The sequence below is a fragment of the Caballeronia sp. LjRoot29 genome, assembly GCF_964252755.1.
Classification (GTDB): domain Bacteria; phylum Pseudomonadota; class Gammaproteobacteria; order Burkholderiales; family Burkholderiaceae; genus Caballeronia.
This window is the reverse complement of record NZ_CAXUPU020000016.1, coordinates 1-57671: the sequence shown is the minus strand read 5'-3', so window position 1 is coordinate 57671 and position 57671 is coordinate 1. Positions and strand designations below refer to the sequence as shown.

Below are 57671 nucleotides of genomic sequence, written 5' to 3'. Positions count from 1 at the left end.
TCCTTGCGCCACCAGACGTTCATGCATTTCCACGCCTGACATCCCCGCCATGCGGACGTCGGAGATCAGGCAAGTCGTGTTCACGACCTCTCCTGAGGCCAGAAAACCTTCCGCGGACTCGAACAGGCGTGACTCCCAACCCATCGAGCGCACGAGGCTTCCCAGGGCGCGGCGAACAGCGAGGTCGTCGTCAACAATCGATATAACGGGCGTTTTCAGCAAAGTTGCGGCCCTCGGCCTTATCCGACGGGAAACGCGAACTTGAAAAGAACGCTTATCCGCCTTAAAGACTAAAGCCTACCTTACAGCGACCGCTGCGGCGATGATACGAATGTATAACCGCTGACCCTGCGAATTTCCCTTGCCGACGCGTCGGGCCGTCGTTCACTTGACCGCGACAGGGATGTTTGCGGGAGGAAGCGAGAAGCTAAAGGTCGCTCCGCTGTCAGGATTATTTGCTGCCCAAATCCGGCCGCCGTGGGCCTCGATAATGGAGCTGCAAATGGCGAGCCCCATTCCCATGCCGGTGCCGCGAGTGGTGAAGAAGGCGTCGAACAGGCGCGGCAGATTCTGGTCGCTGATACCGGGGCCGTTATCGCGCACGGAAACCACAATGTTGCCGTCCATGGCGGTTGCCGAGGCGACGAGAATCTCGCACTTGCGTGCAACGGTTCCCGTCGACTGCATGCCGTTGTTGATGAAGTTGATCAGCACCTGCTGGAGTTGCACGCGGTCGGCAAAAACGGGAGGAAGCTCCGGCGCCAACGAGAGTACCAACGTGCCTTCGTGACTTTCTACCTCAGAGCGAATTAACGCTGCGGCTTCTGCGACGACCCCGTTCAGCTCGACTGCCATACGCTCCGGCGGGGCACCTTTCATCAGCATTCTCACACGATGAACAATGTCGGCAGCGCGGTTTCCCTCATCCGTTATCTGGGTCACACACTCTTCGATCTCTTTCACATTGAGTGGCTGTCGACGCAGCCAGCGGAGGCAGGCTTCTCCATTCGTAACGATCGCCGCGAGCGGCTGACCGACTTCATGGGCGATGGACGCGCTCAACTCGCCAAGTGCCGAAACCCGGCTGGCTCGCGCCAGCTCGGTCTGCGCCTGAAGCAGTTGCGCTTCGGTCTGTCTGGACGCGGTGATATCCATGACGGCACCGATAAACTGCCGCCGGTCGGACTGGCCATGCGCTCCGTGCGCGACGACGTGCAGGTATTTGACTCGGCCATCGGGAAAGAGAAGCCGGTGCTGGATGTCGAAATGGTCTGTTGTATCACTGCCTTGGCTTAGCATTTCGTCGAAGAGAATCCTGTCTTCAGGATGGACTCGCTGCCGCGCCATTTCAATGGTTGGAGGGATTGCCGGATCGTACTCGAAGATATCGAAGGCCTGCTCGGACCAGAAGATTTCCCCTGTTGTCACGTTCCATCCAAAACTTCCTGTCCGGCTAAGTTTCTGGGCTTCGGCCAAGTACTGCGCCTGGCTCCTCCTGAGCAATTCCTCGGCGTGCTTGCGTTGCGTGACGTCATTGTCCGTCTCCAGTGTTGCAACTGGCACGCCCTTGTCATCAAGTTGCAAGGTCCAACGACTCGCCACCACGACTTCTGCACCATCGCGCTTCGTGTGGACGAGTTCTCCCTCCCAACGCCCGTCTCGTTCAAGCGTCCGCTGAATCTCTTCGCGCGGCGCTGGAAACCTTGTCTTAAGCAACTCGTCGACAATCTTCCCGGTCGCTTCTGTTCTGTTCCAGCCGTACAGAAGTTCCGCGGCGTGGTTCCAGTACGTGATGGCGTTATTCGCGTCACGCACGAATACGGTGTCGTGGGTGAGATCCAATAGACGGGCCTGTCCCCGCTGAGCCTGTTCCATTCGACGAATATGACGCACAAGTGACGTGACGGCGAGCGACGTAATGAAGAACGTAGCGAGCGGAAAATAGTCCTGGAGCTTGTCAATCTGGAAACTGTATATGGGCGGCGTAAAGAAGACATTCAGCAGCGATGCGCCTGCCAGCGCGAAGATAGCTGACGAGACAAAGCTATCGAGCAGCGACAAAAGCACGATGGCAATCAGCAAGCAGAAACCTGCAGTAGCAAGGCGCAGTTCGAAATAAAAGCAGATGCCGGCGATGACGCCCAATGCGACGCAACCTCCGAGCCACAGACCGATGAGATAGCCGGGCTTGCTGCTCTTGTATGACGAACCTAATGCTCCCACCGCGCACCTCCGCGTTTTCGTCAGCGGCGCATCCTTTAACGCTTGCCGTCGGCTAGCCGAAACTCTTGAAAGGCTCCGCAGCTTTCGATTCATTTACACATTGAAAGCGAACCGGATAGTCCGACGCATTGGCAATCCTATCCATAATATACGTCCGTATCTAAAGCCTGACGCCTGTATTAAGCGTTAGTCCTCATCAACCGGCCCTCAGTCCTGCCTGTCGAAACGATGCGTTATACCGGGGTATATCTTTGTTACTCCATTGAGGAAGCGCGGTATCCGACCGTAGCATGGATTTCGTCTTCCGCGCTTTCTAAGCTTCAGTCATCGCGATTCGCACTTGCCGGTTGACAGTGAAGCACTCCCCTTCGTCGCCATGACGGCCCCTGTGTTGAACTGCGATTCGGCAAGTCCGCATGACGCAAACGCGTCCCGCGCCTGACCGCTTTCCTTTTACTGCATCGCCTGTCCCAAAGGAATTTACCGTGTCAAATAGTCTGCATACCTGGATTTTTCTTGGTGCCAACGCCTATGTCGAATACACCTTCGTTTCATGGCTGAGCCGTAATGTATACCGGCGCACGGTGGACTACGCTCAGGTTTGTCTTCAGTAGACGTCCGTCCTTTCCTTCGTTGTTCGATAGTCGCTCCGACCTTTCACTCATGAGAGAACGATGATGTTGAACGCCGCCTGCCGCAATGAGCCCTCCGAAGTTGTATCTGAGACGAATACGACCCAGAACGACAATAGCTATCCTCATATATCATCAGCAAACCTAAGCAATATCAGTTGTCACGGAGTGCTCGACAGAGCATCATCTCTTGCTGCCGACCCCTGGTCCCGAACGCTCACGGCACTGTTGCAATTCTCCACGCCGCCCATAGAGTCACCCGAGGAGTCGACCTGCTTGCAGTTGCGAGAATCCTGGAGCAAGTCCCCGCCGGCCGACTCGGAGCTTCGCACTTTCACCGTGACGGTCCTTGAAAGATTGGCCGGTTCTCTTGTGGCGCTCTCCTGGCGTGACCCAACACTATGCAACTATGAGGAGCAAGTCTGGTCCTCTGCACTCGCCCGCCGCTCTGGACGCTGCGCCCTGTCCGGATTACACATCAGCAGGGGCGACACCGTATACAAACCGCGTACCCGCGGCGGGATAACACCGCTGAATGGTGACGCAATGATCCTTGCGTCCGCCCTCCAGAAGGTTCGCGACGATTAAGGTAGTCCACGGCAACCCGTAGTAACCAAAGGTTCCAACGCATCCGAAAGCACGTTCGACATTGTCGCCTGTCAAGCGTCAAAGCGTCTCCTGTACGAGTCTTTATCCGGTAGAGCACCGCGGTCATACTGTCACCGAGCCTGGGGACTCCGGTGCGCGGGGCTTCTGACCGCCGTCGCACGGCGCCCTGGCATTTCGAACCAGACCGGCCGTTGACAATGCTGACACGACAAACCATTCACTCGGGCGCGTACCTCGACAACTTTGCGTCTTTACCTAACTTATGGACCGAGCAGCAAATTGCACGTTCCCTTGTCGACACCCTGAAACTGCGTCCTGCGGATGCGCACGACATATGGATATTTGGTTACGGTTCCCTGATATGGAATCCGACAATGCACTTCGATCGGAGGCAAGTAGCCACACTATGCAACTGGCATCGTAGCTTCTGCCTTCGCATGGTAGCGGGCCGCGGCAGTCCGGAAATGCCCGGTCGAATGCTGGCGCTCGAGGCTGGGGGGCATACACATGGCGTAGCGTTCAGGCTTCCGCGTGCGACGACGGATGAGGAACTGGCCTTGGTCTGGATTCGGGAGATGGTACTCGGCTCCTACAGGCCAACGTGGGCGCCGATCACGCTGGATGACGGCACCCAGACCCATGCGATTGCATTTGTCGCGGACACCGCCCGTGAACAATATGAGGCGGACTCGAGTGTGTCGACGGTGGCACCGCTCGTGGCGTCGGCCGTGGGCAAGTTTGGAAGCAATGCGGATTATGTACTCAAGCTCCACGCTGCGCTGACTGAGTGCAACGCGCAGGACTCGTACATTGATGCGCTCGTGAGCGAAATTCAGCGCCTCTCTCGGCAGGCTCCATGCCAACTGTCAGGCGCCCTTGAATGACCTGCGTCTGGCGCAAGCCGGCGATTCTTGGAGAGCCTCTTTTTGGAGAGTCTCCTTAAAGCACGGACAAAAAGACATGGACAAAATTCAAGCGATGCAGGTTTTCACCCGAGTGGTCGACATCAACAGCTTCTCTGGTGCTGCTGATTCGCTACGTGTGACACGCTCTTCGGTGACCACCATTATCCAGAATCTCGAGGCTCACCTTAAGGTACGACTATTAAACCGCACGACACGCCGCATCAGCCTGACTCCCGACGGGGCGGCCTATTATGAGCGATGCTCCCGCATCCTTGCCGAGGTCGAAGACTCGGAGACTTCGTTCTCCACTACATCCGCACCTCGCGGCAAGCTCAAGGTCGACATGCCAGGCTCGATCGGGAGAATGGTCATTGTGCCGGCGCTAGATGAGTTCCACGCCCGTTATCCGGACATCGACCTGATGCTGGGGGTCGGAGACAAGGCCGTGGATCTCGTTCAAGAAAGTGTTGACTGTGCCATCCGCATGGGCCGATGGAAGATTCGACGCTCGTTGCCCGTCGTATTGGCGTCTCCGAGTTCGTTACCGTCGCGAGTCCGGAATACCTGCGGCGCAATGGGAGGCCGGTGACACTATCGGACCTGGACCGCCACACGGCAGTGAACTACTTTTCCAGCCGCAACGGACGCGTTGTCGAGATGGATTTCGTTAAAGATGGAAATCCGGTTGAGGTGCGAATGCGCTCCCGACTCGCGGCCAATGATGGTGATGCCTACCTGCAATGTGGCCTTCAGGGCCTAGGCATTATTCAGGTGCCCCATTTTCTTGCATGGCCACACCTGAAAACCGGCGCACTGGTTGAAGTATTGGAAAAATGGCGCCTCATGCCATTCTCGATTTCCGCTGTCTATCCACAGAACCGGCATCTTTCGGCGCAGGTCCGGGTTTTCGTCGAATGGGCTGCGGAGCTTTTTGAGCAGTGCAATCTGCTTAGAACAAAAACGGTATTGCCCGGTGAGATTGGGCGGCCTGTTAATCCCGCGCAATCGTCATCGATCGCATCGCGCGAAATTGATTCGGCTCGAAGCAGTGACTCACGTAGCCGCGATGTAGCAGCCGTTTAGCTGACATTTCTTCATGGCCTGCAAATGCGTTAACCGCGCGCTCCGAGCGCTCGCCGAGCGTTTTCCTATACCGAGACCCGTCTTGACTCGTTGCGAAGGCAACGGTCAGTCTCGTCGCGTCTGAATAATTAGCTTAGCTTATGACGATACAATTCGCTGTGACCGAATTGTATTGTCGAAAGAGAGATGTTTATCCTGGAAGGCGTTGTGTGGAAAATCCGGCCTGCAACACGAGCTTGCATACACCCTCTTGCACGAGAACGATTCGTCACCACACATGAAACCTACGCTGGAAATCTCCGACGTCGCGATTGACGGATATGCACAGAAAATCACGCTGCGCAGCTTCCGCCCACTCACGCGCAACAGCCTGCCAATCGTGCTGTATTTCCACGGCGGCTGTTTTGTAAAAGGCACGCTGGACGACGCCGATATCCCAGCCTCGTTCATCGCTTCAAAGACACCCGCCTGGGTTGTTGCCGTGGGTTATTCGCTAGCGCCAGCATTCCCGTTTCCGGCTGCAATGAGGATGCGTATCTCGCGCTGGAGTGGGCGACACTGCGTGCGCGAGAGAGCCGTGCCGATGTGCTAAGTCTGGCCGCAGTGGGGTTTGATGCTGGCGGAAACATTGCGGCGGGACTCGCGGCCATCGCGCGGGACCGCGCAAGACACAAGCTGTCAGCGCAGGCCTTGCTCGCGCCGTTACTTGACCCGAGCATGACCCGGCTCATTGAAAGAACATCCGGGTCGAAGGACGAATTTGGCATGGAAGACTGTTCGCGTTCCTATCGTGCCTATCTGCCGAGCGCTTCCCAGCGCGTTCACCCTTATGCGGCGCCGCTCGAATCGCGGCGCCTGGGCACGTTGCCACCGACGCTGATAGCGAGCGCAGAAGAAGATCAGTTGCTGACGTTCATCGCAACGGAGATCGCACAAAAGCATATCCCCCTGATGCGCAAGCTGATGACCGCGGAAGGAATCGAGTTCACCACCAACAAGCTGCTCACGGCCTACGGTGTCCTGGACGCACGTCTGGCCGACGGCCGCGCCTATTTGACAGGCAAACAGTTCACGGTAGCCGACGCATACGTATGGGCAACACTCTGGCACGAGCGCTCGGGAGTCAAGCTCGATCACTTGAAAAACCTGATGGCCTATATCACGCGTATCGAAGCGCGTCCCGCGGTGCAGAAAGCGCTGAAAGACGAAGCCGAAGTTGTCAGCCGCCATCAGCAACTACTTGCTGCGTAAGTCCAACTATTGCCAATAGTCGCGCATATCGCGGCGGCGCGTATGTATCTGACGTAAGTGATAACTCAATTGGAACCGACACCCTGTGTGCCCGAGCCCTTAAAGCAAGGCACATTTCGACCAGAAGGTGATTTCCGATGCAACAGACGCGAACAAAACCTGCTTCGTCGCACGCACCACTGTCAGCCCTCGCGGCGGAGAGCACCGCCAAGCTCTTCCAGCCGGTTCGGATTGGCGCGCTATCGCTCAAGAACCGCGTCGTCATGTCGCCGATGACGCGTACCATGGCGCCGTCTGGCGTTCCGGGTGAAGACAATGCTGACTACTATCGCAAACGGGCAGCGGGGGGCGCCGGACTTATCATCACCGAGGGAACATGGGTACCGCACGACGCCGCTGCCAATGAGGTAGACGTGCCGCGCATGTACGGCGTAGAGGCTCTTGCCGGCTGGAAGAAAGTCGTCGACGCGGTCCACGCAGAAGGCACGCCTCTGTTCGCGCAACTCTGGCACGTCGGTCAGATGAAGCAGCATGCCGTCGATGGTCTTTACGCAGCCAAAGGGGCCGACTATCGTCCGCCTCGCCGGGTGGGCCCCTCAGGTTTGTTCGGTGGAATCGGCAAGCCGACAACGCACGATGGCGAGCCGGCTCTTCCAGCTGACCTCGATGCAATCGTCGAAGCGTAAGGCAAGGCTGCTATCAATGCGAAGATGATCGGCTTCGACGGCGTCGAGTCGCACGCGGCCCATGGCTACCTGCTGGACCAGTTTTTCTGGCCGGGAACAAACAAGCGCGAAGACCAGTGGGGCGGCTCACTGCGTAACCGCGCCCGCCTGGCAGCAGATGTCATTGCTGAAATCCGGCGCATGGCAGGGATGGACTTTGTCATCTCGCTGCGCATCTCGCAGTGGAAGGTCCAGGACTTCAAAGCGAAGAACTTCAACACCCCGGCTGAGTTGGAAGAGTTCTCCCGCATCATGGTCGACGCCGGCGTGGACGTGTTTCATTGCTCGACGCGCCGCTTCTGGGATAACGAGTTCGAGTCCGACCGGAACCTGGCCGCATGGACAAAGAAACTCTCCGGTAAGCCGACCATCGCCGTTGGCTCCATAGGAATGACTGGCGAGCATATCGACACGCTCATGGCGAAGGCAGCAACGTCGCCTCGCTCGATCATCTGCTTGAGTTGGTTGACCGCGGTGACTTCGACCTCATCGCCGTTGGTCGGGGGATGCTGGTCAACCCGGATTGGGCCAACAAGGTCCGTGAAGGACGCGTCGACCAGTTAAACAACTGGAACCCGGATGTGCTGAAAGCATTGGTGTAGGTCTCAGCTTACGTTGACGCGTTGACAAAGAAAAGCGCACGAAAAAGACGCCGCGGAGGCATCTTTTTCGTGCGGATAAATCTTTCGATATTAAGAGAAAAACTTCGCTCTAGAAGTTGAAGTTGTCGATATTCGAAGAATCAAACGTGGTCGGCGGTCCAAGCACGACTTCGCCGCTCTTGCCCACTGTGCGCTTGCCCAGCTTGCCTGCGTCGAAACTATCGCCTTCCTTGCCCGTGATCGTGCCTGAAGCAAGGTTAGCCGCCGCGTAGGCCGCGAGATAACCCAGTTGACCCGGATCCCACAACTGGAATGCCTTCACGGTGCCGTTCTTGATGAACGCGCGCATCTGGTTCGGCGTACCCAGTCCGGTCACCATGACCTTGCCCTTGGCCGGCGATGTCGAGATATAACGCGCCGCCGCTGCAATACCCACGGTCGTCGGGGAAATGATGCCCTTCAGGTTCGGATACGCCTGCAACAGACCCTGCGTTTCGACAAACGACTTCTGGTCGTCGTCGTTACCGTAGGCAATCTTCACCAGCTTCATCTTCGAATATTCCGGCTTCTTCAGTTCCTCCTCCATCCACTTGATCCAGGTGTTCTGGTTCGTGGCGTTCGGCGTGGCGGAGAGAATGGCGAACTCACCTTCGCCTCCAATCAGCTTCGACATCAACTGCACCTGTCCCCGTCCGATCCCTTCCGAGTTAGCCTGATTGACGAAAATCTGGCGGCCATCGGGTGCGGTATCGGAGTCGAACGTGACGACCTTCACGCCTTGTGCCATCGCTTTCTTCAGGTACGGAACAACCGCGTTCGCATCATTCGCAGCAATCACGATGGCGTCCTGGCGCTGCGTGATCAGCGTATTGATGTACTGAACCTGCGAGGAAGCGCCTGCATCCGATGGCCCGACTACCTTGCCCTGCCCGCCCATTTCCTTGATCGCCGCCAAACCGCCGTCATCGGCAATCACTTCGTACGGGTTGTTGATCTGCTTGGGAAGGAACGCTATTTTCAGGTCTTTCTTCAGATCCGCGGCGTTCGCGCTGACCGGAATCATCGCCGCCGCGGACACCGCGATCAGCGCGGCGCATAGCGCCGGACCGCGAATGGACTTAAAGGGTTTGAACATGCTTGTGTCTCCTGATGTCGCGCGCTGCTCCGGTTCAATCGATGACCGGAGTCTTCACGCTGGTTTTAAAAAGCCAAGCTTCAGATAAGCGTCTGCGTCATCATGCGTTTTTCGCGCATGACACGCCAACGTGCAACAAGGTTCGGAATCAACACCGACGACAACAACAAACCGCCCGTCACAATGGTCAGCGTCTCGCTCGATACATCCGAGAGCGTCAACGCATTGCGCAACACGCCAATGATCAGCAACGACAGAAGCACGCCGATCATGGACCCGCGTCCACCGAAAATGCTCACACCGCCGAACAGCACGGCCGCGATCACCGACAGTTCGAAGCCCTCGCCGTTGTCCCCGCGAGCGCTCGTGAAGCGCAATGTGTAGACCACGCCCGCGAGCGCGCTCATCGCGCCGGACAGCATGAAAAGCTTGAGCTTCGTGCGCGCCACGTCGATACCGGAAAATTGCGCGGCAACAGGATTCGCGCCGATCGCATAGAGGCCGCGGCCGAATGGTGTCGCTTGCAATAGCACAGTGAAAACAACGGCGCCAATGATGACGAGCACAAACGGCATGGGCAGAAAGGCCGCAACCGTATCCATCCCGAACGCTGTATAGGACGCCGGGAAATCTGCCACAGCCTGATCCCCGAGCAGCACGTACGCCAGGCCGCGAAACAACGCCAAGGTGCCGATGGTGACGGCAAGCGAGGGCAGATTGAAGCGTACGATCACGAGCCCGTTGAACAGGCCGGCAAGCGTTCCCGCGACGAGCACAATCGCAATCACGAGCGGCATGGGCAGGCCCATGTGCCAGAGCACGCCCATCAGCGCGCTCGATGCGCCAAGCACGGACGCCACCGACAAATCGATTTCAGCCGCGACAATGATCAAGGTCATCGGCAACGCGATCAGCGCGATCTCGGTAAAGTCGGCGAGCATGTTCGAGAGGTTGGCGCTCGAGAGGAACACAGGTGATAACACGCGGCCGAGGATCACTCCCAGCACGAGTACGACCACCAGCATGGTTTCCCATGAGAGGTGCCGGCGCTTGGTCAATGCCAGCGCGGAATCGGGTTTAGCCATGATCGCGTTTCCTCATCATGCGGCGCGCGACCGAGCGCGCAAGCAAAGTGTCCAGCGTGATCGCCGCGACGATCAGCGCTCCCTGAATAGCCTGCTGCCAGAATGGCGATACGCGCAACACCACCAGCGCAATGTTGATCACGCCAAGCACGAGCGCACCGAGCGTCGCGCCGAGGATGGTGCCCACGCCACCCGTGATCGCCACGCTGCCCACCACGGCTGCCGCGACCACCTGCAATTCGATGCCCTTTGCCGTGCTCGCTTCCACGGTACCGAAACGCGCCAGCCACAACACGCCGGCCAGGCCCGCAATAGCGCCGGACAAGAGGAAGCCGATCATCACGCGGCGCTCCACGCGAATACCGGCTAGTCGCGCCGCTTCCGGGTTCGACCCGATCGCATAATGCTCACGGCCGCCGCGATATTGCTTGAGATAGACGCCGATCGCGAAGAGCACGACCACCGCTATCAGCACCAGGTTCGGCAGGCCGAGCAGCGAACCCGTCGCAATGCGTGAAAACGCATCGGGAAGACTTGTCGCATTGATCTGCCCGCCGTGGACCCAGGCGTAGTCGGCACCGCGCACTATGTATAGCGTCGACAACGTTGCCACTAGAGAAGGCACGCGCCCGAAGGTGATCAGCGTGCCGTTCACTGCGCCGATCGCCAGGCCTATAACGATGCCCGCGAGCATCGCGACCGCGATCGGCATTTGCGGGAACATCACGAAGAGACTGCCGACCGAATACGCGCTGACGCCAACAACGGAGGCCACCGACAGATCGATATGCCGCATCAGCATCACGACCGTCATGCCCGCAGTGAGCAAGCCGATGATCGATACGTTGAGCAGCACGTCGCGCAGATTCTGCAGGTTCAGGAACTCGGGTTTCACCGCAGCGGTCGCGGCGACCAGCGCAATCAGCACGACAAACAAGGTCGCCTCGCGGCTGCGTACGAGTTCCGCCAACAGGTTGCGTCGTTTCGGCTTGGCCGCTTGCACGGCAGGCATGGCAGGAGAATGTCGCGTCATCATGCCGCCTTCCCCAACATGGATGGCGAGGCGCCCAGTGCGGCGCTCATCACACGTTCTTCGTTTGCATCGGCACGTGCAATCTCGGCGCTGATACGCCCTTCGTGCATGACGAGAATGCGATCGGCCATGCCAAGCACTTCGGGCAGCTCACTTGAAATCATCAGGACTGCCATGCCTTCGCGCACCAGCTCAGCGAGCGTTCGATACACTTCCGCCTTGGCCCCGACATCAATCCCGCGAGTCGGTTCGTCGATGATCAGCACTTTAGGCCCTGTAGCCAGCCACTTTCCAAGCACGACCTTCTGCTGGTTGCCACCCGACAACGTCCCCACCGGTGCGTCCAGATCGCTCGCCTTAAGCCGCAGGCGCTTGCCCCAGTCGGCGGCGAGTGAATTTTCACTGCGCGATGAAATCAACCCATGTTTGACAAGACGTCCGAGCACCGTCAGCGACGCGTTGCGCGCAATGCTGAGTTCCAGCGCGAGACCTTGTGCACGTCGGTCCTCCGGCACCAGCGCGAGCCCTGCGCGGACTGCCGCTTGCGGCCGGCCAAGTTGCAACGGCTTGCCTGCGATATGAACTTCGCCCGCATCCACCGGATCGATGCCGAAGATCGCGCGCGCCACCTCGCTGCGCCCCGCGCCGACGAGCCCAGCCAGCGCCACGATCTCGCCTGCGCGGACTTCGAAGGAGACGTTCTTGAACACGCCGTCGCGCGTCAGGTTACGCACTGAAAGACGCACGTCACCGGGCGCAACATCCGCTTTCGGATAGAAGGTGTCGAGATCGCGACCGACCATCTTGCTGACGATCGAATCGATGGTCATGTCGGCGGTCATGCTGTCGAAGACCTTCAGGCCGTCGCGCATGATCGTCAGGCGCTGCGTCAGCGCGAATACCTCGTCCAGCCGGTGCGTGATGAAAAGGATGGCGGCATCGCGTTCACGCAACGCGCGCACGATCGAGAACAGGCGCTCGACTTCAGTCAGCGACAACGCCGCTGTCGGCTCGTCCATGATCAGCACATTCGCGTTGAGCGAAAGCGCCTTGGCAATTTCGACCACTTGCTGATCGGCAATGGACAGCCCGCGAACCAGGCGCTCCGCACGCAAATTGACACCAAGCGATTGCAGCAGCATATCCACTTCGCGATTCATTTCGTCGTAGCGAATCCGGCCGAGCCGGTCGCGTGGCTGACGTCCCATGTAGATGTTTTCCGCGATGGACAGATCCGCGAACAATGTAGGTTCCTGATAGATCACAGCAAGACCTGCATCGCGCGCTTCTGCGGGATTCGCAAACGTGCGAGCCTGTCCATCCACCAGCAATTCGCCCGAGTCCGGCCGATACACGCCGGCAAGCAGCTTGACCAAAGTCGACTTGCCCGCGCCGTTTTCACCGAGCAACGCGTGCACTTCACCCGGCCACAACGCGAGGCTGCCGTCACCGAGCGCGCGCACGCGGCCAAACGACTTGCTCGCGTGCCTTAGCTCTAGCCGAGGCGGATTGTTATTGCCCATACTGTCTCCTTCAGATGCGATATATACGTTCTGCGTTGCTTTTAACGAGGGCATCTATTTCTATATCGCTCAGGTCTTTTACGATCGACACATACGCGTTCCACAGCCCTTCATACGTAGCGAACAAACGGTCGACCGGAAAGTTCGACGCAAACATCGCGCGCTCGCAACCGAACGCATCGATTGTCTCCAGCACATACGGCCGAAAACTTTCGACGCTCCATTCATGATCGAACATGGCCAGGCCGCTGATCTTCACCGCCACATTCGGACAGGCCGCCAGTGCGCGAAGTCCGTCACGCCATGCACGAAACCCCTCCACCGACGAACGATCCACAAACATGCCGGCATGATTCACGATGAACTGCGTGTCGGCATGTTCCTGTGCAAGCCCGGCCGCTTCTTTCATTTGCGACGGGTAGAGTTGCAGGTCGAATGACAATGAATACTTCTTCAGTAACGCGAAATTCTTGCGCCATGCCGGCTCGCGCATGTAGTGCCGGCCCACATAGTCATAAAGTGGATTAGCGTGCACGTTGAGTATCTGCCGTATGCCCCGGACGTTGGCGAATCCAGCATGTCCTTCGAGCACTTCCTGCACGTTATCCGCCGATAAATCCGCGCCCGCGACAATCGCATTCGGCAACCCGTGACCTTCGTTATCGGCAACGTGCTGCAGCCAGCGCGTTTCTTCCACTGGATCGGCGGGATCGTGATTGGCATCCACATGCACAAGCTTGAGCACCTGGACCGGCGCGGCGTCGCGCAGAAAATCACCGATCAGGTAGTCATGTTTCAGGTCTTGCGCATCGCCGACAAACGACTTGCCTGGGTTCGCCAGCCAGGGATAGTGATGGGTCTTTAAATCCCAAAGATGAATGTGCGGATCGACAACTTGCATGAATATGTCCTCGTGCCGCAAAGGCTATAACCAACGCGTCAGGGTAGATGGAAGACCGGCACGAGCGCAGTTTGCGCTGGCGAGCGATCCGGGTTTGTTTCCATCAGGTCGGCCATGCTGTCCCACCATTTGCGCATGATGGGCAGGTCGGGCAGCGCGGCCATGGTGTGGTCGCGCTCGCGCTTGAGCGTGGCGAACAAGTCCCCGGTGGTGTCGTCGAGAAAAATCCAGTAGTCACGGACCCCGGCGTCGCGTAACGTCTCGGCCAACTCGGGCCATATGTCGCGATGACGCCGCTCGTATTCATCGCGCTGGCCCGGTTTGAGGGTCATCCTGAACGCAATTGTCTCCATTGCGGCTTGCCTTTTATAGGTGTTGAACCGGTTAAGTCGTGCTCCGACTTACGGCTTATGCGTTACGACTATAATTCGCCGACTGATAACATGACAATCCGAAGTAAGGATCAGCCGATCGCAAAACCGAATCGCACAATGGTCGCACGGATGGTCCATGACCGCCGCAAAATTGACGCACGAGAACGCCCGATGACCCAGAACGTCTCCCAGATTGCCCTCGTCAACCGCCTGAAATTCAAGCATCTCGCGTTGCTTGTCGCTCTCGACGACGCCCGCAACCTGCACCAGGCCGCCGAGGCCATCAACGTTGCCCAACCGAGCGCGAGCCGCATGCTAAGCGACATAGAAGAAGCGTTCGGCTTTCTCCTGTTCGAGCGCAACGCCCGCGGCATGCAACCCACTCCGCTCGGTGTCGCCACGCTCGCCTATGCGCGCCGGTCGCTTGCCGACCTCACCCGCTTCGCGGCCGACCTTGAAAGCAAGCGGCGCGGCGGTCATGGTCAACTCACTGTTGGCGCGATCATGGGCGCGGCGCCCGACGTGCTCGCCATGGCTATCGCCGAACTTAAAAGCGAACGGCCGCTGCTCAACGTACGCATACTTGGCGAGACCAGCGACCAGGTCGTGCAATTGCTGCACCGCCGCGAAGTGGATCTCGCGCTCGGCCGTCTCACCACGCCGCTCCAGCACAACGACTTCCACTTTGAACCCCTCTCGCGCGAAGCCATGCGTCTGGTCGTGCGCGCCGCGCATCCGCTCGCTCATGAAACCACGCTCTCGCTCGATGCGCTGATTTCCTGGCCCTGGATCCTGCAACCCATCACCAGCCCCGCACGTGGGTTGTTCGAAGAAGAGCTCGCGCGAGCCGGGCTTGCCTCACCTTCTAATGTAGTCGAGTGCGCATCGATCTTCGCCACGCTTCAGCTTCTGCAAAACAGCGACGCTGTCGCCATGCTGCCGGAGTCAGTGGTGCGCGATTACCTGCGCGCGCATTTGCTGATCGAACTGCCTATCGAGATCGGCAAAAGCCTCTCGGGATTCGGCTTGCTACGGCGCAAACATGAAACGCTGAGCGAACCCGCCGAATACTGCATCGCGCTGCTGCGCAAGTACTCGGCCGGCTCGTTCACTGAAGGTTAACGAACAAGCCGCCGTCCACCAGCAGCGATGCGCCCGTCACATAACGCGCGCGATCCGATGCAAGGAAGGTCACGCACTGCGCAACGTCATCGGGTTCACCCAGGCGTCCGAGCGGAATCCGTTTTTCGAAGTACGCGCGCTTCTCGGTATCGGCGAGATCTTCCGCGTTCAGGTCCGTCGCGATGGTTCCAGGCATCACCGAATTGCAACGGATGCCGTAAGGCCCAAGGGCAATCGCGCATGACTGCATCAACGAATGAACGCCTGCCTTGGTCGGCGTGTAATGCGTTTGCATGCCGCCGCCAACGAGCGCGCTGATCGAACTCGTCGCGACAATCGAACCGCCGGTACCCTGCAGTTTCATCTGGTTGGCGACAGCCTGAGTCACGTAGAACGCGCCGTTCAGATTGACGCCGATGGTCGCTTCATACACCGACGCCGGCATGTCGAGAAACGAGTGGAACGGGCAAATGCCGGCGTTGCTCGCGAGGACGTCGACATGACCGAATGCATCGACTGCCTGCTTCACGAGTTCGAGCCCCGTCTCGCGCTGCGCGACATTTCCTTCGACCGCAATCACTCGCCGGCCAAGTGCCTCTATCTCGCCGACTACTTCCTGCACGGCCGAGAGGCGTCCATACGAGCGGTCGTTATCGCCCCAATAATTCAGCACGACGTCCGCGCCTTCCTTCGCGCACGCCACGGCGATCGCGCGGCCAATGCCTCGCGATCCGCCAGTGACAATCACTACTTTGTTCTCAAGCAGCACGATTGAACCTCAATGTTTCAGTGTCAGTGTGTATAAGGACGCACAAGGGTGCATTCAGGATTGAGCCGCACACCAAAACCCGGCGTCTCCGGCACCTTCATCCGGCCGTTCACGGGCACAGGTTCATCGAGCAGCAACGGATTGAACATGGGCACGACTTCGTCGGCTTTCGGCGCCATCATCAGGAACTCCGCGAACGGCGAATTGTGCCGCGTCACCACGAAGTGATAGCTATAGACGGATGAACCATGCGGTACGACCAGCACGTTGTGGGCATCGGCGAGTGCGGAGATCTTGATCAGCTCCGTGATGCCGCCACACCATCCCACGTCCGGCTGAACCAGATCGGCGCAGCCCATTTCAAACAGCATGCGGAAACCCCAGCGCGTGGCCTCGTGTTCGCCAGTTGTCACCATCATGCCGCGCGGCACCGAGCGCCGCAGTTCGGCGTAACCCCAATAGTCGTCGGGCGGCAATGCTTCTTCGAGCCACTTCAGGCCGTATTCCTTCGCCGCGTGCGCGAGGCGCGTTGCGTAGTTCAGGTCGAGGCTCATCCAGCAATCGAACATCAGCCAGAAGTCGTCGCCTACTTTCGCGCGCATATCGGCGAGCTTCGCAATGTTCTTCGCCAGCCCTTCCTCACCTTCTGCCGGTCCGTGTTGCAATGGCATCTTGCCGCCAATAAAACCCATCTCCTTCGCGAGGTCCGGACGCGCGCCAGTTGCATAGAATTGCAGTTCGTCGCGTACAGGTCCGCCCAAAAGATGAAACACCGGCTCCTTGCGAACCTTCGCCAGCAAATCCCACAGTGCAAGGTCGACGCCCGAGATCGCATTCAGCACAATGCCTTTGCGCCCGTAATAGAGCGTGGCGAAATACATCTGGTCCCACATCTTTTCGATGTCAGTCACTCGCTGACCTTCGAGAAACCGCGCCAGATGTTTCTCCACGATAAACGCGCCGATCTCACCGCCGGTCGTGACCGCGAAGCCGACCGTGCCATCGCTTGCTTCAATTTCAACCACGAGCGAACCGAGGACGTTGATGCCAAACGACTGGCGGCTTTGGCGATACTCGGGGTAACGCGCCATTGGCGTGGAGATATGGTCGTCGATCCAGTGGTCGGCGCCCTGGTCGTGATAATCAGCGCCGCCGCCGCGAACAGTGAACGCGCGAACGTGGCGGATGGTAGGCATGGACATGATCGGACTCCGTAAGGTTCTATTATTCAGGACGCTTTGGTTCTGGACGATTTGGTTCTGGACGCTTCGGCACGCTTGTCGTGCGTATACGTGAGTGCCTGCGCGGGACGCACAAACACGATGATCGCGATGGCCGCGAGCACTGCAACAAGTCCCAGCAGGACGAGACCCGCGCTAGTCGATGCATAGGACCGCTCCGCGGCCGTGCGCACCATCGGCGCGACGAAACCGCCAAGGCTGCCGAGCGAATTGATCAGGGCGATGGCACCAGCCGCGGCGGCGCCCGTCAGGTAATGCGTGGGAAAGGTCCAGAACAGCGGTTGCGCTGCAATGAGGCCGCTCGCCGCGAAGCACAATGCAATCAGCGAGATCACAGGTTGACCCGCAAGTCCCGATATCGCGATACCCGCACCGGCAACGACCAGCATCAACACGGCGAGCCATCGATGCTGCCCATGACGATCCGCATACCGAGGTACGACCCACGTAACCAGCACTGCGCACAACCAGGGGATGGCCGTGACGAAACCGACCTTCGCACCCACGTTCGCACCCAGCAACGCGGCCACTTGTTGCGGCAGATAAAAGATGACGCCGTACACGGACATCTGAATCAGGAAATACACGGCCGACAGGATCAGCACGCGTGGATCAATCAATGCGGCAAGCACGCCGCGCGGACCATGTGCCGACGCAGTGTGTGCATCCTGAGTCAGGCGTGAGAGCAGGAGTTCGCGTTGACCGGCATCTAGCCAGCGGGCCTTCGATGGATCGTTGTCCAGATACCAGAATGCCCAGATGCCAACGATGGACGCAAGAACGCCTTCCACCAAAAAGAGCCACTGCCAGCCCGCAAAACCAAACGCGCCATGCAGATCCAGCAATGCGCCGGACAACGGGCTGCCGAAGATGAAGGCGAGCGGCGCGCCGAAATAGAACACGCCTAATGCTCTTGCTCGCGCCGATTGCGGAAACCAGCGCGTGAGGTAATACACAATGCCCGGGAAGAAACCTGCCTCGGCCACACCCAGCGCGAAGCGCAAGACATAGAACATGGTGGCCGTATGCGCGAACGCCATGGCTGCGGAAACAAGCCCCCATGTCACCATGATCCGGCACATCCAGAGCTTTGCCCCGACCCGATGCAGCAGCAAATTGCTTGGCACTTCAAAGAGCGCATAGCCGACGAAACACACCCCCGCTCCGAACGCAAAGGCCGCGTTCGACAGACCCGTATCGTGCTGCAGCGCTTTCTGCGCAAAGCCGATATTGGCCCGATCAAGAAACGCCAGCATGTACATCAGAAGCAGGAACGGCAGCAGACGACGCATCACCCGCGCGACGACGGCGTCCTCCGCGGTAGCGGTTTCGCTCATGCGTGTCTCCAGTTATTTTTATGTCGCGGGCATACTTATAACCTCGCCCGCAGCGGCTTCAATACGTCGCGCGGCCACCGGACAGATCGAAGACCGACGCCGTGCTGAACGCGCAGTCTTCCGAGCTGAGCCACAAGATGAGCGAAGCCGCTTCTTCCGGCAGCAGGAAGCGGTTCATCGGGATCTTGGAAAGCATGTAATCGATGTGCTGCTGCGACATGGAATCGAAAATCTCGGTTTTGGCAGCGGCCGGCGTCACCGCGTTCACCAGGATGCCGCGCGTGGCAAGCTCTTTGCCAAGCGACTTAGTGAGACCGATCAGGCCGGCTTTAGAGGCACTATAGTGCGACGCATTCGGATTGCCTTCCTTACCCGCCACCGAGGCAATGTTCACGATCCGGCCGTAGCCTTCCTTCAGCATGTGCGGCACGACGGCGCGGCAGGTGAGATACGGTCCAATCAGGTTCACGTCAATCACACGGCGCCATACGTCCGGCGCCAGTTCCCAGGTCGTACCGTTGCCGCCGGTGATGCCGGCGCAGTTGATCAGCACGTCAATCTTTCGATGCGCTTCCAGCGTCTGCTGCGTTGCCTGCTCAACCGATGTCTCTTCCGTCAGTTCGACCACGGCAACGCTGACCTTACCGGCCTTCGCCAGTTCTCCACGCGCTCGCTCGAGGCGTTCCGCATCGATGTCCCACAGCGCAACCTCAGCGCCCGAGGCGAGCGCACGTTGCGCCACTGCATAGCCGATACCGCGCGCGCCACCGGTGATTACAACGGTGCGTCCAGCCAGATCGATCTGGTTCATCGTGTCTCCTTTTGTCTTTAGGATGATTGTTTGTTTCGGCACTCTGTTTCGGCGCCTGCTTAAAGCCGCTGATGAATGAACTATAGAGGCGCTCTCATAGCAAAACAATCCGACTATTCGATGGTCCGATAGCAAAAGTGAATCACAACCTCTTAGAGGGATTGTTCGGGTTCGGGTTTAACCGGGTGACGCCTGCTTGTCTTAAGCGCCAAGCTTGGTCAATCGGTCGTTCTTGCCGCATTGGCCTCTCCGGGCACGCTGCTTGCACAAGCCGATAGGTCCATTGATTCAGGGGGTACATGGAAATCACCTAAGCCGGAGATGCCTCCGGTCATTATCGATATCACCATGCTGGTAGCCCGCTACGCGCATTTCACCTGACGGAGAACACTATGGAACCTGTATCACACGGAATTATTTTTTGGCTGATCATTGGCGGAATTGCCGGCGCACTCGCCGGCCGGATCGTTGATGGCGGCGGCTTTGGAATTATCGTGGACATCATCGTCGGCATTGTCGGCGCGTTCATTGGCGGCTGGCTGGGCGGCGTGCTCGGCCTGCACATGGGCGGCGGGATTATCGGGTCGTTGATCACCGCGCTGATTGGTGCGGTAGTCCTGCTCTTGATCCTGAGGCTCTTTAGCCGAGGGCGAACCGTTTAGCCTCGGTCAAGCTGGGGAACCGCATAGCTGGAACAGGCGGCAACACCGGCAGTTCGTTTGATTGAAAAAATCCCGCTCTGGCGCTAAGCCAGAGCGGGATTTTTCTTTTGTCCGCTGCACGTTTTTCGTACATTCCCTTAGCACCGTCAGGTGAGTACAATTAGATGATTAAGATCAGGCATCCTGATCAGTTAACTCAAAGCTGATTTAAAACAATGCTTCATCCGGTTGATTTCAATGCTGCAAATTTCATCTGACATGCTCATTTTCCTTGCTCATTTTCCATGAATAAGCACAAAAGTACTGGAGCACTTAGGAGGCCAGTGCTTGCCGCACTGGCCGCATTGCTCGCGAGCGCCGCGTTCTGCGCGCCAGCCTTTGCCGACGTGCCGTCGCTTAAAGGTAAACGCATTGGCATTTCTGTCGCAGGCACAGAGCATTACTGGCACTTGAAAGCCTATAAAGGACAAATAGATGAAGTGAAGCGTCTTGGCGGGACGCCCATCGCGCTTGACGGAGGCCGCAAGGATAGCCAGCAGATCGCGCAACTCCAGGCGCTGATCGCGGAGAAGCCCGACGCCATCATTGAACAGCTTGGGACCGAGGCCGTGCTCGAACCGTGGCTCAGGAAAATTCGTGAAGCGGGCATCCCGCTCTTCACCGTCGATACCGTCAGCCCGTCGAGCATCAACGTGACGACATCGGATAATTTCTATATTGGCGAACAGCTTGCATTGAAGCTCGTCAGCGACCTGCATGGGGAAGGCAACGTTCTTGTCTTCAACGGCTTTTACGGCGTGCCGGTCATGGCAATGCGCTACGACCAGTTGCGCGAGGTCCTGAAGTGGTATCCAAAGATCAGGATCATCCAGCCCGAACTGGTCGACGTGATTCCGAACACCGTGCAAGACGCTTATTCGCAGGTCAGCCAGTTACTCGCCAAGTACCCGAAGGGCACCGTGCAAGCGATATGGGCCGGCTGGGACATACCGCAGATCGGTGCAACGCAGGCGGTTGACGGGGCGCACCGCACGGAGATCAGGACCTATGCGGTTGACGGGAGTCCCGACTTCGTTGCGTTGGTCAAGAGCCCTCGGTCCAGCGCTGCGGCCGTGGTAGCACAACAGCCTTACCTGATCGGCAAGACCGCCGTGGACAACGCAGCGCGCTATCTGGCGGGCGATCGCACGTTGCCTCTGGTCACCTATGTGCCGTCGATCCTCGTGAGCAAGGACAATGCCGCAGAGGCGCAAAAGTCGCTGGGGCAATCCGATGCCAAGTGAGACTTCCTCCTAGGCCGCACCGGATATTTTTCACGCCATCAGGATAGCGAATCAATTTGCCTCAGTGGCGAACCTCGGGAATCCAGGCCGCCTTGGCCACATCTGCCCGCCTGAAATTCACAAACCGGGACTCGAGATCCGCGATGGTGTGAATATCGTTCTTGACGAGATCGTCGCGCGTGATCAAAGCGGGCTTTATTTCAATCCTGTGGCCTGGGTCCTGGCCCGCCACCAGCAATGCCGCGGCGCGCACCGAAACCGCACCCACGACGGCCGGATTGGTCGCGGCAGTGGCAACCCACGAACTCCCCGGCGCCCGGATTGCCTCGATGTCAGCCGTCGAAATATCGGCGCTATAGATCCGGACCTTCGAAGCAATGCCCGCTTCGTCCGCAGCCAGTTTCGCGCCGCGAGCGAACTCATCGTAGGGCGCAAAGACCACGCGTACATCAGGATGCGCCCTGTACGCCGCCGCGGCCTGGTTCGCCACCGACTGCGCAATCGGGTTGTCCACCGTGCCGAAACGCGCCGCCTCCGTGACCTTCGGATGCGCAGTCTTGAAAGACTTCCACACCGCGTCACGCCGGTCTAGCGGAGCGAAGCCCGGCACATAGACGTATGCGGCGGCAAACGCATCGCCGTTATCTTTGACGGCCTGATCGAGCAGCAATGTCGCGAGATCATGGTCGCTCTGCTCGATTTGCGGAACCTTCGGGTTGCCGAGATCGACGTCAAAGGCGACGACCTTGATGCCTTTATCAAGCGCCACCTGCACCACGTCCTTCAGGGACTCCGGCAGACCATGATTCACGATAATCGCGGCAACGCCCAGATTGATCGCTTGCTGGATCTGGTCGCGTTGCTGCGCTGCGTCCTGACGGCCCTCGTAAATGCGCAAGTCGATGCCAAGTGCCTTAGCCTGCTTTTGCGCGCCGGCCTCATAAGCCTGAAAGAAATCGCCGGTCGACAGATAGTTGACCAACGCGATCCTGACACCGCCCTTATCGAACGGTGCGGGCGCATTGGGTAAGCCGCCAGCTGCATGGGCGGAGATGCTGCCCGCAAGCAGCGCGGTGGCGATCAAGCGGCCGATAGGTTTAAGCATTAAGTAAGGTTTCCGTTTTTGTGGAGTAAGCGTGGGGACAACGTTTGATTGAAGAGGCACGACCCTTTTATCGACGACCCGCTTCTAGTTCCACGGGTGGCGCGCCGGCTTGATGCCGTTCAAGTAATAGTTGCCCACAAGGTGATATTTCCAGCGTACGGGATCATGCAGCGTATGCGTGCGCGCATTGCGCCAGTGACGGTCAAGGTTGTGCGCGGCAAGCGTCGACTGCGTACCCGCCAGTTCGAATAACTTTTCACTTGCCAGCAATGCGATCTCAGTCGTCAGAACCTTTGCTTCGCCGACCGCTACCGATGCCCGGGCGATATCGTCTTCGCTCGGCGGATGCGCTTGCGTTGCAATGGCGTCCAGCGTGCGCGCCGCGCGTTCGAGCAACGCCTCCGCCGCGTGCAACTGGATGTGAAGATGACCTACTTCGCGTACGACAAGCGGATCGTCGCTTGCGCGCTCCACGCCGCTATCGATCCATGGCCGCGAGCGCTCACGTACAAATTCAAGCGTGTCGTCCACGGCCGCCCGCCCGATACCCGCATCGATTGCTGCCTGGATGATCTGCGAAATAGGGCCATTGAGCGTCGGCAGATCCGATACGCGAAACGCTGGGAATACGTGGGATGCGGCAACCCGTACCTGGTCCGCGATAACGGTGCCGCTTGCAGTCGTCCGTTGGCCGAAGCCCGACCAGTCGTCGATCACCTGCAAGCCCGCGGTACCCGCCGGAATGTAGGCAAGCCAACCACGGCGTTCGTCGTCGAGACCCAGGATGGGCACGTAGTGCGCAAACAGCGCGCCGGTTGAATAAAACTTCGTGCCATGGACGACATATTCGTCACCCTCGGCCGTGACGCGCGTCTTCAGGTCAAGGACGTGCTTCGTTCCCTTCTCGGAGAAGCCGTTGCCGAAACGCTTGCCCTTCAATATCTCACCGAAGAAGAAGCGTTTTTGCTCAGGGGTCCCGGTGAGCGCAATGACATCGACGAGACCCAGATGATTCTGTGGCAACTGCGCCAGCGACGGATCGGCCGCAGCAATGATCTTGATGACTTCGGTCAATGTCACATACGACACGCCCGCACCGCCATACTCTTTGGGTACGGTGATCGCCCATAAGCCGGCTTGCGAAAACCAGTCGATTTCCTCGTGGGGCAAGCGCCGTTCGCGGTCGCGCTCGCTGGCGTGTTCTGCCAGGCGAGCGGCTACTTCGTGGGCACGCGCAATGGCTTCGGCATCGTCACAGATGATATGTGCGGGCCTTTGTTCCGAACGTTCGTTTGCATGAATAGATGCGGGACGCGCCGCTGCATCTTGCGGAATGGCTGACATGCTTACCCTTTTATGTGTCGGTTCGACATCAATCTAGCAGCGCCATGACCGGGCGCAAACCGAACGATAACGCTAAGCACATCAACAGAATGCTTCTACGCTTAGCTCGTTTACTGCTTAAACGCCAAGCCAGATTGAATTCATCGCGCCCCTTGTTTTCCGATGCTGAACGTGAAGGCCAGCGCGCCAACAAGCAACGCGCCCTTGATGAAATCCTGCATGTAATAAGGGGCATTGAGCATCGTCAGTCCGTTGAGCAACACGCCAACAAACACGGCGCCGACGGCCGAGCCAAGAACGTTGGGACGCTTCGCACCCCAGACCGCATAACCAATCAGCGCGGCGGCAACCGCATCCAGCAGCAGCGAATTGCCGGCGCCCACATCGCCACGCCCGACTCGCGCGGCAATCAACGCACCACCGAGCGAAGCAATCACGCCCGACGCAACATACGCCGCCACCCGGTAACGCGCCGTTGGCGCACCCGCGAGCCGCGCGGCTGTTTCGTTGCCGCCGGTCGCATAGAGCACGCGTCCCCATCGAGTAAATTCCATGACGAGCACCGCGACCAGCGTGACCACCACGAGCACGATGACCGGCACCGGGACGACATCCAGCCAGCGAGCCCGGCCCAACGCCAGGAAGGCCGCTGGAAACGCGCCGGTGGCCTCGGTGCCGTCCGGCAGGATCGTGCCGGTTGCGAGCGATCGCCCTCCTGTTGGAATCAGTTGCAGTCCCGCTAGCAGGAACAAGGTGCCGAGCGTGGCGAGCTGGTCCGGGACGCGAAGACGCGTGATCAGCAAACCATTAAAAAGCCCCGCACTGACCCCTAACGCAAGGCACGCAGCAACAGCGGCGAACGCGTTGCCATGCCACACAACGAGCACGTAGCTCGCGGCCATCTGCGCGGTTGCCGCCGTACTGCCGACCGATAAATCGAAGCCGCCGACCGCTAGCGTGATGCTGACGCCCACGGCCAGGAGCGCGACAATCGACGCAGCCTGCAAGATGCTGAACAGATTGTCCACGCTCAGGAACGCGGGCTCGCGCCATGTAAAAACCACACCCATTGCGACCAGGAGCAACAAGATGCCGCTGCGTTCCAGCTTCGTCCTGATGCTGGTGCGTCTGAGCTCCGTTCGAACAGCGGAGCTCGCTGCGGTAGAAGCGCCAAGTTTCATGCGTCAGGCTCCGGCAAGATTTTCAATGTCTGATTCAATAATCGAACGATCAAAGTGCAGCACGCGGTCGGCAACTTCGAAGGCCTCCTCGATTGCGCTAACGAACACCACCGTCACGCGCCCCGCTGCATTCGCTCGCAACACATCGGCAATGTCCGCGCGAGCGCCGGCATCGACGCCCTGAAACGGCTCATCGAGCAACAGCACCCGTGCGGGTTCCGCATGCGAACGCGCGAGTACGACCTTTTGTTGATTACCGCCGGAAAGGTTGACCACGCGATCTGCCGGGCCGTTGCATCGAATGGAGAAGCGTTCGATGGCAGACGCAGCCTCTCGGCGTTCGCGGGGCCGGTTGATCCACCCGCTCTTGAACCAGTTCGATAAGAACGGAAAACTCAACGTGCCTTCAATCGATGCGAACGGCACGCTATCCGGAAAGAGCGACGAACTCCAGCGATCCTCGCCTACAAGGAAAACGCCACGGCGAATTGCGTCGGCAGCAGAACGCGGCTGCCATGGCTCGCCATCGAGTGTCATCGTGCCGGCAATAACCTTCTCGATACCAAACAACGTTCGGGCTAGCCGCGATTTGCCGCCACCCAAAGGTCCCGCAAACGCAACGATCTCGCCGCGAGCAGCATCGAAGTCGAGCGCGGGACCATCCGCACCCGGGAACAATTTAAGGCCTCTGACTCGAAGTCCCTCGTTCGCTGTCGAGCACACCGCTTGTCGTTCGCGCGCCTTCGGTAATGCCCGGCCGATCATCGTTTCAGTCGCATCGTCGAAATCGATTGGCGTCTTTAGATTGGCTACGAGCCGTCCATCCCGGACGATGACCACCCTGTCCGCCATGCGCTTGAGATCGCCCAGCCGATGCGAGACCAGCAGCATGGCGACACCACGCTCGCGCAATGTGTCGAGTGCGGTAAAGAGACGTTCGGCTTCGGCAGCCGAGAGGCTTGCCGTGGGTTCATCGAGGATAAGAACTCTCGGCTTGACCGCGAGCGCCCGGGCTAGCGTAACGAGCTGTCTTGTCGCAAGCGGCAACGTGAATAGCGGCGCGCGCAGGTCCACATCGAGGCCAACCAGTTCCGCAATGGAACGTGCATCCTCGAGCCGCGCAGAGGGCCTGACAAACCATGGCGTCGCCGCATTGTTGAAGCGGTCGAGCAGGAGGTTGTCCGCGACCGACAGCTTGGGCACGACCGTGTCCGCAATCGACTGATGCATGGTCGCTATGCCGAGCGCCTTCGCTTCTTGCGGTGAGTCCGGTGCATACGGCTTGCCGTTCAGTTCAAGCGAACCGCCGTCACTTCCATAAACCCCGCTCAGTATCTTGACGATCGTGGACTTGCCCGCGCCGTTAGCGCCCATTAGCGCCACCACCTCGCCCGCAGCAACAGAGAGATCGAATCGATCGAGCGCGACAGTCGGGCCGAAGCGTTTCGATACCGACCGCGCGACTAGCATTCGCAAACCGGCCGGGACGACGTGGATGGAACGGGCGCGTCTTCGTCGTCGATATCATGCGCGGTCGGCTCATAGCGGATCAGCACCAGGAACCCGATCGGGATCACGGCGGCCAACGCAACGATCCAGAACATGTCGGTGCCGAACCGCGCCTTGAGGATCGGCAAGACGAACAAAGCGAGTGCACTGCCAATGCCCGCGAGCGACCGGCCGAAGCCCACACCCGTGCCGCGAATGGAGGTCGGATAAGACAAGGCCGGGTAGATCATCATCTGCGCGCCCGGGCCAAACCCCTCGGCGAACAACCATGTTCCCAGCATCAGCACGGCAAGGCCGATGCCAATCGCCGCCTGTGGATGTCCGATCAACGCCAGCGCAATCAGTGACACAAACTGCAACGCAAAGCCCGCTATTGCCACATGTCGCGATGGAAATTTATAGGCGAGCCGCATGCCGAGCAAACCACCCGTCAGCGCGAACAACACGTTCAGTCCAAGCGATGCCGCGATGGTTTCAAACACGCCGGCGCCCAGGAATTGCGACAGGATGGACGGCAGGAAAAACGCGATGGCGGTGTATTCGAACGGGATGCAAAGATTCATCACGCTGGCAACCAGCGTTCGCTGCAGATAAGGCCGCTGGAACAGCACGCGAAATTTCACGGGCGGCTGCGTGGACGCCTTCTGCTCTTTCGTATCGTGCACGGCATGTGCGTGAATACCGTAGGACTCCCTCAGGATTCGCACCGCTTCTTTCAGGTTGCCCTGATTTGCGGCCCACAGCGGCGACTCATTCATAAACTTGCTGCGCACCATGATGATGATCAGCGCCGGCACGGCCCCGAAGATCAGCGACGCGCGCCAGAGCCAGTCGGCGTGCTGCGCCGGCAAGAAAAAGTAGAGCGCGAACACGATCAGGAAACACACCGATGACGCCGCGTACCACATCGGGCACCACGCAGCGAGCCGAGAAGCCTTGTTCCCTCGCCCGTTGAATTTCGAAAACTCGGAGAGGAATGCCATCGCGACCGGCAGGTCGATGCCTACACCGAGTCCCATCACGAATCTCGCCGCGATCAGAACCCAGACGTTCGGTGCGAGTCCCGCTGCAATGGCTGCGACCACGAAGAACAGCATGTCGGCCATGAAGACTTGATAACGACCGATCTTGTCGGTGAGCCATCCGCCGGCGATGCTGCCGAGAATCGTGCCGATCATGATCGACGAACTGACAAAGCCGCTTAGCGCAGGGGTCAGGTTGAATTCACGCGTGACGTCCTGAATGCCGTATGACAACGTGGTGAGATCGTAAGCGTCAAGGAACACGCCGCCTAGCGCGAGCAAGACAATCACGCGCGCATGAGTGTTCTTCGACAGGCTCGTGTTGATCAGGCGCGATACGTCGCTTGCCGATCCGATCGGCGATGACGCAGGCAAGACGGATTCAATGTCGACGGTGCTCAAGATACGGCTCCTTGGCTTGTGAGTTGCACGGGGCTTGCAGGGGCAAAGAAGCTTTATACGGACAGCAATCGCGTCACGCAAAGAACGAGTTTTGCTTTCGATATGAATCGCCGGGTGGCAAGCCTTCACGGTCGCTTGCGTGCGCTGTATGAAAGTGCCGGCCTTTACAGCCTCGGGCATATGCAAAGCTGAAATCGTTAGAGCGCGCGTTCAGTTCGGCGACTAGATTGTCCGGTTGTCAAAGCGAAAATCGAGAATCGGCCGCCATGAGCAAAACCATCCATTTCAACGCGTTCGAGATGAACTGTGTCGGCCATCAGTCGCCCGGCTTGTGGTCTCATCCGCGCGACCGGTCATCGCAATACAAGGACCTCGAGTACTGGACCGATCTCGCAAAAATTCTGGAGAAGGGTTTCTTCGATGGCATCTTCATAGCCGATGTGATCGGTTATTACGACGTCTATAAGGGCAGCAACTACCACGCGATCCATCAAGCGGCGCAAATACCGGTCAACGATCCGTTGCAGCTTGCAGCGCCCATTGCGATGGTGACCCAGCATCTCGGCATTGGCATTACGGCGTCGACGACCTTCGAGCATCCGTACACTTTCGCTCGCCGCCTGTCGACCGCGGACCATCACACTAAAGGCCGCGTGGGATGGAACATCGTGACGTCGTATCTGGAAAGCGGCGCAAAGAATATCAGCGAAGGCGGCTTGCGCAAGCACGCGAACCGCTATGAGGTGGCAGCGGAATATATCGAGGTGCTGTACAAGCTATTCGAGGGAAGCTGGGAAGAAGATGCCGTGGTCCGGGATCGTCACAACCGTGTCTTCACGCATCCCGAGAAGGTCCATGAGATAGGTCACCACGGCAAATACTTCGACGTGCCCGGCTACCATCTTTGCGAACCATCGCCTCAACGCACGCCCGTGCTGTATCAGGCTGGTGCATCGGGTGCCGGGAAGGCCTTTGCAGCCCAGCATGCCGAATGTGTATTCGTTGCGGCTCCGACGAAGGATGTGTTGAAGGCTTACGTTGCTGACGTACGAGAGCAGGCTGCGCAAGCTGGGCGGGATGCGAGCGGACTGCTGATCTATAACCTGGTCACGGTCATCGTGGATCAGACGGATGCCAAGGCGCAGGCAAAGTTTGAGGAGTATCGCCGCTATACGTCCTACGATGGCTCGCTCGTATTCATGTCGGGATGGACAGGTGTCGACTTCGGTCAGTACGCGCCGACCGATCTGGTGAAGAAAGTGGAAACCAACGCCATCGTCTCCGCTATTGAACATCTGGCGGGCGGTGCGAAATCCTGGACCATCGACGAACTCGCGGCATGGGGCGGTATTGGCGGCATGGGACCGGTGTTTGTGGGTTCCGCGGCTACCGTTGCCGATATTCTGCAAACATGGGTTGAGGAAACCGGCGTCGACGGCTTCAATCTCGCGTATGCAGTCGCGCACGAGACCTTCGAGGATATCGTTGAACACCTTGTGCCGGAGTTGCAGCGACGCGGCGTTTATCGGACGGAATATACGCCTGGTACGCTGCGCGAAAAGCTGTTCGGCAAGGGGCGCTTGTTGCCGGCCGGGCATCCCGGTGCGAGGTATAGGGACATCGAGGCGTTCAAACGAGGCGAAGCGGCTGGATCATTGGTTGCCTTGAGCGAATAGCGACGGCCAACAATTAGTCTTCTATTCCTCGGCCCACTTCGTGAGTTGTTATCCGGTCAACTCATGTAGCTTGCGCATACCGTCGCGCAACCAGTCCAGCAGCGAGTGTTCAGTGCCCACCGGCGCAGGTAGCTCGGTGTTCAGCTTGCGCAGGGTGTCTTGCTGTTGCGAAAGCACATGGCACATCTGCTGACCTATTTCCGGCCGGCTCTTTAACAATGGCGTCAGGTCCGCCTTGTCCAGCCGATAAATTAATGTCCGTGTCAAAGCCGTGACTTGCGCTTGACCCGGCAGTCCGGCGAGGACACCCGCTTCGCCGATCGAGTCGCCGGGTCCAAGGCGCGTGGATTCGATCGGGCCGGAAGGTCCTTTCACCACCACCGACAAAACGCCTGACTCCACAATCATCAGATAGTCCATCACCTCTTCTGCCTTGACCACCTCCTGATTCACTTCGTATTCGTGACGGGACAATCTCTTGGACAGCGCTTCAATTTCTTCACTCGGCAACGCGCGAAAAAGATCGACGTGTGACAGAAGCCGTTGCCGGCTGTCGGCAACGTCGTGGCGTGGCGGACGCGGCGCGCTCAATGGCCAGAGCTCGATTCCCGCAGCGGCAAGATGGCGATGACACAGGTCGTAAAGCTGATTCGTCACGGTCACGGACTTGCTGATGTCATCGATATAAACCGTGACTTCGTATTCAATCGAGTTGATCGAAGCCTTCTTGATGAGCGCATAGGGTACCGGCGTTTGCAGCACCATGTTGCTTCCCGCGATGGCACGCTGCAACGCGCCAAGAACGCTGGCCGGGCGTTCTTCCGGGGAAATCTGGAGCGCGACGGACACGCCGTGAAGCGCAACCGGGCGACTGCTGTTGGTGATTTTCGCCTTGGCCGCCACGCTGTTCGGGACAATGACAACGTTGCCGTGTGAGGTAAGCAGGTGCGTTGCACGCCAGTTCATCTCCAGCACCTTGCCATCCACGCCGTCAACCGAGACCCAGTCCCCAATGTGATAGGGCTCGGTCGTATTCAGCACGATCCCGGCGAAGACATCGCTAAGCGTGCTTTGTATGGCGAGACCCAGCACGATTGCCAGTGCACCTGACGTGGCGACCAGTCCCGTCACCGGTAAGCCGAGCACGAATGCAAGCGAGGCGACCACTGCAGCTAGAAAAACCAGCGCGCCGAGTACGTCCTGAAAAAGGCGTTCGCGGTGCCATTGACGCGATTGGAAGGCTGCGTCCAGCGACATCGTCAGGAGACGCGCACCGATGAGCCACCACGAAACCTCGAGAATCTGGGCTGCAAGATGACGACCCGGAGACTCAGGCCACGGTGCCGGCGAGAAGGGACTCAGGGTCGAACCAAACAACAACGCGCTCAGCAGCGCGAAAATCACCAGTCTGAGCAGCAAGCGGATGGTTTCGTGGCGCGGAAACGCGGCGCGCCAGAGTACAACGTCCACCATGATCAACACGAAGCCAAGAACCAGTGGATCTTTCACAGGACTGCTCCTGACATAGAGGACCTTCAGTGTGACTGCGCAACAAACGGGTGGGACCAGTCACATGTTGTTTTATCTGAGTGCCTTCGCATTCTACGGTTTCCTGGCCTTATCCGTAGGACGTGTCGTGCGTCCGGCGATCACCACGAGCGCGATGAAACGCTTGAATTTGAGTGCCGGACAGGAGGCGGCCTCGATTCGTCATACGCCTTACTCGCGCCTGAAATCCGGACCGTCAGGCCTTAGATAGAGCCTGCCGCTTTACAGCCTGCCAGTCCGCTCGCGCTTCCACCCACTCCGCGACCGCGAGCAGACGCTCGTCCTGTTGTGCCGCGCCGATCAGCTGAGCGCCGAGCGGAAGACCAGCGGGCCCGAGAGCAATCGGTAACGTAATGGCAGGGACGCCAAGGAAGGTCCATGGTGCACATAGCGAAGCGTCACCGGTGTAGTCAAGTCCAACCGGCGCTTCCCCTGTAGCCGGTGCAACGAGAAGCACGTCGAGGCGCAAATCCTCCTGCAGCCAGCGATCGAAGAGATGGGCCAGCCGCACCTGTGCAGTCCGCGCTCGCGCATAGTCGACACTCGATACGCCACGGCCCTCCTGGATCAGGGACGTCATGACCGAACTGATCAGGCCGGGTGACCGGTCAAGGAGCGCACCGTGCACCACGGCCGCTTCGACTGCCAATATTGCCGATATCAGCGTCCCTGTGTCCTCCAGTTCCGCCGGCAGATCGACCGTGACGACTTCCGCTCCATCGGCTTGCAGTCGTGCGGCCAGCCCGTTCAACGCGCTCTCCTGAGCCGGTTCCATCGCGCTGCCTATTTGCCTGCGCAAGATGCCGATACGGATGATCGCGCCGCCGTCGTTGCCTGGGTTTTTGTTCTTGCTGCGTACGTGTGAAAAGTGAAAGTCCTGGTCGTCGGAACCCGATACTACTTTGAAGGCGTATGCCGCGTCGCCGACATTGGCCGTGAACATTCCGATGTGATCCAGCGATGGCGCCAGCGGCAACACACCGCTTCTGGCAATGCTTCCATACGTTGGTTTGAACCCCACGACACCGCAGTACGCTGCGGGGCGAATGACGGAACCAAACGTCTGAGTTCCGAATGCAAGAGGAACAATCCCCGCTGACACAGCCGCAGCAGAGCCGCTGGACGAGCCGCCGGGTGTATGCTTTTTATTCCACGGATTGACCGTTGCTCCCGGATGGCGCCATGCGAACTCTGTTGTAACCGTCTTTCCTAAGATGGTCCCGCCTGCTTGCAGCAAGCGTGTCACTAGAACGGCATCGGCTTCCGGCGTGCGGCCCGCGTAGGCCGGCGAGTTGTATTCGGTCGGCATGTCGGCCGTGTCGATAAGATCTTTTATGCCGATGGGCACACCCGCTAGCGGCAAGCTGATTTCGGCTTGGTTGACCATGGCTGCGTCTGGCAGATAACTGAATGCGTGCAAACCCGGTTGGGTTCGTCGGGCGGTCTTATCGGCGGATTCAATGCTTTGCTGGATTGTTAGAACACCGCTCTCGACAGCACGGCGAATTTCGCGCAAGGTGGGGGCGTTTGTTGGTTCAGCCATCTCGTGAATAATCCCGGTATGTTCCGTGCTCTAAGCGACAGGGTGCACGCACCTTGATCTTAGCGCTAACGCCTTAGTATGCCAGCCGCTTGGGGCGAGGCAATAATGGGCTCATCGATGGCCAAAAATGGTTTTCGTTCGCACTTCAGGTTGGATGGGATGGTTCTGAGGGTAGCGGGCTGAGTTTTATGCCGGGTTGCTGCTTTTTAGGTCTTCGCGCGTTTGGTGTTAGCTGATTTCTTTATCGCTATTAGCCACTGCGCGTGGCGGCGCGTCATTTCTTTGTCCAAAGCGACAAAGAAACGAAGCAAAGAAAACGCTTTCACCTCTCTAAAAATTAAGTGTCCACAGCGTGCAGTTTTATTTCATGGGTACCCCAAAAGCACGGTGCTCGCAAGAGCCACGGATGTGTGAAACCCTCCTTCTCGCGAATCCTGACAGTAAAACGCTTCGCCCCGTACGCTCTCGGGCTAGCACCCTTGCCCCACGAACCGGCACGGCGCCACGCATATTTGAGGTGCCGGTTCTTAGTAGCTTGGTTGAACAGTCCACGCCGAAGGGGTCGCATGTCCTGCGTTGCGGATCACAGAATGATGTGCATTTATTGCTTCAATTTTTGGTGATTTGGCTGGTGAATCGCATGGACGTTTTCGTGGGGTACGGCGTTACGTGTTTGGGTGGCCTTGTTTCCTTGTGCTTGGCGAAGTGGTTCGTCATCCATACAAATTCGGTGATTGGTTTTCCGCGTATAGCGCGGGGGGCTCCTTGGGCAGGTTCAGTCGCTAGTGCTTGCCCGAGAGCGTACGGGGCGAAGCGTTTTACTGTCAGGATTCGCGAGAAGGAGGGGTTCACACATCCTAAGCTCTGGCGAGCATCGTGCTTTTGGGGCACCCATGAATCAAAACTGCACGCTGTGGACACTTAGGGTAGAGCGGTGAAAGCGTTTTCTTTGCTTCGTTTCTTTGTCGCTTTGGACAAAGAAATGACGCGCCGCCACGCGCAGTGGCTAACAGTGATAAAGAAATCAGCTAACACCGAACCCGCAAAAACCTAAAAAGCAGCAACCAAAGAAAGTGCAGAGAGATCCAACCTCACCCCTGTCCGAGCGGCAGCGTCGCAGGACGAACACGCCGGCCGGCCAACCCCCATACAACCGCAGCAATAACCAGTGCAAGCACACCGGCAACGCATAGCGCAGACGCGAAGCCACTAGCGAAACTTGCCGGAGCTGCAGCCGCAAGAAATACCTTTGCGGCAGTCGCTAAATGCTCGGTCGCATGAGCAGCGTCACCGGCAAGCAATCTGGACATGAAGTCCGCATCAAGCGAATTCCTCACCGCGGGTGCACTTGCCAAGGCTAGATCAAAAGCCGTTTGCGTCCGCGATGCAAGCACCGCACCAAGCACGCCAACCGACGTGACAATTGCAGTGAACCGCGTGGTCGTACTAATGCCGGAAGCCATGCCCGTCCGATTGGGCGGCACGCACGCCATGATCGCCTTCTGCGTATCTCCGTTCAATATGCCGGCACCACAACCAGTCACGATCATGCCAAGCGCAACCAGCCAGTATTTCTGGCTCATTGATACCGACGCGGTCAATAAATTCCCCACGCCGATCAGCCCAAGCCCGACCGTCAGCAACGTGACGCTGGAAAAACGGCCAGCCAGCCACGCACCTATGTAGGGACCCGCGATCATGGCAGTGGCAAACGGAAGCATACCGATGCCCGCGCTAACCGCCGGCCATCCAAATGCGTTCTGCAAATACAGCGGCAGGAAAGTCATCATGACCTGAGCGCAGGCCGCATAGCCGAACATGCTAAGCACCGCAGCAACAAAACGCGACTGACGAAACAGCGACAGATCGATCATTGCATGCGTGCGGCTCTTTTCCAGCTTCAAGAATACGATCAGCAATCCTGCACATCCGGCGAATCGGACTGCCGTGAGCAGACTTTTCCAACCATCTGTTTGTGTTCCGATCAGCGCCCAGATGCCAAGCGCCAGAGAAGCACCGAACAGCAGGCTGCCCATTACATCGATTGCTCCGGCTTGAGGGTTGCGCGACTCGCGGATCGAGCGATGCACACACCAGGCGAGCACCGAGCAAACAGGAAGGTTCAGGAGGAAGATCCACCGCCACCCGAGCCATTGCGTAATCACACCGCCGACTAAAGGTGCGACCGTGGTCGCGAGCCCCATGCACATGCCCCACACGGCCCACGCACGCGCTCGCGAAGGCCCCTCTTGGAAGGTGTTGGCTATCACGGCGAGCGCGGCGGTCAGCAACATCGACGCGCCCACGCCTTTTACCGCACGAGCCAGATTCAGGAAAAGCGCGGTAGGCGCAAGCCCGCATCCGAGCGATGCCAGGCAGAAAACGCCCAGGCCGATCATCATCAGCTTTTTCCGGCCGAAGCGATCAGCTATGCCGCCGGCCGCCAGCAAGCACGATGCAAAGGCGACCATGTAGGCACTCACCACCCATTCGACGTCGGCAAAACCGACGTGGAACGATCGCGCAATCGAGGGCAACGAGACGGCGACCACGTTGGTATCGAGAACGATCAGCGCGCAAGTTGCCGAGGCGGTGCCCAACACGAATCGTGCTGCACGCGCGTTTAACGCCGGGGCCGGTGACGGCGGAGAGTCGTTTGAAGGCACCTGTTGAGACGGTTGGTTGTTACCCGGACTTCTTCGAAACATGGATACCGCCGTCGCGATGGAATTGACAGCGCACATCCTATCTGTACCCGTGTTAGCCGTCACTAACGTAAGATCACAGAATTATTCACGAAAATGTTAATACAGTGAAACTCGAACTTCGCCATATCAGGTGCTTTGTATGCGTTGCGAAGCACCTCCACTTTGCCCGAGCGGCCGAGGAACTGGAGATCGCGCCGCCCTCGCTCACCAAGCAGATTCAGGAAACCGAGCGGTTGTTAAACGTGCGCCTGTTTCATCGGACCAAACGCAGCGTTGCGTTGACGGCCGCGGGTGAGGCCTATTTGCCCGAAGCGCTGGCAGCCCTTGCCCATTTGTCACGCGGGCATGAACTCGCCGCGTTAGCCGAGCGTGGGGAGCTAGGCCGGATCGAGGTGGGATACGTTGCATCGGCGGCATTTGCAGGCGTACTTCAAAGCACCGTCCGCGGATTCCGTCATGACAACCCGCGCATAGAGATGGCCCTTAGTGAGCTGGCAATGGACCGCGTGCCGGCCATGCTCGCTGAAGGGGTTATCGACGTCGCGTATGTCAGGCCGCCCATGCACTATCCGGAGGGTATTCAGGCGATCACGCTGTATCGTGATCATTTCATTCTGGCAATTCCTGAAGACTCGGTGTTGGCGGGATCGGCAAGTGTTTCTCCCGCCCAATTGCGTGACTGCGTTTTCGCGTTGCCCGAGCAGGACTTTGGAACGTTTGAGGTCGGGCGCAGGGGCCGTTTTAAACCGCAACTGGGTCCGAGACCCGGACCGTTGGCTGCGGTACTGGCCTGCGTTTCGCTAGGGGGAAATGTCTCGATAGTGCCGCACACGCTCAGCGACTGCGTTTCATTGCCTGGCGTGATTTATAAGCCGATTACCGGCAAACCGATCGTTTCGGAGGTCGCCATGGCATTTCGCCGGCACGAACGTGCCCCTGCTGTACGTGCATTCATCAGCTATACGAAACAGTTGATGATCGACGCCTGATAGCCTGAGCTGCGGGTCAGGTCAGGTCAGGTCACCGGCGCCGGATTAAACAACGTAAGCGCGTTATGCAGTTTCAAATGCTCGGCGCACGTCTGCCTGCGTCCGCTCGCCACGTCCAGCATCAAACGGAACAGTTCCCAACCTACGTCTTCAATCGTCGCGTCGCCGGTTGCTATGCGACCTGCATCGATATCCATCAGGTCGTGCCAGCGGCGTGCCAAATCGGAGCGTGTCGCGACCTTGATCACCGGTACCTCGGCCAGGCTATAAGGCGTGCCTCGTCCCGTGGTGAACACATGCAGGTTGATACCGGCGGCGACCTGCAACGTGCCGCAGATGAAATCGCTTGCGGGCGTTGCAGCGAAGATCAGCCCCTTCTGCTTCACCTTCTCACCCGGCGACAGCACGCCCGAGATGGCCGAGTTGCCCGACTTGATGATCGAGCCCATCGCCTTCTCGACAATATTCGACAACCCGCCTTTCTTGTTTCCCGGTGTCGTGTTCGCGCTGCGATCCGCGCCGCCGCGCTTCAGATATGTGTCGTACCACTGCATCTCGCGAATGATCGCCTGCGCAACCTCGGCGTTGGCGGCACGGCTCGTCAACTGGTCGACGCCATCGCGGACTTCCGTCACTTCGGAAAACATCACCGTCGCGCCCGCACGCACGAGCAGGTCAGTCGCAAAGCCGACTGCGGGATTCGCGGTGAGTCCGGAGAAGGCATCGCTACCGCCGCACTGCACGCCGATCACGAGATCGGCGGCCGAACATGTTTCGCGCCGCCGACGGTTCAGCCGTTCAAGATGATGCGTAGCAGTCCGTATGATGGAATCGATCATCGACTGGAACCCGACGTGCGCATTGTCCTGCAGCACGACAACATCGCCATTCGAATCGTCCCCTGCCGTTGCAATCGGAATCGTGCCGACGGGCATCAGGCGCTCAGGCTGCAGCTTTTCGCACCCGAGGCTCACGATCATCACTTCGCCGCCAAAGTTCGGATTCAAACTGATGTTGCGCACGGTGCGAATGGGCACCATGGCGTCCGGGGCATCGATGGCAACGCCGCAACCATAGGTATGTTCGAGTCCGACAACATCATCGACATTCGGATAACGCGGCAACAGTTCAGCCTTGATCCGCGCGACCGCATGCTCGACCACACCCGACACGCATTGCACGGTCGTCGTGATCGCAAGAATATTGCGCGATCCGACCGACCCGTCCGCGTTTCGATACCCCTCGAACGTGAACCCTTCCAGCACGGGCATATCGGGCGCCGCGCGCGTGGCGATTGGAAGGTTCTCCAGACCCGGCGGCTCCGGCATCCGGATCACGTGTTCGTTGATCCAGCTCCCCTTTGGCAAGTCCTTCAACGCGTATCCAATCACCACGTTGTAGCGCACCACGGCTTCGTTCTCGGCCAGATCAGCGAGCGCCACTTTATGGCCTTGCGGTACACGCTCGCGCAACACGAGGCCATCGGCGAATACGGCGCCTTCGGGCAAGCCGCCGTCGTTGACGACAATCGCCACATTGTCCTGAGGATGAACACGAATGTAGAGAGGAGACTGTTCCATTTCGATCGAACCTTAAGGTGACTACGCGCCCATCACTGCCGCTGTTCCTTGACGCGCGAAACGAGTTGCGTCGGGCTCACGAATTGCAGCGCGATCAATACCCATACCAGCGTGATCGCCATGTAGATCATCGCCATTGCATCAATGGATTGAGGCGCACGAACGCCCGTCGAAAAGACCGCGTAGTACAGCGCGACCACCAGCGTCTGCGTGGTCGGACCCGCAGTAAAGAACGTCAGTTCGAACATACCGATAGTGCGAACCAGCACCAGCAAGCCCGCCGCCAACATGCCCGGCATCAGCAGCGGCAGTAGCACATAGCGGAAATACTTCGTCGTGTTCGCCCCAAATATACGCGCGGCCGCTTCAAGATTCGGATCGATCTGTTCAATGAACGGTGTCATCACAAGGATAACGAACGGCAGCGCCGGTACCAGGTTTGCAAGGATCACGCCGCTCAACGTCCCGGCAAGACCGACCTTGTACATGACGGTTGCCATCGGGATGCCGTAGGTGACGGGCGGGACCATCAGCGGCAGCAGAAAGATAAGCATCGCGAAACGCTTGCCGCGAAATTGCACGCGAGCAAGCGCATACGCGGCCGGTACGCCCAATGCAATCGACAGCAGCACGACCGCGCCGACCACCTCGACCGTCACCCACAACACGCTCGCAAGCTGGAAGTCGCTCCAGGCCTGCGCGTACCAGTGGAGCGTGAATCCCGCCGGCAGCAGCGTGCCGAACCATCGCGTCGCGATCGAGTTGACGGCAACCGTCGCAATCAGCAGCAACACGTTGAACAAGAAAAATGCCATTGCGCCCCAAACGAACATCTTCCAGAGCCGGTCGCCAAGGCTGACGCGCGGTTTCATCGGCTTGGCCGGTTGTGCGCCGTCATTGCGACTGTCGCGAGGTGCTGATGCATGAGTCGAAGCCGTCCAGGCGGGTGCATGATTATCGGTTGCCATCAGCCTTTACCTCCGGTCACCGGACCCGTGTAGAAGAAGCGGCGCGTGCTCAGCATGCCTGCCACCACCAGCAACTGGACGAAGCCCATCACCATCGCGATTGCCGAGGCGAGGGAGTAATCGTAACTTTCGAATGCGGCTTCGGCCGCGGCGATAGAGATCACGCGCGTTGGTCCGGCAGGCGCACCGAGCAGTACAGCCGACGGAAACACAGAGAACGCCTGCACGAACGACAAGCATGCGGCCATGGTCAGCCCGGGCATCAGCAGCGGTAAATAGATTTGTCGAAACTGCTCCCAAGGACTCGCGCCCAAGGTAGCCGCAGCGCGCGCAAGCGTCGGGTCGATACCGGTCACATACGAGAGCGTCAGCAGAAACGCGAACGGAAATCCCGACACGATCAGCGATATCAACACACCCCAATAATTATGCGTGAGACGCACTTCATCGCCGTATAAATGCAGTCCATGCACCGCCTGCGAGAACCAGCCGTTCGGGCCGAAATAGGTCAGCATGCCGTCGGCGATCAGCACCGTGCCCAATGTCACCGGAATCACCAGTAACGTGGTCACGAACTTCTGATACGGCGAATTCCGGCGCAATGCGAATGCAACCGGAACCGACAGACCCACGTTGATGATTGTCGCCGGCACCGCAAGCTTCAAGGTGACGATGATAGTGGGCCACATCGCGGTATCGGTGAAAAAGGCGATGTAGTTGGCGAACGCGGAACCGCCGTTCATCGGCTGGAATGACAGCACGAGGCCGTACACGAACGGATAAACAAACAGCGCGAGGATGAAGATCAGCGCGGGCGAAACCAGCCACGCTTTCGCGTCGCGTGGAACGGCGGAAGGAAGCGGAACCATCGGCGAGTTCATGACGTTTCTCCGTCGTACACCAGCGTGCGCGAAGGCGGAACCCGCAGGCAAATTCGTTCACCCACCGCCACGTCACCTGTCACGCGCGCCCACAGATTGCCGAACGCAGCCTTCACGCGGATCAGTGAATCGTGGCCGCCGTATTCAACGGTCAGCACCTCTGCATCGAACGCATTTTCGGCGCCTGGCGCAGCGCGGTCCAGATCTTCGGGACGCATCGCAACGCTCACGCGCTTGCTGTCGAAACCCGCCATTGGCATGCCGATCAAGCGCACACCGTCCGAGCTTACGACCACCCCATCGCCCTGCATGCCGTCGAGCGTAAATTGAGCAACGTTCCGATATCCCATGAAACGCGCGACATGCAGGTTGCCCGGCCGTTCGTAGATTTCCTTCGGCGATGCAACCTGCTGCACGGTGCCCTCACGCATCACGACAATGCGGTCGGCCATCGAAAGCGCCTCGTCCTGGTCGTGCGTCACGTAGATCGTCGCGCGTCCGAGTTGACTGTGAATGCGCCGGATCTCAGCACGCATTTCAATGCGCAGCTTGGTATCGAGATTCGATAGCGGTTCGTCCATCAGCACGAGCGCCGGTTCGATCACGATCGCACGGGCGATAGCCACGCGCTGCTGCTGGCCGCCGGACAATTGCCCCGGCAGCTTCTTTTCCTGACCGACGAGCTGCACCATTTGCAGCGCTTCATATGCGCGTCGAGCGGCTTCGCTCTTGCCCACGCCGCGCATCTTGAGTCCGAAGCCGACGTTGTCGAGCACGGACATATGCGGGAACAGCGCGTAGTTCTGGAACACCATGCCGAAGCCGCGTTTTTCCGGCGGCAGGACGTCAATACGCTGATCGTCGAGCCAGATCCGCCCGCCTGTCAGCGGTTGCAAGCCGGCGATGCAATTGAGCGCGGTCGACTTGCCGCAACCGGACGGCCCAAGCAATGCGATAAATTCGCCGCGCTGGATGTTCAAGGCAAGACCACGGAGCGCCGCGACCGCCTGACCCTCGGCGTTCATGAAACTGCGGCTGACCGAATCAAGACGCAACTCATCAAACTGATGCTTCATGGCAGGTTCCTGAGACTAAGAACGACACCGTGCGACGAACTTGACTTGATCGCTAAGCGCAATCATCAAGCCGCCGCACGGCCGTATAAAGTGACTTCGATATTACTTCGGTATCCAAAGTTACTTCGATTTCTGCGAGCCTATTTCACGGTCCCACTTCTGGAACGCGGCCACCATGGCAGAGGCACTCAACGGCACCACGTGCGGACGGTCAGCCAGCAGCTTCGCGTATTCCGGGCGGCCGTACTTCTTGATGACTTCCTGGCTCTTCGCCGGCGCCTGGTCGATCGTCACGCCCTTCACGACCGGACCCGGATAGAAATAACCGTCGTCGAAGGTCATTGCCTGCTGCGCGGGCTCAAGCAAGAAGTTCATCATCTTGTAGATCACGTCGAGCTTTTCCTTCGGCACGCCGTTCGGGATCACCATGTAGTGGGCATCGTTGACCCACGTCATGTTGTCGAAGGCCTGGACCTTGTATTCAGCCGGCACGAGGCCGAGCGCGCGCGGGTTGATGTCCCAGCCGGTCACGGTCACGGTCATGTCGCGCGAGCCTTCGCCGAGTTCCTTCATCACCGCCGACGTTCCGCCCGGGTAGTAAGGAATGCAGTCGTTCAGCTGCTTGAGGAACGCCCAGGTCTTGTCCCAGCCGTTGATCGGATCTTGCGGATTCTTGTCGCCGAGCACATACGGCAGCCCCATCAGGAAGGTGCGTCCGGGACCGGAGTTAGCCGGGCGGGCGTAGATCAGCTTGTCCGGATGCGCCTTGCACCACGCAAGCAATTGCTCAGGCGTTTTCGGCGGATCGATCACCTTCGCCGGGTTGTATTCGATCAGCGGACCTGCCGGCATGTATGTCACTTCAATGCCGTAGCCTTGCGCCAGATCCTGCATCTTGCGCGGACCGGGTGCGTATTTATCGAGTACGCCGGGGAATGCCGCGGCCTGATCCGGCAGCAGTTTCATCCAGAGCTTTTGTTCGATACCCGCGGCAAGCGCGTCCGTACCGGTCAGCACGATGTCGATATCCGAGCGGCCGGCCGCCTGCATCGCCTTGATCTTGCCGGGCAACTGCGGCGCGGGTGCGTTGGTGAACGTGATGTTGGAGACGAGTTGCGGGTACTTCGCCTTGAAGGCTTCGAACGCCTTTTGCGTCAGTTGCAGGTTGCCCGCAACGTCCACGATGTTGATCGCCACCGGGTCCGCCGCGTGCGCGGCAGGTGCCGTGACCATCGACACCGCGGTGACCGCGGCAACCGCCGCCACGGCGCTCAACGCCATGCGCAGCACCCCCAGCTTCGCCGACAAACGGCCGGACAGAATCATTTCGTCTCCTCGCTCTTTGTATGGATTTTATTGCGGATCGAGTCACTCCGATGCCGCCACGCGACACAAATGAACCGCAGCAAAACTCAGCTTCGCGGTGCATTTATCGATGTATGTTGTCGTATGAGAACATAACTGTGACAGGGCGTGTTTTCTATCACCGTAAACCCTTAACCATGGTGGTTGCGACGACCTGTAAAGGGCGGACGGACATCGGCTTAACCCTTATGGAAGCTGAGTCCCACGATTTGATGCAGCGTTGGAATGGACTACTCCGAAGATGGCGCGAGATCGAATAGGACGCGGTGCTACCGGCCATGTTGTACGACAACCTATCTTTTGAGCGAAAGGCAAAAACGAGCGCGTTTAGCAACGCGTCCGAATAATCGAATGAAGAAAAGGTTTGCCCGGAAGGGCCGCTCCCCGGCGCGCGAAGCGCCGGGCAAGCATTGATGCCATGCCAGTGTCAGTGATTTGCCGAGGCGGGCTGCATCGGAGCATCGGCGGGGGACGCACTGGACGAAACACTCGCAGGCGCATTCACGTTAGGAATCCCAGTTGAGCTCACCTGCCCACTTCCTGTCGCCGCAACCGAAAACGCAAAGGTATTGATGCCCGCGCTGCTCGTCACCGACACCTTGCCGCCATGCATTTCCGCAGTCGCCTTGACGATCGCCAGACCCAGCCCATGGTTCTCGCGACTGTTGGTCCGCGAGACCTCGGCGCGATAAAACCGGTCGAAAAGATGATCGAGCACAGCCGGCTCAATCGGCTCTCCGGGATTGGCAACGGCAACGCGGACCTGGTCGCCTTCACGCGTAATCGACACCATGATGCTCGAGCCCGGCGCGCAGTGCTGGATCGCGTTCATCAGCAGATTGATACACGCGCGCCCAAACAGCGACTTGTTCACGCGCACGAGCGCGTCGCCTGTATAGACCGCGCGCACCTGCGCTTCCTCGAGCGGAATCTCCAGGAATTCCAGCGTATGCGCGACTTCCGCGGCAAGCGATGCATCGACAAGCCCCGTCGCGCGCTCCCCCTGATCGGCCCGGGCGAGAAACAGCATGTCGTTGATGATCGCCCGCATGCGCTCGAACTCTTCCAGGTTCGACTGCAGCGTGTGACGCAGGTCGTCGACGGAGCGGTTGCGGGTCAGCGCCACTTCCGTCTGCCCGATCAGGATGGTGACGGGCGTGCGCAACTCGTGCGCGACATCGGCGTTGAACGATTCGAGCCGCCCATAAGCGCCGTCAAGACGCTCAAGCGCGCCGTTGAAGGAATTGGCGAGATCGTTGAGTTCCAGCGGCAGCGAGCGCGTATTGAGCCGCTGCGAGCGATTGTTCGGGCTCACCGCAGACGCGTCCCGAGTCAGCCGCGTCAGCGGCGCAAGCCCGATGCGGGTGACCGAATAACTCAGCAGCAGCACGCCGAGACTGCCGAGGGCGGACAAGGCGGCAAGCGCAAAGGCGAACGCGCGCATGGTCCGCGCGTTCGCAGAATAACCCGCGGCAACCTGCAGCATCACGGCCGGCCGCTGGCCATAAGCCGGCAGTGTCACCGTGTTGGCAAGCATGTCGTTTTCGCTGCCGGGGCCGGTTCGCACCCGTTCATAGCCGCCCGACCAGCGATCCATGACCTGTCCGGTGACCGGCTTGCCGAACTGATAAGACGAGTCGGCGCTCCACACCGAATACAGCGTGACGCCGTCGCGCGGCGTCATGTCGGTGAGTTTTTCGCGCGCGATCTTCCACTTTTCAGGCGTGACCGCGTGATAGACGATGATCCGCGCGATCTGCGTGCGGTCGTCGAGCGACTCGCGCAAGTGCAGTTCGAGTTGCGTGCGCAGCACCAGGAAAAGCCCGGTCCCGACCAGCGTAAAGACAAACAGCGCGACGGCCGCGAACATGAAAGCCAGACGCCGGGCGATGGATCGATTCATGATGTTCCCGCTTCCTCGCGGACCTCCAGCACGTAGCCCATGCCGCGCACCGTGTGCAGTAATTTGGTCGGAAATGGGCCGTCCAGCTTGGCCCGCAGGCGTTTGATCGCAGTTTCCACCACGTTGGTATGGCTGTCGAAATTGACGTCCCAGACCAGTTCGGTGATCGCCGTCTTCGACAGGATATCCCCCTGGCGGCGCGCCAGCACGCTCAGCAACTGGAATTCCTTGGCCGTCAGGTCCAGCCGCACGCCATCACGCGTGGCGCGCCGGCCGATCAGGTCGACATACAAGTCGCCCAGCGAGATCAGCGTCGACTCCTGCACGCGGGTGCGCCGAGCGAGCGCATGAAGCCGCTCGACCAGCTCCAGGAAGGAGAATGGTTTTGTCAGGTAATCGTCAGCGCCTTCGCGCAGGCCCCGCACCCGGTCGTTGATCTGGTCGCGCGCGGTCAGCATGATGACGGGGGTGGCCTTGTGCGCGCGCAGCGCCTTCAGCACGCTGAAGCCGTCGCGCTTGGGCAGCATCACGTCGAGCACGATCACGGCGTAGTCGAATTCGATCGCGAGATGCGTGCCTTCCTCGCCGTCGAGGGCGACGTCGACTATCCAGCCCTGCTCCGTCAAGCCGGAGCGCAAATAGTCAACCACCTTGTGTTCGTCTTCCACGATAAGCAGTTTCATGCGCGCCTTCTTATGTACGTTTTCCCATTATAAGAAAACGTTGTCTCTCCCTTGCTGCGAGTGCAGAACCTGGTCTATGCGAACCGTGCGGATCACGTCACTCGCGTGTCAAATCAGTTTGGCGGGTTGGTCGCCGCCGCCGTCTTCTCCGGTGCTGCTGCCGTGTTGACATCCCAGCCGCCCCCCAGCGCCTTCACCAGCGACACCGACATCGTCCATTGCTGGCCATGAATCTGCACATCCTGACGCTCGCTTGTGAGCAGCGACTGCTGGGCGGTGATCACGTCGAGGAAGGCAACCAGGCCGCCCGAATAACGATCGTTGGCGAGCGAGAGCAGACGCCGCGCGTCGGTGACGGCTTCCTGCGATTCCTTCGATGCTGCGTCGAGCACCGACAATCCGGTCACGCCGTCCTGCACCTGCTGGAACGCATTGAGCACCGTCTGGCGATACATTGCCTCGTTCGCCACATAACCCTCGCTTGCAAAGTCGACATTGGCGGCGCGCCGGCCACCATCGAAGACGACTTGTCCGAGTGCGGCGCCCAACGTCCACATCAGCGTGGGCGCGCTCAACAGGCTGGCGAACTGCGTGCTTTCCCAGCCGATTCCCGGGGTCAGCGAAAGGCTCGGGAAAAACGCGGCTTTCGCCACGCCGATCTGCGCGTTGGCGGCCGCCATCGCGCGTTCAGCCGATGCAATGTCGGGACGACGCTGCAACAAATCGCTTGGCAGTCCGAGCGGTATTGTGGGGACGGTAGTAGCGATCACCTTCGGGGCAATCGCGAACTGCGGTGCTGGCACGCCGATCAATGCAGCAATTGCATGCTCGAACTGGGCGCGCTGGTTCAGCAGCAAGCGAGCCTGGACCCGCGTGGAATCGAGTTCGGATTTCTGTTGCAGCACGTCGAGCCCGGACACCGAACCGAGATCATGCTCGGTCGTCACGTAGTCCAGCGCCTTCTGCTGCAGGACGACCGACCGGTTCAGCACGTCGATCTCGGCATCGAGTTCGCGCATCGAAAAGTAGTCGCTCGCCAAGTCCGTGGTCAGCACGAGCCGCGCGTTGGCGAGATCGTCGCGTGATTGTTCGGCGGACGCTTCCGCGCCCTCGACTTCGCGGCGAATCCGGCCAAACAGGTCCGTGTCGTAGTCGATGGTCGGACCGACCTGGACGTTGTTCTGCACCGTCGACTGGGTCGGCGTCGCGTAGTTGGTCAGCGGCCGGTTCTGCGATATCCGGAAACGCGATGCGTTAGCGCCCAGGTCAACTTCGGGCACCTGCTGCGCCTTGTTGTTCGCGAGGGTCGCCCGTGCCTGCGCGTAATGCGCGCTGGCGGCGGCGAGCGTCTGGTTCTGCGCCAGCGCCTGCTGTTCAAAGCCATTCAACGAGTCATCGCCGAAACTGGTCCACCATTGCGGGTCTATCGGCGCGTGCGACGGCTCGGCGACGCGCCAGTATCCGTCGGTATGCCACGCAGGCGGTGTGTCGGCGTGAGGCTGCTTGTAGTCCGGCCCAACCGTGCACGCGGACAGCAGCAACGCTCCGGATGCCGCAACGGTCGTGCTGGTGATCAGGGTCTTCAGCCGTGCCGACCGAATCGGCCACTGGCGCGCGCGCTTCACGACGTCCCCTTCTTGGCAGGCTGCTGCTTAAGCGGCGCGATCAGCACATGGTCGCCGTCCGCAATGGAGTCGCTCGGATTGATGATGATCTTGTCGGTCGATTCAATACCGCTTTCAATCTCCAGCGACGGCCCCAGGTCCTGCGCAATCACGATCTTGTGCAGGTTGACGTTGCCGTTCTGATCGACCACGGCAACTCGCGGTCCTTCGGAACGGAACAGCAGCGCGTTGCCCGGCACCAGCAAAGGCGCTCGCACGGTCGCCGGCAGCGCGACCTGTACGTAAGCACCCGGTCGCAGCTTGTTGTCCGGATTGGGCAGGCGGACTTCGATCTGCAGCGAACGAGTCGGGACGTCGATTGCGCCGGAGATATGAGCGATCGAACCGTGGAACTGCTGGCCCGGCAACTCCGCCTGCGTGACGATGACATCCTGCCCTTGCGCCACGTTCTGGGCGTAAGCCTGCGGCAACTGAACATAGACTCTCAGCGGGTCCGACTGCGCGAGTGCGAAGAGCGCACGGCTCGCGCCGCTGCCAGCATCGATCAGGTCTCCTACATCCACATTGCGCTGCGTCACCACGCCAGCAAACGGCGCCGTAATACGTTTGAACGATTCAAGCTGCGTCAGACGCTGCACGTTCGCGTTGGCAGCCGCAAGGTTCGCCACGTCCTGGTTATAGGTGCTCTGGCGTTCATCGAGTTCCTGCTGCGAGACGGCATCGCGTTGACGCAATTGCTGCCAGCGCTCGAACGAACTTTTTGCGAGCACGAGACTGGATGACGACTGGTCGCGTTGCGCCACCGCCTGCTTCAGTTCCTGATCGATCTCAGGCGTATCGAGATCGGCCAGCAATTGCCCTTGCTTCACCCGTGTGCCGATATCCGCATACCAGTGCAGCAGATAACCCGTAGCGCGTGCGTAGATAGGCGACTCCACATAACCGCGCAGCGTGCCCGGCAGCAGGGTGTTGCCGCCGCCCTCCGCTTGCTTGGGCAAGACAACATTCACGTACACCTTCGCGTTTTGCTGCGAGGTCGCAGCGACCGAGTGGCTTTGCATGATGTCCGACACCACCGTGCGCCCGGCGCCCAGCACCAGCAGCACCAGCACCACGATGATGGCGATCTTCGCCCGTTTCCATTCACGGCCGCGAGGCGGCAACGCGTGCCCGTCCTCGGTTTCCCTTGCGGGAATCGCTAGCGAAGCATGAGATTTTTCTGTCATATCAGTCAGCCATATTTAACTTGGAGCATGCTCGCCGGCGCCACGATTGGGGCCGTCGTGACTTGGGTGGTTGCCTGAACCGCCGCCTGAACTACCGCCGCCGTGATCGTCGTCACCTGCCAGACGATCACGCCGCCGGGCCAGCCGGCTGTGAATACCCGCAAACACGAGCGGCACGAAAAAGAGTGTGGAAACAGTGGCAAACAGCAATCCGCCGATCACCGCGCGGCCGAGCGGCGCGTTTTGCTCGGCGCCCTCGCCAAGCCCGAGCGCCATCGGAATCATGCCGATGATCATCGCGAAGGCCGTCATCAGCACCGGGCGGATACGGCTCGCCCCCGCTTCAAGCGCCGCGGTCAGCGGCGGCGCACCGGCTTGCAGCCGCTGGCGCGCGAAGGCCACCATCAAAATACTGTTCGCGGTCGCGACACCCATCGTCATGATGGCGCCGGTCAGCGCCGGAACGCTCAGGTGCGTGCCGGTGAGGAACAGCATCCACGCGATGCCGGCAAGCGCCGCCGGCAACGCGCTGACGATGATCAGCGGGTCGACCCACGACTGGAAATTCACCACGATCAGCAGGTACACCAGCACGATCGCCATCGCCACGCCGACACCCAGGCCGAAGAACGATGAACGCATGGTCGCGACCTGACCGCGCACGATGATCTGGCTGCCGCGCGGCAGGCTGGCACGTGACTGGTCCACGAGCTTGTCGACCTCTTTCGCGATGCTGCCGAGGTCTCGCCCTTCCACGCTCACGAACACGTCAATGACGGGGCGGATGTTGTAGTGCGTCACCACGGCGAACTGGTTTTTCGGCGTGACTTGCACGAGGTTGCCAAGCAGTTGCGTGGGCCCGTTGGCGCTGCCGGAAACCGGCGTGCGCAGCAGTTCGTCAATCGATGAAACCTGGTACTGAGGCGTCTGCACCGCGACCGAATACTCAACACCGTTCTTGTTGTTGAACCAGAAACCCGGCGCTGTCTGCGAGCTGCCCGACAGTGAAATCAGCACGTTCTGTGCAACGTTGCTTGCGGTCAGGTTGAGTTGCTGGAGCCGGGTGCGATCCATCTGCAAGTTGAGTGCAGGCTCGTCGAGCTTCTGCTGGATATGCGTGTCCACGGTGCCGGGAATCCGCCGGATCGCCTTCATCAGCTTCGCCGCTACATCGAAATTACCCTGCTGGTTCGCGCCGGATATCTGCACGTCAATAGCGGCCGGCAAACCGAAGTTCAGGATCTGCGTGACGATGTCCGCAGGCTGGAAGAAAAATTCGACGCCCGGAAAGCGCCGCGGCAACTCCGCGCGCAACTTGTCCACGAAGTTCTGCGTGGGCTCGTGGTCCGGCTTCAGCGCGACCTGGATCTCGCCGTCGAGCGTACCGATCGTGCCCGCGTTGCTGTACGACAAGTTGATACCGCTATACGGCAGGCCGAGGTTATCGAGGATTGTATTGAGCTGGGCCGCCGGCACGACCTGCCGAACCACCTCTTCCACTTGATCAGCCAGCCGCGCAGTTTCTTCGATACGCGTGCCGGTCGGCGCACGCATATGCAGGCGGATATCGCCGGCATCGACAGTCGGGAAGAAGTCCTCGCCCAGCACGAACACCAGTCCTACCGACAGCACGCAAAAACCGAGAAATACCGATGCGAACATGCGGCGCCGCACGAGCAGCGTGCTCAGGATCATGATGTAGGTGGCGCGCATGCGCTCGAACCCGGCATCGAAACGGTGATACAGCCGCATGAATATATTCGGCTTCGACCCGTTCTTCGGTTTGTGCGCGTGGCCCATCAACAACATTGCGAGCGTGGGGACCAGCGTACGCGACAGGATGTACGAGGCGAGCATCGCGAACACCACGGCTTCAGCGAGCGGCACGAACAGGAATTTCGCCACGCCTGTCAGGAAGAACATTGGCACGAACACGATACAAATACACAGCGTGGACACGAGCGCGGGAACCGCGATTTCGCCGGCCCCTTCAAGAATGGCCTCATGCAGGTCCGTGCCCATGTGCAAGTGCCGCTCGATGTTCTCGATCGTCACCGTTGCGTCGTCCACCAGGATACCCACCGCCAGCGCGAGTCCCCCCAGCGTCATGATGTTGATGGTCTGCCCGAGCGCATGCAGCACGAGCAATGACGAGAGGATCGACAGCGGAATGGAGACCGCGATGATGCAGGTGCTGCGCCAGTTGCCGAGGAACAGCAGGATCATCGCGGCCGTCAATGCAGCGGCAATCAGCGCTTCGCGAATCACGCCCTGCACGGCCGCCTTGACGAACACAGACTGATCGAACAACGGCGTAATCGTGAGGTCCGGCGGCAACGAAGCGCGGGCGTTCGGCAACAGCGCATAAAGAGAATCGACGATGGACAGCGTCGACGCGCTGCCGTTCTTCAGCACCGACATCAGCACGCCGCGATGCCCGTTCTGACGCACGATATTCGTCTGCGGAGAGAAGCCGTCGCGTACATGCGCGACCTCTCTCAGGTAAGTGGTTGCACCATTGAGCGTGCGCACCGGAATGTCGTTCAGCGCGGCGATGGTAGCCGGCGAACCATTCATGTTGATCGTGTATTCCTTCATCCCGATCTTGGCCGTGCCGGTCGGCAAGATCAGGTTCTGCGCGTTGAACGCGCTCACTACGTCCGAAGGCGTCAGGCCTTTCGCCAGCAATGCGCGTGTATCGAGATCGACCGAAATCAGCCGGCTTTTGCCACCGTACGGATACGGCACGGCCGCACCGGGAATGGTCACCAGTTGCGGGCGCAAGAAGTTCAGTGCTGTGTCGTTCAGGTCCTGCTCGGAGAGCGTGGTGCTCGACAATCCCAACTGGATCACCGGAATACTGGAGGCCGAATAACTGATCACGAGCGGCGGCGTGGCGCCTGGCGGCATCTGCTTCAACTGCGCCTGCTCGACCGCCACCGTTTGCGCGATGGCAGTCTGGATGTTCGCGGTGGGTTGCAGGAAGACCTTCAGGATGGCGATGCCCGGCAGCGACTGCGACTCGATATGTTCGATGTCGTTGACGGTGGTCGTCAGGCTGCGCTCATTGACCTGCGTGATGCGGTTGGCCACGTCCTCGGCCGACAGGCCCGTGTAAGTCCAGATGATGCTGACGACAGGAATGTTGATTTCCGGCAGGACGTCGACCGGCGTTGTCAGGAGCGCAAACGGCGTCGCTAACAGGATCAGGATAGCCATCACGATAAACGTGTAGGGCCGCTTTAGCGCAACGTTGACGATCCACATTGAGACGCGCTCGAAAAAAGCAGGAAAGGAAAAAATGAACCGCTGGAATGCAACGACGCCGTTCAGGCAGGGCCTCTCAAGCCGAGACCCCAAGCGGCATGTCGCACACGGCGAGCCGGATCGAGTGCGGCGCGAAGCCGTGCGGCCTTTCATGCAGCCAACAGGCTAGCGAGAAGGCTACTCACGCACCGATCTTAACGGGCGCGTGCCAACGCCTACATGGCGCGAAAATGGCATAAATGTCAGGAAACAAATCTTTCCTCAGTTTTTTCAGAGGCAAACGTTTTCGTGCAATCGGGATGATTTTCATACCCGATAAAAATAGAAGGCTTCACGCCAGTTTCGACTCCACCCATGAAACAAAAGCAGCCACTATCGGCGCTTCCGTGAGCTCATGCCGGCGCACCCAGTAATACGCATGCTTGGCCGGCACGGTGATACGAAACGGGCGAACAAGCGTGCCGTCGGCGAGATCGTCGCGGGCGGAAAAGCTATCGCCTAATGCTACGCCTTGTCCCCGTATTGCAGCTTCGATTCCTACATGCGCAATGCCGATTTCAAGGATCCGCAAACCTTCGAGCTTGTCAGCCGATGCCTCTGCCAACCATCGCATCCACGACCCGGCGTGTTCGCAGAACAAGGTCCGGTTCGCCAGGTCCTGCACCGTGCGAAGCGCGCGCGGCCCGTTCATCAACGCGGGACTCACGACCGGGAACAGGACCGGATGCGTGATGAGCTTGACGTCGCGATCGCGCCAGCGGCCCTCGCCGTATCGGACGCAGAGGTCGACGTCGGATGAATAGATTTCCTTATCATCGTTGGACGGGATCAGTTTTAAGTTAACGGCGGGGAATTGCTCGAGGAAGTCGCCAATGTGCCGCGCGAGCCACCGCGACGTGAACAACATGGGAGCCGACACCACCAGATCGCCCGCAATGACCGGCGACTCGAGCCTGACCACAGCGGTTGCGATCATGTCGAACGCGTTCTTGACCGGCTGCAGCAGCGCCTCGCCGGCAGGTGTCAATTTCACCCGCGCCTTCGAGCGAATGAATAACGCCACGCCAAGGGTGCTCTCCAATACACGGACCTGGTGACTCACGGCGCTTGGCGTGACATTGAGTTCTGCCGCCGCGCTCGCGACGGTGCCATGGCGCGCCGTGGCTTCGAAGGCACGCAGGGGATTGAGCGGGGGCAGCCGATAGCGCATCGGGTAAATCCGGAGAACGTGGGAAACGGGGAAGATGCTGAGAAAAATTTGATTTAAAGCGAATTTAATTCTCTCTACAAGCAAAAAATTTGTTTGCGTAAGCTGGGAGCCATAAGTTGAGTCATAAGCTGGGTCACAAGCTGATCGTCATTCCGAAGCACTCATAGGCACTTTCCAGGCAAACGCATGAACACCACCGACACAACCGAACGCCTTTGGGGCGGCCGCTTCAAATCAGGTCCATCGCTGGCGCTTGAAAACCTGTCCCGCTCGGACCCGAGCTTCTTCCGTCTTGCGCCCTACGATCTCGCCGGTTCGCGCGCGCATGCAAAAGAACTGAAACGCGCCGGCATCCTCACCGCCGACGAGCTACAGCAACTGCTCGACGCGATGCAGCAGATAGAGAACGAGTTCGTCGCGGGCGACCTCGCCCCTATCCTTGCCGACGAAGATGTCCATACCTTCCTCGAGCGCGAACTCACCCAGCGGCTCAAGGCAATCGGCGGGAAGCTGCGCGCCGGCCGTTCACGCAACGATCAAGCGGCGAACGACTTGCGTTTATATCTGCGCGACAAGGCTCGCAAGCTCGCGTTGGCCGTGATCGAATTGCAACACGCGCTGGTTGAACAGGCTGAGGCGCATGTGGAGACCATCACCGCCGGCTTTACGCATTTGCAACCGGCACAGCCGATTGTTTTCGCGCATCAGTTGCTCGCTCATGCGCAGTCGATTTATCGCGATGTCGACCGGCTGGTGGACTGGGATCGCCGCAGCGCGCGTTCTCCATTAGGCGCGGCGGCGCTGGCGGGGTCCGCAATCTGCTTGCGAGCCGATCTGTCCGCGCTGGAACTCGGCTACGAGGCCCCGTGCGAAAACTCCATCGACGCCGTCGCCTCGCGCGACCACGTTGCAGAGTTCACGTTCATCACGAGCATGCTCGCGGTGAACCTGTCGCGGCTCTCGGAAGAAGTGATCTTGTGGACGTCGCGGCAATTTCGCTGGGTCGAACTCGACGATGCATATGCCACCGGCAGCTCGATCATGCCGCAGAAGAAAAACTCGGATATTGCCGAGCTGACGCGTGGAAAGGCTGGCAGGTTGATCGGCAACCTGAGTGGCTTGCTCGCGACGCTCAAGTCGCTGCCGCTCGCTTATAACCGTGACCTCGCGGAAGACAAGATCGCCGCGTTCGATAGTATCGACACGCTCGATCTTGTCTTGCCTGCAATGGCCGGTATGATCCGCACCATGCGCGTGAACATGGATGAAATGCGGCGTCAGGCGCCGCTCGGGTTTACGCTCGCCACTGAAGTCGCGGACTGGCTCGCGCTGCGTGGCGTGCCGTTCAGCGAAGCGCACGAGATCACCGGCGCGCTGGTGCGGGCCTGCGAACAGCAGGGCATTGAACTCGGCGATGTCTCCGTGGCAACGCTTGCAGCGGTCGATGCGAGACTTGAACCCGGCGTGCTCGATCACGTGACGCTGGACGCCGCGGTGGCGGCGCGCAGCGGTTATGGCGGCACGGCGCCGGCACGCGTGAGCGAACAGATCGCGCGCCTGCGCAGCGCTATTGAAGAACAAGTCGCGTGGGCGGCTCACTACAAGGGACCTTCATGCTGAGTGCTTCGAACGACCGCGTATCGGCGGCCGGCAACAACGACAGCTTCACCGATATTTCTAACTTCGAGCACGTGCCGCGTCGCTACTACGGGCGGTATCTTGCCTCGGTCGTTATCGTTGCGATCGTGGCCTATATCGTCGTGGCGTTTGCGCGCGGGCAGATCGACTGGGTCGTCGTGGGGCGGTTCCTGACAGCCAAGTCGATCCTCAAGGGCCTTGGCAATACCATCGTCATGACGATCCTCGCGATGGCGCTGGGGATTGTGCTCGGGGTCATCGTTGCGATCATGCGGCTCTCGACCAACCCGGTCCTGCAAGCCGTCGCGCATGGCTACGTATGGCTGTTTCGCGGCACGCCGGTGATCCTGCAATTGTTGTTGTGGTTCAACCTCGCGCTGGTGTTTCCGGTCATGGGCATTCCCGGCCTGTTCGAATTCCGCACCGTCGACATCATGACGCCGTTCCTGGCCGCCCTGCTCGGACTGGGGATTAATCAGGGTGCCTACACATCGGAAGTCGTGCGTGCGGGCCTGCTCTCGGTGGACACCGGCCAGTACGAAGCAGCGAAGTCGATCGGCATGCCCAAGCTTCAGGCACTGCGCCGTGTAATTCTGCCGCAAGCCATGCGCGTGATCGTGCCGCCTATTGGCAACGAACTGATCGGCATGGTGAAACTGACCTCGCTGGCAAGCGTGATCCAGTACGCGGAAATGCTCCACAGCGCCGAGAACATCTACTATGCGAACGCTCGCGTGATCGAATTGCTGATGGTCGCGGGCGTCTGGTACCTGGTCATTGTCACGGTGCTTTCCTTGCTGCAGTCGCGGGTCGAACGACGCTTCGCGCGAGGCGCGGGCCGCCCACCCGCGAAGCAATAGCAGAAAAGTAACCACTCAACCGCGAACCACTCAACCATGAATCCATTAGTCAAAGCGGTCGACCTGCGCAAGTCGTATGGCGAGTTCCAGGCGCTGCACGGCATCAACCTCGATGTCGCGAAGGGCGAAGTGCTGTGCATCATCGGTCCGTCCGGCTCGGGCAAGAGCACCTTCCTGCGCTGTATCAACCAGCTCGAGACCATTTCCGGCGGTGCGCTGTGGGTGAATGACGAACTGGTCGGATACCGGCGCGTCGAGAACAAGCTGTATCCGCTCTCTGAAAAGCAGATGGCGCGTCAACGTCTTGCAACCGGCATGGTGTTCCAGCGCTTCAATCTTTTTCCGCATATGACGGTGCTGGAAAATGTGATTGAAGGGCCGGTCCAGGTATTGAAGAAGAAAAAGTCCGAGGCGATTGAAGAAGCGCGCGCGTTGCTGACGCGTGTCGGACTGGCTCACAAATGCGATGCGTTTCCGGTCGAGTTGTCGGGTGGCCAGCAGCAGCGTGTCGCCATCGCGCGGGCGCTGGCCATGCACCCTCAACTCATGCTCTTCGACGAACCCACTTCCGCTCTCGACCCCGAACTGGTAGGCGAAGTATTGAGCGTGATGCGTGATCTGGCCAAGAGCGGCATGACGATGATCGTCGTCACGCACGAACTCGGCTTTGCGCGCGAAGTGGCGAACCGCGTGGTCTTCATGGATCAGGGCAAGGTGGTCGAAAGCGGCTCGCCGGAACAGGTGTTGTCGCGACCAGAACAAGCGCGTACTCAAGAGTTCATTTCGGCTGTGCTTTCCTAGCGCCACGGCGCGTATTGCAGCGGCTTTTTATACCCTTTCATTTTCGTCAACCTCACGTTCAGGCGACTTTTCATGATCGAATCCTTATTCCGGCGAACTCTTGTCAGCATCGCGTTTGGCGCAGTATCGCTTGGTGCGTCGCTGGCTCATGCGCAGACCCCAGTCGCGGGTAACGGCACACTCACGGCCGCTATCGTGCCGAACTATCCGCCGTTCGAATACAAGGACCCGGCATCCGATGAACTCACCGGCTTCGACGTCGACTTAGGTGTCGCGTTGGCCGCGAAGATGGGGGTAAAGCTCAAGTGGGAAGAGACCAACTTCGACCAGATGATGAGCGCGCTGACCACGCATCGGGTGGATGTAATTTTGTCCGGCATGACGGATTTGCCGACGCGTCGTGATGCAATCAATTTTCTTGATTACATCAAGTCCGGACCGCAGTTCTATACGCTGAAGGCGCGCGCTGGCGACTTCCCATCGATCGAGACAGTGTGCGGCAAACATGTGGGCGCGAGCCGCCGCACGTCGTGGCCCGACGACATCAAGACGTGGAGCGACGAGCACTGCGTCAAGGCAGGGAAACCGGCTGTGCAAGTTGTGGGTACGGATGGCTCAGCCGACGCTCGCCTGCAGTTGCGCCAGGGACGCATTGACGCTGCCGTGCAAGGCGGCGAAACGCTGCCGTACCAGAACACGCTTGAGAAAGATGCGTATGCGCCGATCGGTCAGCCGTTCCTGTCGCAATACACGGCTATTGGCATGTCGAAGAACAGCCCGGCTTCAAACGATGCACTGAGCCAGGCATTCGGCAAGCTGATTGCTGACGGCACCTATACGAAGATCCTGAAGAAATGGGGCTTGCAGGAGCATGCGGTGTCGAGGGTCATCATCAATTCGAAGGAATAAGAAGGCGGTGTATACGGAAACGGGCGTTGCCGGGAAACCCCTGACAACGCCCGTTTTGCTAATCAGGATTCAGATCATTTTTCGACTTGACGATTCCAGCGCGCGTCCCATTGCGGACGATTTGCGTTGATCACGTCCCAGTCGACCACGTTGACCTTCTTCACGAGGTCATCGAGATTACCGAGTTGCTTCTGCATTGTGTCGGGCATTGTTGCTTGACGGTTCGTCGGAATCTGGCGGCCGGCGCTTGCTGCCTTGCTTTGTGCCGATGCCGAGATCATGAACTGAGCGAGCTTTTGCGCGAGCGCCGGATCGGGGTTGTTTGCCACCACGCATTCATCGACCAGCAGCAGGACCGGTCCTTCCTTCGGGTTCACGTAGGCGACGGGAATGCCCTTCGCTTGCAGGTCACCCACTGCGGTCGGGGTGAGCGGGAACAGGCCGGCTTGACCGGTCTGGACCATCTCCGAGATCTTTGCCGAGTTCGGGATGTATTCGATCACGTTCCGGCCGACGGTGCTTTGCCATTTCGTGAAGCCCGGTTCGACGTTCTTCTCGGAGCCGCCTTCGAGGCGGTTGATCATGAGGAAGCCGTGCAGGCCGAACGTGCTGCTCGATGCCGACTGGAACACGACCTTGTCCTTGTATTTCGGATCGGCGAAATCGAGCCATGAGGTGGGCGGCGCCCAGCCGTTGGCCGCGAAGAGTTTCGTGTTGTACGCGATACCGGTCATGCCGAGTTGCACGCCGGCGCCGATGTCGTCCTTCATGCGCGCGAACGGGTAGAGCTGCTTGAGCTCGGGGCTATCGTCGAGTTTTTGGCAGACGCCCATGCTGACTGCGCGGGCCATCACGCCATCGTCGAGGAACACTACGTGGATTTGTGGTTTGGCTTTGTTCGCCAGGAGCTTGGCGAGGATGTCTGAGGATGTGCCTGGGACTACGACCACTTTTACGTTGTTCGCCTTTTCGAATTCTGGCAGGACTTCGCTCGTGTAGGCCTTTTCCATTGGGCCGCCGTTCATGCCGATGTATATGGTTTTAGTGTCGGCTTGCGCGGAGGTGAAGGCTGCTGCGCACAGGGCGGCAATGCCAACGGTGGCTACTGTATGAAACGCTTTCATTTACTGAACTCCTTCTCACAGGGTGGTTTCGTTCGTACTTCTTGGAAATTTTTTTTGGTGTGGCGGCGTTAGGTTTTGGGGTTAGCGGTCTGAGTCAATGCCGGGTTGTTAGGTTCTGGTGTTAGCGGCCTGAGTCAATGCCGGGTTGCTGCTTTCCAAGTCTTCGCGGGTTATACGTTAGCTGTTTTCTTTATCACTATTAGCCACTGCGCGTGGCGGCGC

Annotated in this window: 47 protein-coding genes and 2 pseudogenes (1 of these 49 running past the window's edge); 17 read left to right on the top strand and 32 right to left on the bottom strand. The window is 59.3% G+C overall.

The genetic code is table 11. The features are described from left to right. On the bottom strand, positions 1–222 hold the 5' portion of the coding sequence (locus ACSQ83_RS18580) for a response regulator (RefSeq protein WP_414952997.1). The gene continues 150 nt to the left of window position 1, outside the view; only the first 222 of its 372 coding nucleotides appear in the window; its start codon is at positions 220–222; its stop codon lies beyond the left edge, outside the window. 162 nt (positions 223–384) lie between these two features. Then, a complete protein-coding gene (locus tag ACSQ83_RS18575; protein WP_436229152.1) occupies positions 385–2223 on the bottom strand; it encodes an ATP-binding protein in 1839 nt (612 codons plus the stop codon). A gap of 674 nt (positions 2224–2897) precedes the next feature. On the opposite strand from ACSQ83_RS18575, the gene ACSQ83_RS18570 reads away from it, so the two are divergent. From ACSQ83_RS18570 to ACSQ83_RS18540, 7 genes and pseudogenes are all read left to right on the top strand, one after another. Next, a complete protein-coding gene (locus ACSQ83_RS18570; protein WP_414968967.1) occupies positions 2898–3443 on the top strand; it encodes a DUF3331 domain-containing protein in 546 nt (181 codons plus the stop codon). A 218-nt stretch (positions 3444–3661) separates the two neighbouring features. Then, positions 3662–4348: a gamma-glutamylcyclotransferase gene (locus ACSQ83_RS18565; RefSeq protein WP_436229151.1), complete on the top strand. Its 687-nt coding sequence runs from the start codon at positions 3662–3664 to the stop codon at positions 4346–4348. Between the two features lie 76 nt (positions 4349–4424). Next, a pseudogene (locus ACSQ83_RS18560) lies at positions 4425–5452 on the top strand (LysR family transcriptional regulator). Positions 5453–5729: 277 nt separating this feature from the next. Next, positions 5730–6301: pseudogene (locus tag ACSQ83_RS18555) on the top strand (alpha/beta hydrolase fold domain-containing protein); the annotation flags it as partial. A 102-nt stretch (positions 6302–6403) separates the two neighbouring features. Next, on the top strand, positions 6404–6703 hold the full coding sequence (locus ACSQ83_RS18550; protein ID WP_436229194.1) for a glutathione S-transferase family protein: 300 nt from the start codon (positions 6404–6406) through the stop codon (positions 6701–6703). A gap of 137 nt (positions 6704–6840) precedes the next feature. After that, positions 6841–7389, top strand: coding sequence for a hypothetical protein (locus ACSQ83_RS18545; protein ID WP_436229150.1), 549 nt, complete (start codon positions 6841–6843; stop codon positions 7387–7389). Between the two features lie 12 nt (positions 7390–7401). Next, positions 7402–7992 (top strand): hypothetical protein, encoded by a 591-nt coding sequence (locus tag ACSQ83_RS18540; RefSeq protein ID WP_436229193.1) that lies wholly within the window; start codon positions 7402–7404, stop codon positions 7990–7992. A gap of 147 nt (positions 7993–8139) precedes the next feature. Here ACSQ83_RS18540 and rhaS read toward each other — a convergent pair whose 3' ends face one another. The 6 genes from rhaS to rhaM form a co-directional block, all read right to left on the bottom strand. Next, entirely contained in the window at positions 8140–9165 is a 1026-nt protein-coding gene (rhaS, locus tag ACSQ83_RS18535) for a rhamnose ABC transporter substrate-binding protein (protein WP_414953003.1), read from the bottom strand. A gap of 80 nt (positions 9166–9245) precedes the next feature. Beyond that, on the bottom strand, positions 9246–10250 hold the full coding sequence (locus tag ACSQ83_RS18530) for an ABC transporter permease (protein ID WP_414953004.1): 1005 nt from the start codon (positions 10248–10250) through the stop codon (positions 9246–9248). Continuing rightward, entirely contained in the window at positions 10243–11283 is a 1041-nt protein-coding gene (locus tag ACSQ83_RS18525; protein ID WP_436229192.1) for an ABC transporter permease, read from the bottom strand. Before ACSQ83_RS18525 ends, ACSQ83_RS18530 begins: the two co-directional genes overlap by 8 nt. After that, the gene (locus tag ACSQ83_RS18520; RefSeq protein ID WP_436229149.1) at positions 11283–12806 is read right to left on the bottom strand and encodes a sugar ABC transporter ATP-binding protein; all 1524 of its coding nucleotides are present in this window, start codon (positions 12804–12806) and stop codon (positions 11283–11285) included. The genes ACSQ83_RS18525 and ACSQ83_RS18520 overlap by 1 nt, the downstream gene beginning before the upstream one ends. Positions 12807–12816: 10 nt before the next feature. Next, the gene (locus tag ACSQ83_RS18515) at positions 12817–13707 is read right to left on the bottom strand and encodes an amidohydrolase family protein (RefSeq protein WP_414968961.1); all 891 of its coding nucleotides are present in this window, start codon (positions 13705–13707) and stop codon (positions 12817–12819) included. Between the two features lie 38 nt (positions 13708–13745). Next, a complete protein-coding gene (gene rhaM, locus ACSQ83_RS18510; protein WP_414953007.1) occupies positions 13746–14060 on the bottom strand; it encodes an L-rhamnose mutarotase in 315 nt (104 codons plus the stop codon). A 192-nt stretch (positions 14061–14252) separates the two neighbouring features. Here rhaM and ACSQ83_RS18505 point away from each other — a divergent pair, with 192 nt between their 5' ends. After that, complete coding sequence (locus ACSQ83_RS18505) at positions 14253–15203, top strand: LysR family transcriptional regulator (RefSeq protein WP_414953008.1); 951 nt, start codon at positions 14253–14255, stop codon at positions 15201–15203. On the opposite strand, the gene ACSQ83_RS18500 is transcribed toward ACSQ83_RS18505, so the two are convergent. From ACSQ83_RS18500 to ACSQ83_RS18485, 4 genes are read right to left on the bottom strand one after another with little or no spacing between them, the layout of a single operon-like run. Then, the gene (locus ACSQ83_RS18500) at positions 15190–15972 is read right to left on the bottom strand and encodes an SDR family NAD(P)-dependent oxidoreductase (protein WP_436229148.1); all 783 of its coding nucleotides are present in this window, start codon (positions 15970–15972) and stop codon (positions 15190–15192) included. The two genes, ACSQ83_RS18505 and ACSQ83_RS18500, sit on opposite strands and share 14 nt — an antisense overlap. Before the next feature lie 23 nt (positions 15973–15995). Then, entirely contained in the window at positions 15996–17174 is a 1179-nt protein-coding gene (rhmD, locus tag ACSQ83_RS18495; protein ID WP_165103356.1) for an L-rhamnonate dehydratase, read from the bottom strand. A 26-nt stretch (positions 17175–17200) separates the two neighbouring features. Continuing rightward, positions 17201–18550: an MFS transporter gene (locus ACSQ83_RS18490; RefSeq protein ID WP_436229147.1), complete on the bottom strand. Its 1350-nt coding sequence runs from the start codon at positions 18548–18550 to the stop codon at positions 17201–17203. 58 nt (positions 18551–18608) lie between these two features. After that, positions 18609–19361: an SDR family NAD(P)-dependent oxidoreductase gene (locus ACSQ83_RS18485; RefSeq protein ID WP_414953011.1), complete on the bottom strand. Its 753-nt coding sequence runs from the start codon at positions 19359–19361 to the stop codon at positions 18609–18611. Between the two features lie 392 nt (positions 19362–19753). On the opposite strand from ACSQ83_RS18485, the gene ACSQ83_RS18480 reads away from it, so the two are divergent. Together ACSQ83_RS18480 and ACSQ83_RS18475 are read left to right on the top strand one after the other, a co-directional pair. After that, positions 19754–20023, top strand: coding sequence for a GlsB/YeaQ/YmgE family stress response membrane protein (locus ACSQ83_RS18480; RefSeq protein ID WP_414953012.1), 270 nt, complete (start codon positions 19754–19756; stop codon positions 20021–20023). Positions 20024–20307: 284 nt separating this feature from the next. Beyond that, a complete protein-coding gene (locus tag ACSQ83_RS18475) occupies positions 20308–21306 on the top strand; it encodes a sugar ABC transporter substrate-binding protein (RefSeq protein ID WP_436229146.1) in 999 nt (332 codons plus the stop codon). Positions 21307–21367: 61 nt separating this feature from the next. Here the strand turns inward: ACSQ83_RS18475 and ACSQ83_RS18470 are convergent, their stop codons facing one another. The 5 genes from ACSQ83_RS18470 to ACSQ83_RS18450 form a co-directional block, all read right to left on the bottom strand. Continuing rightward, positions 21368–22411: a substrate-binding domain-containing protein gene (locus ACSQ83_RS18470; RefSeq protein ID WP_436229145.1), complete on the bottom strand. Its 1044-nt coding sequence runs from the start codon at positions 22409–22411 to the stop codon at positions 21368–21370. A gap of 84 nt (positions 22412–22495) precedes the next feature. Then, complete coding sequence (locus ACSQ83_RS18465) at positions 22496–23755, bottom strand: SfnB family sulfur acquisition oxidoreductase (RefSeq protein WP_436229144.1); 1260 nt, start codon at positions 23753–23755, stop codon at positions 22496–22498. Positions 23756–23895: 140 nt separating this feature from the next. Continuing rightward, positions 23896–24936: an ABC transporter permease gene (locus ACSQ83_RS18460; RefSeq protein ID WP_436229143.1), complete on the bottom strand. Its 1041-nt coding sequence runs from the start codon at positions 24934–24936 to the stop codon at positions 23896–23898. 3 nt (positions 24937–24939) lie between these two features. Then, complete coding sequence (locus tag ACSQ83_RS18455; protein ID WP_436229142.1) at positions 24940–26406, bottom strand: sugar ABC transporter ATP-binding protein; 1467 nt, start codon at positions 26404–26406, stop codon at positions 24940–24942. Continuing rightward, on the bottom strand, positions 26400–27869 hold the full coding sequence (locus ACSQ83_RS18450) for an MFS transporter (RefSeq protein WP_414953018.1): 1470 nt from the start codon (positions 27867–27869) through the stop codon (positions 26400–26402). The genes ACSQ83_RS18455 and ACSQ83_RS18450 overlap by 7 nt, the downstream gene beginning before the upstream one ends. 266 nt (positions 27870–28135) lie before the next feature. Between ACSQ83_RS18450 and ACSQ83_RS18445 the strand changes: the two genes are divergently transcribed. Continuing rightward, positions 28136–29545: an LLM class flavin-dependent oxidoreductase gene (locus tag ACSQ83_RS18445; protein ID WP_436229141.1), complete on the top strand. Its 1410-nt coding sequence runs from the start codon at positions 28136–28138 to the stop codon at positions 29543–29545. Positions 29546–29593: 48 nt separating this feature from the next. Here ACSQ83_RS18445 and ACSQ83_RS18440 read toward each other — a convergent pair whose 3' ends face one another. From ACSQ83_RS18440 to ACSQ83_RS18430, 3 genes are all read right to left on the bottom strand, one after another. Continuing rightward, positions 29594–31054, bottom strand: a complete 1461-nt coding sequence (locus ACSQ83_RS18440; RefSeq protein ID WP_436229140.1) for a mechanosensitive ion channel domain-containing protein — start codon at positions 31052–31054, stop codon at positions 29594–29596. A gap of 235 nt (positions 31055–31289) precedes the next feature. Then, entirely contained in the window at positions 31290–32636 is a 1347-nt protein-coding gene (locus ACSQ83_RS18435; RefSeq protein ID WP_436229139.1) for an amidase, read from the bottom strand. A gap of 1091 nt (positions 32637–33727) precedes the next feature. Further along, complete coding sequence (locus ACSQ83_RS18430; protein WP_436229138.1) at positions 33728–35344, bottom strand: MFS transporter; 1617 nt, start codon at positions 35342–35344, stop codon at positions 33728–33730. A gap of 104 nt (positions 35345–35448) precedes the next feature. Between ACSQ83_RS18430 and ACSQ83_RS18425 the strand changes: the two genes are divergently transcribed. Then, on the top strand, positions 35449–36333 hold the full coding sequence (locus ACSQ83_RS18425) for a LysR family transcriptional regulator (RefSeq protein ID WP_436229137.1): 885 nt from the start codon (positions 35449–35451) through the stop codon (positions 36331–36333). 26 nt (positions 36334–36359) lie between these two features. On the opposite strand, the gene garD is transcribed toward ACSQ83_RS18425, so the two are convergent. From garD to ACSQ83_RS18375, 10 genes are all read right to left on the bottom strand, one after another. Further along, positions 36360–37913, bottom strand: coding sequence for a galactarate dehydratase (gene garD, locus ACSQ83_RS18420; RefSeq protein WP_436229136.1), 1554 nt, complete (start codon positions 37911–37913; stop codon positions 36360–36362). 32 nt (positions 37914–37945) lie between these two features. Further along, the gene (locus ACSQ83_RS18415) at positions 37946–38881 is read right to left on the bottom strand and encodes an ABC transporter permease (RefSeq protein ID WP_414949378.1); all 936 of its coding nucleotides are present in this window, start codon (positions 38879–38881) and stop codon (positions 37946–37948) included. Continuing rightward, positions 38881–39762, bottom strand: coding sequence for an ABC transporter permease (locus ACSQ83_RS18410; RefSeq protein ID WP_299711522.1), 882 nt, complete (start codon positions 39760–39762; stop codon positions 38881–38883). Before ACSQ83_RS18410 ends, ACSQ83_RS18415 begins: the two co-directional genes overlap by 1 nt. Then, the gene (locus ACSQ83_RS18405; RefSeq protein WP_414949377.1) at positions 39759–40838 is read right to left on the bottom strand and encodes an ABC transporter ATP-binding protein; all 1080 of its coding nucleotides are present in this window, start codon (positions 40836–40838) and stop codon (positions 39759–39761) included. Before ACSQ83_RS18405 ends, ACSQ83_RS18410 begins: the two co-directional genes overlap by 4 nt. Positions 40839–40958: 120 nt before the next feature. Next, positions 40959–42071, bottom strand: coding sequence for an ABC transporter substrate-binding protein (locus tag ACSQ83_RS18400; protein ID WP_414966862.1), 1113 nt, complete (start codon positions 42069–42071; stop codon positions 40959–40961). Between the two features lie 559 nt (positions 42072–42630). Then, entirely contained in the window at positions 42631–44106 is a 1476-nt protein-coding gene (locus ACSQ83_RS18395; RefSeq protein WP_414949375.1) for a heavy metal sensor histidine kinase, read from the bottom strand. After that, entirely contained in the window at positions 44103–44789 is a 687-nt protein-coding gene (locus ACSQ83_RS18390) for a heavy metal response regulator transcription factor (protein ID WP_436229135.1), read from the bottom strand. Before ACSQ83_RS18390 ends, ACSQ83_RS18395 begins: the two co-directional genes overlap by 4 nt. A gap of 113 nt (positions 44790–44902) precedes the next feature. Further along, positions 44903–46375, bottom strand: a complete 1473-nt coding sequence (locus ACSQ83_RS18385) for an efflux transporter outer membrane subunit (protein WP_414949393.1) — start codon at positions 46373–46375, stop codon at positions 44903–44905. 35 nt (positions 46376–46410) lie between these two features. Next, positions 46411–47640 carry an efflux RND transporter periplasmic adaptor subunit gene (locus tag ACSQ83_RS18380; RefSeq protein WP_414949374.1) on the bottom strand — a complete coding sequence of 410 codons (1230 nt, stop codon included), beginning with the start codon at positions 47638–47640 and terminating at the stop codon, positions 46411–46413. A 15-nt stretch (positions 47641–47655) separates the two neighbouring features. Next, positions 47656–50907, bottom strand: coding sequence for an efflux RND transporter permease subunit (locus ACSQ83_RS18375; RefSeq protein ID WP_414949373.1), 3252 nt, complete (start codon positions 50905–50907; stop codon positions 47656–47658). Positions 50908–50941: 34 nt separating this feature from the next. Between ACSQ83_RS18375 and ACSQ83_RS18370 the strand changes: the two genes are divergently transcribed. Then, a complete protein-coding gene (locus ACSQ83_RS18370) occupies positions 50942–51076 on the top strand; it encodes a hypothetical protein (protein WP_436229134.1) in 135 nt (44 codons plus the stop codon). 162 nt (positions 51077–51238) lie between these two features. Here ACSQ83_RS18370 and ACSQ83_RS18365 read toward each other — a convergent pair whose 3' ends face one another. After that, complete coding sequence (locus ACSQ83_RS18365; protein WP_414949372.1) at positions 51239–52117, bottom strand: LysR substrate-binding domain-containing protein; 879 nt, start codon at positions 52115–52117, stop codon at positions 51239–51241. Positions 52118–52303: 186 nt separating this feature from the next. On the opposite strand from ACSQ83_RS18365, the gene argH reads away from it, so the two are divergent. The 4 genes from argH to ACSQ83_RS18345 all read left to right on the top strand — a co-directional run bounded on the left by argH (position 52304) and on the right by ACSQ83_RS18345 (position 56325). Further along, entirely contained in the window at positions 52304–53737 is a 1434-nt protein-coding gene (argH, locus tag ACSQ83_RS18360) for an argininosuccinate lyase (protein ID WP_436229133.1), read from the top strand. After that, positions 53731–54615, top strand: a complete 885-nt coding sequence (locus ACSQ83_RS18355) for an amino acid ABC transporter permease (RefSeq protein WP_414966748.1) — start codon at positions 53731–53733, stop codon at positions 54613–54615. Before argH ends, ACSQ83_RS18355 begins: the two co-directional genes overlap by 7 nt. 36 nt (positions 54616–54651) lie before the next feature. After that, complete coding sequence (locus ACSQ83_RS18350) at positions 54652–55416, top strand: amino acid ABC transporter ATP-binding protein (protein ID WP_414949368.1); 765 nt, start codon at positions 54652–54654, stop codon at positions 55414–55416. Between the two features lie 72 nt (positions 55417–55488). After that, positions 55489–56325, top strand: coding sequence for an ABC transporter substrate-binding protein (locus tag ACSQ83_RS18345; RefSeq protein WP_436229132.1), 837 nt, complete (start codon positions 55489–55491; stop codon positions 56323–56325). Positions 56326–56399: 74 nt separating this feature from the next. On the opposite strand, the gene ACSQ83_RS18340 is transcribed toward ACSQ83_RS18345, so the two are convergent. Continuing rightward, complete coding sequence (locus tag ACSQ83_RS18340; RefSeq protein ID WP_414949365.1) at positions 56400–57449, bottom strand: ABC transporter substrate-binding protein; 1050 nt, start codon at positions 57447–57449, stop codon at positions 56400–56402. Positions 57450–57671: the final 222 nt, after the last annotated feature.

Bases quoted from the DNA above. Each gene is read 5' to 3' on its own strand.
- ACSQ83_RS18570 (WP_414968967.1), top strand. From the start codon at position 2,898: ATGATGTTGAACGCCGCCTGCCGCAATGAGCCCTCCGAAGTTGTATCT.
- ACSQ83_RS18565 (WP_436229151.1), top strand. From the start codon at position 3,662: ATGCTGACACGACAAACCATTCACTCGGGCGCGTACCTCGACAACTTT.
- ACSQ83_RS18550 (WP_436229194.1), top strand. From the start codon at position 6,404: ATGCGCAAGCTGATGACCGCGGAAGGAATCGAGTTCACCACCAACAAG.
- ACSQ83_RS18545 (WP_436229150.1), top strand. From the start codon at position 6,841: ATGCAACAGACGCGAACAAAACCTGCTTCGTCGCACGCACCACTGTCA.
- rhaS (WP_414953003.1), bottom strand. From the start codon at position 9,165: ATGTTCAAACCCTTTAAGTCCATTCGCGGTCCGGCGCTATGCGCCGCG.
- ACSQ83_RS18530 (WP_414953004.1), bottom strand. From the start codon at position 10,250: ATGGCTAAACCCGATTCCGCGCTGGCATTGACCAAGCGCCGGCACCTC.
- ACSQ83_RS18525 (WP_436229192.1), bottom strand. From the start codon at position 11,283: ATGACGCGACATTCTCCTGCCATGCCTGCCGTGCAAGCGGCCAAGCCG.
- ACSQ83_RS18520 (WP_436229149.1), bottom strand. From the start codon at position 12,806: ATGGGCAATAACAATCCGCCTCGGCTAGAGCTAAGGCACGCGAGCAAG.
- ACSQ83_RS18515 (WP_414968961.1), bottom strand. From the start codon at position 13,707: ATGCAAGTTGTCGATCCGCACATTCATCTTTGGGATTTAAAGACCCAT.
- rhaM (WP_414953007.1), bottom strand. From the start codon at position 14,060: ATGGAGACAATTGCGTTCAGGATGACCCTCAAACCGGGCCAGCGCGAT.
- ACSQ83_RS18505 (WP_414953008.1), top strand. From the start codon at position 14,253: ATGACCCAGAACGTCTCCCAGATTGCCCTCGTCAACCGCCTGAAATTC.
- rhmD (WP_165103356.1), bottom strand. From the start codon at position 17,174: ATGTCCATGCCTACCATCCGCCACGTTCGCGCGTTCACTGTTCGCGGC.
- ACSQ83_RS18490 (WP_436229147.1), bottom strand. From the start codon at position 18,550: ATGAGCGAAACCGCTACCGCGGAGGACGCCGTCGTCGCGCGGGTGATG.
- ACSQ83_RS18485 (WP_414953011.1), bottom strand. From the start codon at position 19,361: ATGAACCAGATCGATCTGGCTGGACGCACCGTTGTAATCACCGGTGGC.
- ACSQ83_RS18480 (WP_414953012.1), top strand. From the start codon at position 19,754: ATGGAACCTGTATCACACGGAATTATTTTTTGGCTGATCATTGGCGGA.
- ACSQ83_RS18475 (WP_436229146.1), top strand. From the start codon at position 20,308: ATGAATAAGCACAAAAGTACTGGAGCACTTAGGAGGCCAGTGCTTGCC.
- ACSQ83_RS18470 (WP_436229145.1), bottom strand. From the start codon at position 22,411: ATGCTTAAACCTATCGGCCGCTTGATCGCCACCGCGCTGCTTGCGGGC.
- ACSQ83_RS18465 (WP_436229144.1), bottom strand. From the start codon at position 23,755: ATGTCAGCCATTCCGCAAGATGCAGCGGCGCGTCCCGCATCTATTCAT.
- ACSQ83_RS18460 (WP_436229143.1), bottom strand. From the start codon at position 24,936: ATGAAACTTGGCGCTTCTACCGCAGCGAGCTCCGCTGTTCGAACGGAG.
- ACSQ83_RS18455 (WP_436229142.1), bottom strand. From the start codon at position 26,406: ATGCTAGTCGCGCGGTCGGTATCGAAACGCTTCGGCCCGACTGTCGCG.
- ACSQ83_RS18445 (WP_436229141.1), top strand. From the start codon at position 28,136: ATGAGCAAAACCATCCATTTCAACGCGTTCGAGATGAACTGTGTCGGC.
- ACSQ83_RS18435 (WP_436229139.1), bottom strand. From the start codon at position 32,636: ATGGCTGAACCAACAAACGCCCCCACCTTGCGCGAAATTCGCCGTGCT.
- ACSQ83_RS18430 (WP_436229138.1), bottom strand. From the start codon at position 35,344: ATGTTTCGAAGAAGTCCGGGTAACAACCAACCGTCTCAACAGGTGCCT.
- garD (WP_436229136.1), bottom strand. From the start codon at position 37,913: ATGGAACAGTCTCCTCTCTACATTCGTGTTCATCCTCAGGACAATGTG.
- ACSQ83_RS18415 (WP_414949378.1), bottom strand. From the start codon at position 38,881: ATGGCAACCGATAATCATGCACCCGCCTGGACGGCTTCGACTCATGCA.
- ACSQ83_RS18410 (WP_299711522.1), bottom strand. From the start codon at position 39,762: ATGAACTCGCCGATGGTTCCGCTTCCTTCCGCCGTTCCACGCGACGCG.
- ACSQ83_RS18405 (WP_414949377.1), bottom strand. From the start codon at position 40,838: ATGAAGCATCAGTTTGATGAGTTGCGTCTTGATTCGGTCAGCCGCAGT.
- ACSQ83_RS18400 (WP_414966862.1), bottom strand. From the start codon at position 42,071: ATGGTCACGGCACCTGCCGCGCACGCGGCGGACCCGGTGGCGATCAAC.
- ACSQ83_RS18395 (WP_414949375.1), bottom strand. From the start codon at position 44,106: ATGAATCGATCCATCGCCCGGCGTCTGGCTTTCATGTTCGCGGCCGTC.
- ACSQ83_RS18390 (WP_436229135.1), bottom strand. From the start codon at position 44,789: ATGAAACTGCTTATCGTGGAAGACGAACACAAGGTGGTTGACTATTTG.
- ACSQ83_RS18380 (WP_414949374.1), bottom strand. From the start codon at position 47,640: ATGACAGAAAAATCTCATGCTTCGCTAGCGATTCCCGCAAGGGAAACC.
- ACSQ83_RS18375 (WP_414949373.1), bottom strand. From the start codon at position 50,907: ATGTGGATCGTCAACGTTGCGCTAAAGCGGCCCTACACGTTTATCGTG.
- ACSQ83_RS18370 (WP_436229134.1), top strand. From the start codon at position 50,942: ATGAACCGCTGGAATGCAACGACGCCGTTCAGGCAGGGCCTCTCAAGC.
- ACSQ83_RS18365 (WP_414949372.1), bottom strand. From the start codon at position 52,117: ATGCGCTATCGGCTGCCCCCGCTCAATCCCCTGCGTGCCTTCGAAGCC.
- argH (WP_436229133.1), top strand. From the start codon at position 52,304: ATGAACACCACCGACACAACCGAACGCCTTTGGGGCGGCCGCTTCAAA.
- ACSQ83_RS18355 (WP_414966748.1), top strand. From the start codon at position 53,731: ATGCTGAGTGCTTCGAACGACCGCGTATCGGCGGCCGGCAACAACGAC.
- ACSQ83_RS18350 (WP_414949368.1), top strand. From the start codon at position 54,652: ATGAATCCATTAGTCAAAGCGGTCGACCTGCGCAAGTCGTATGGCGAG.
- ACSQ83_RS18345 (WP_436229132.1), top strand. From the start codon at position 55,489: ATGATCGAATCCTTATTCCGGCGAACTCTTGTCAGCATCGCGTTTGGC.
- ACSQ83_RS18340 (WP_414949365.1), bottom strand. From the start codon at position 57,449: ATGAAAGCGTTTCATACAGTAGCCACCGTTGGCATTGCCGCCCTGTGC.